Source organism: Actinoplanes sp. NPDC051388 (assembly GCF_055586225.1).
The window spans coordinates 315,496-358,106 of sequence record NZ_JBVJIP010000003.1 but is presented as its reverse complement, the minus strand read 5'-3'; the positions used below and the strand labels follow the sequence as shown (position 1 = coordinate 358,106).

57 protein-coding genes and 1 riboswitch are annotated in these 42,611 nt (G+C 69.0%); of the genes, 4 read left to right on the top strand and 53 right to left on the bottom strand.

Going from position 1 to position 42,611, the window contains the following annotated elements; genetic code table 11:
- Positions 1 to 255 precede the first annotated feature (255 nt).
- From ACZ6TI_RS10150 to ACZ6TI_RS10135, 4 genes are read right to left on the bottom strand one after another with little or no spacing between them, the layout of a single operon-like run.
- Positions 256 to 876 (bottom strand): GTP-binding protein, encoded by a 621-nt coding sequence (locus ACZ6TI_RS10150; RefSeq protein ID WP_465344652.1) that lies wholly within the window; start codon positions 874 to 876, stop codon positions 256 to 258.
- On the bottom strand, positions 857 to 1,228 hold the full coding sequence (locus ACZ6TI_RS10145; protein ID WP_465344651.1) for a DUF742 domain-containing protein: 372 nt from the start codon (positions 1,226 to 1,228) through the stop codon (positions 857 to 859). Before ACZ6TI_RS10145 ends, ACZ6TI_RS10150 begins: the two co-directional genes overlap by 20 nt.
- 38 nt (positions 1,229 to 1,266) lie before the next feature.
- The gene (locus tag ACZ6TI_RS10140; protein ID WP_465344650.1) at positions 1,267 to 1,680 is read right to left on the bottom strand and encodes a roadblock/LC7 domain-containing protein; all 414 of its coding nucleotides are present in this window, start codon (positions 1,678 to 1,680) and stop codon (positions 1,267 to 1,269) included.
- The gene (locus tag ACZ6TI_RS10135) at positions 1,677 to 4,826 is read right to left on the bottom strand and encodes a nitrate- and nitrite sensing domain-containing protein (RefSeq protein ID WP_465344649.1); all 3,150 of its coding nucleotides are present in this window, start codon (positions 4,824 to 4,826) and stop codon (positions 1,677 to 1,679) included. The genes ACZ6TI_RS10140 and ACZ6TI_RS10135 overlap by 4 nt, the downstream gene beginning before the upstream one ends.
- Before the next feature lie 453 nt (positions 4,827 to 5,279).
- Here ACZ6TI_RS10135 and ACZ6TI_RS10130 point away from each other — a divergent pair, with 453 nt between their 5' ends.
- The 3 genes from ACZ6TI_RS10130 (at position 5,280) to ACZ6TI_RS10120 (ending at position 9,075) form a co-directional block, all read left to right on the top strand.
- The gene (locus ACZ6TI_RS10130) at positions 5,280 to 6,443 is read left to right on the top strand and encodes an ABC transporter substrate-binding protein (RefSeq protein ID WP_465344648.1); all 1,164 of its coding nucleotides are present in this window, start codon (positions 5,280 to 5,282) and stop codon (positions 6,441 to 6,443) included.
- Between the two features lie 77 nt (positions 6,444 to 6,520).
- Positions 6,521 to 7,270, top strand: a complete 750-nt coding sequence (locus tag ACZ6TI_RS10125; RefSeq protein ID WP_465344647.1) for an ABC transporter ATP-binding protein — start codon at positions 6,521 to 6,523, stop codon at positions 7,268 to 7,270.
- 71 nt (positions 7,271 to 7,341) lie between these two features.
- Positions 7,342 to 9,075 carry a hypothetical protein gene (locus ACZ6TI_RS10120; RefSeq protein ID WP_465344646.1) on the top strand — a complete coding sequence of 578 codons (1,734 nt, stop codon included), beginning with the start codon at positions 7,342 to 7,344 and terminating at the stop codon, positions 9,073 to 9,075.
- Here ACZ6TI_RS10120 and thiC read toward each other — a convergent pair whose 3' ends face one another.
- The 9 genes from thiC to ACZ6TI_RS10075 form a co-directional block, all read right to left on the bottom strand.
- Positions 9,076 to 10,602, bottom strand: coding sequence for a phosphomethylpyrimidine synthase ThiC (gene thiC / locus ACZ6TI_RS10115; protein ID WP_465344645.1), 1,527 nt, complete (start codon positions 10,600 to 10,602; stop codon positions 9,076 to 9,078). It lies immediately after the preceding gene.
- A 142-nt stretch (positions 10,603 to 10,744) separates the two neighbouring features.
- Positions 10,745 to 11,509 (bottom strand): bifunctional hydroxymethylpyrimidine kinase/phosphomethylpyrimidine kinase, encoded by a 765-nt coding sequence (gene thiD, locus ACZ6TI_RS10110; RefSeq protein WP_465344644.1) that lies wholly within the window; start codon positions 11,507 to 11,509, stop codon positions 10,745 to 10,747.
- Positions 11,506 to 12,120 carry a thiamine phosphate synthase gene (locus tag ACZ6TI_RS10105; RefSeq protein ID WP_465344643.1) on the bottom strand — a complete coding sequence of 205 codons (615 nt, stop codon included), beginning with the start codon at positions 12,118 to 12,120 and terminating at the stop codon, positions 11,506 to 11,508. The genes thiD and ACZ6TI_RS10105 overlap by 4 nt, the downstream gene beginning before the upstream one ends.
- On the bottom strand, positions 12,114 to 12,860 hold the full coding sequence (locus tag ACZ6TI_RS10100) for a thiazole synthase (protein ID WP_465344642.1): 747 nt from the start codon (positions 12,858 to 12,860) through the stop codon (positions 12,114 to 12,116). The genes ACZ6TI_RS10105 and ACZ6TI_RS10100 overlap by 7 nt, the downstream gene beginning before the upstream one ends.
- A gap of 1 nt (position 12,861) precedes the next feature.
- The gene (gene thiS, locus ACZ6TI_RS10095; protein ID WP_465344641.1) at positions 12,862 to 13,062 is read right to left on the bottom strand and encodes a sulfur carrier protein ThiS; all 201 of its coding nucleotides are present in this window, start codon (positions 13,060 to 13,062) and stop codon (positions 12,862 to 12,864) included.
- Positions 13,059 to 14,039, bottom strand: a complete 981-nt coding sequence (gene thiO, locus ACZ6TI_RS10090; RefSeq protein ID WP_465344640.1) for a glycine oxidase ThiO — start codon at positions 14,037 to 14,039, stop codon at positions 13,059 to 13,061. The genes thiS and thiO overlap by 4 nt, the downstream gene beginning before the upstream one ends.
- Entirely contained in the window at positions 14,036 to 14,578 is a 543-nt protein-coding gene (locus ACZ6TI_RS10085) for a thiamine phosphate synthase (protein ID WP_465344988.1), read from the bottom strand. The genes thiO and ACZ6TI_RS10085 overlap by 4 nt, the downstream gene beginning before the upstream one ends.
- A gap of 110 nt (positions 14,579 to 14,688) precedes the next feature.
- Positions 14,689 to 14,801, bottom strand: a riboswitch (TPP riboswitch).
- A 92-nt stretch (positions 14,802 to 14,893) separates the two neighbouring features.
- Entirely contained in the window at positions 14,894 to 16,540 is a 1,647-nt protein-coding gene (locus tag ACZ6TI_RS10080; RefSeq protein ID WP_465344639.1) for an ABC-F family ATP-binding cassette domain-containing protein, read from the bottom strand.
- Positions 16,541 to 16,573: 33 nt separating this feature from the next.
- Positions 16,574 to 17,176, bottom strand: a complete 603-nt coding sequence (locus ACZ6TI_RS10075) for a class I SAM-dependent methyltransferase (protein ID WP_465344638.1) — start codon at positions 17,174 to 17,176, stop codon at positions 16,574 to 16,576.
- Positions 17,177 to 17,274: 98 nt separating this feature from the next.
- Between ACZ6TI_RS10075 and ACZ6TI_RS10070 the strand changes: the two genes are divergently transcribed.
- Entirely contained in the window at positions 17,275 to 18,144 is an 870-nt protein-coding gene (locus ACZ6TI_RS10070) for a hypothetical protein (protein ID WP_465344637.1), read from the top strand.
- On the opposite strand, the gene truA is transcribed toward ACZ6TI_RS10070, so the two are convergent.
- The 40 genes from truA to ACZ6TI_RS09870 all read right to left on the bottom strand — a co-directional run bounded on the left by truA (position 18,116) and on the right by ACZ6TI_RS09870 (position 42,439).
- Positions 18,116 to 18,997, bottom strand: coding sequence for a tRNA pseudouridine(38-40) synthase TruA (gene truA / locus ACZ6TI_RS10065; RefSeq protein ID WP_465344636.1), 882 nt, complete (start codon positions 18,995 to 18,997; stop codon positions 18,116 to 18,118). The two genes, ACZ6TI_RS10070 and truA, sit on opposite strands and share 29 nt — an antisense overlap.
- 101 nt (positions 18,998 to 19,098) lie before the next feature.
- A complete protein-coding gene (gene rplQ, locus ACZ6TI_RS10060) occupies positions 19,099 to 19,638 on the bottom strand; it encodes a 50S ribosomal protein L17 (protein WP_465344635.1) in 540 nt (179 codons plus the stop codon).
- Between the two features lie 31 nt (positions 19,639 to 19,669).
- The gene (locus ACZ6TI_RS10055; RefSeq protein ID WP_189079649.1) at positions 19,670 to 20,692 is read right to left on the bottom strand and encodes a DNA-directed RNA polymerase subunit alpha; all 1,023 of its coding nucleotides are present in this window, start codon (positions 20,690 to 20,692) and stop codon (positions 19,670 to 19,672) included.
- 82 nt (positions 20,693 to 20,774) lie between these two features.
- Positions 20,775 to 21,401 (bottom strand): 30S ribosomal protein S4, encoded by a 627-nt coding sequence (rpsD, locus tag ACZ6TI_RS10050; protein ID WP_465344634.1) that lies wholly within the window; start codon positions 21,399 to 21,401, stop codon positions 20,775 to 20,777.
- Between the two features lie 16 nt (positions 21,402 to 21,417).
- Positions 21,418 to 21,825 carry a 30S ribosomal protein S11 gene (gene rpsK, locus ACZ6TI_RS10045; protein ID WP_203730198.1) on the bottom strand — a complete coding sequence of 136 codons (408 nt, stop codon included), beginning with the start codon at positions 21,823 to 21,825 and terminating at the stop codon, positions 21,418 to 21,420.
- A gap of 17 nt (positions 21,826 to 21,842) precedes the next feature.
- Positions 21,843 to 22,223: a 30S ribosomal protein S13 gene (rpsM, locus tag ACZ6TI_RS10040; protein ID WP_465344633.1), complete on the bottom strand. Its 381-nt coding sequence runs from the start codon at positions 22,221 to 22,223 to the stop codon at positions 21,843 to 21,845.
- A 152-nt stretch (positions 22,224 to 22,375) separates the two neighbouring features.
- Complete coding sequence (gene rpmJ, locus ACZ6TI_RS10035; RefSeq protein WP_023358216.1) at positions 22,376 to 22,489, bottom strand: 50S ribosomal protein L36; 114 nt, start codon at positions 22,487 to 22,489, stop codon at positions 22,376 to 22,378.
- A gap of 35 nt (positions 22,490 to 22,524) precedes the next feature.
- Complete coding sequence (gene infA / locus ACZ6TI_RS10030) at positions 22,525 to 22,746, bottom strand: translation initiation factor IF-1 (protein WP_007073013.1); 222 nt, start codon at positions 22,744 to 22,746, stop codon at positions 22,525 to 22,527.
- A 230-nt stretch (positions 22,747 to 22,976) separates the two neighbouring features.
- The gene (locus ACZ6TI_RS10025) at positions 22,977 to 23,474 is read right to left on the bottom strand and encodes a DUF1707 SHOCT-like domain-containing protein (RefSeq protein WP_465344987.1); all 498 of its coding nucleotides are present in this window, start codon (positions 23,472 to 23,474) and stop codon (positions 22,977 to 22,979) included.
- 45 nt (positions 23,475 to 23,519) lie between these two features.
- On the bottom strand, positions 23,520 to 23,936 hold the full coding sequence (locus ACZ6TI_RS10020; RefSeq protein ID WP_465344632.1) for a DUF1707 SHOCT-like domain-containing protein: 417 nt from the start codon (positions 23,934 to 23,936) through the stop codon (positions 23,520 to 23,522).
- A 19-nt stretch (positions 23,937 to 23,955) separates the two neighbouring features.
- Positions 23,956 to 24,807, bottom strand: a complete 852-nt coding sequence (map, locus tag ACZ6TI_RS10015) for a type I methionyl aminopeptidase (RefSeq protein WP_465344631.1) — start codon at positions 24,805 to 24,807, stop codon at positions 23,956 to 23,958.
- Between the two features lies 1 nt (position 24,808).
- The gene (locus ACZ6TI_RS10010) at positions 24,809 to 25,462 is read right to left on the bottom strand and encodes an adenylate kinase (RefSeq protein ID WP_465344630.1); all 654 of its coding nucleotides are present in this window, start codon (positions 25,460 to 25,462) and stop codon (positions 24,809 to 24,811) included.
- A gap of 65 nt (positions 25,463 to 25,527) precedes the next feature.
- Positions 25,528 to 26,874, bottom strand: a complete 1,347-nt coding sequence (secY, locus tag ACZ6TI_RS10005; RefSeq protein ID WP_465344629.1) for a preprotein translocase subunit SecY — start codon at positions 26,872 to 26,874, stop codon at positions 25,528 to 25,530.
- A gap of 215 nt (positions 26,875 to 27,089) precedes the next feature.
- A complete protein-coding gene (rplO, locus tag ACZ6TI_RS10000) occupies positions 27,090 to 27,539 on the bottom strand; it encodes a 50S ribosomal protein L15 (protein ID WP_465344628.1) in 450 nt (149 codons plus the stop codon).
- Positions 27,539 to 27,721, bottom strand: a complete 183-nt coding sequence (gene rpmD / locus ACZ6TI_RS09995; RefSeq protein ID WP_465344627.1) for a 50S ribosomal protein L30 — start codon at positions 27,719 to 27,721, stop codon at positions 27,539 to 27,541. Before rpmD ends, rplO begins: the two co-directional genes overlap by 1 nt.
- Positions 27,721 to 28,344: a 30S ribosomal protein S5 gene (gene rpsE, locus ACZ6TI_RS09990; RefSeq protein ID WP_465344626.1), complete on the bottom strand. Its 624-nt coding sequence runs from the start codon at positions 28,342 to 28,344 to the stop codon at positions 27,721 to 27,723. The genes rpmD and rpsE overlap by 1 nt, the downstream gene beginning before the upstream one ends.
- A 12-nt stretch (positions 28,345 to 28,356) precedes the next feature.
- Positions 28,357 to 28,752, bottom strand: coding sequence for a 50S ribosomal protein L18 (gene rplR / locus ACZ6TI_RS09985; RefSeq protein WP_465344625.1), 396 nt, complete (start codon positions 28,750 to 28,752; stop codon positions 28,357 to 28,359).
- On the bottom strand, positions 28,749 to 29,288 hold the full coding sequence (rplF, locus tag ACZ6TI_RS09980; protein WP_465344624.1) for a 50S ribosomal protein L6: 540 nt from the start codon (positions 29,286 to 29,288) through the stop codon (positions 28,749 to 28,751). Before rplF ends, rplR begins: the two co-directional genes overlap by 4 nt.
- 14 nt (positions 29,289 to 29,302) lie before the next feature.
- The gene (gene rpsH / locus ACZ6TI_RS09975) at positions 29,303 to 29,710 is read right to left on the bottom strand and encodes a 30S ribosomal protein S8 (protein ID WP_465344623.1); all 408 of its coding nucleotides are present in this window, start codon (positions 29,708 to 29,710) and stop codon (positions 29,303 to 29,305) included.
- 65 nt (positions 29,711 to 29,775) lie between these two features.
- Entirely contained in the window at positions 29,776 to 29,961 is a 186-nt protein-coding gene (locus ACZ6TI_RS09970) for a type Z 30S ribosomal protein S14 (RefSeq protein ID WP_465344622.1), read from the bottom strand.
- 2 nt (positions 29,962 to 29,963) lie between these two features.
- Positions 29,964 to 30,548 (bottom strand): 50S ribosomal protein L5, encoded by a 585-nt coding sequence (gene rplE / locus ACZ6TI_RS09965; protein ID WP_465344621.1) that lies wholly within the window; start codon positions 30,546 to 30,548, stop codon positions 29,964 to 29,966.
- The gene (gene rplX / locus ACZ6TI_RS09960) at positions 30,548 to 30,868 is read right to left on the bottom strand and encodes a 50S ribosomal protein L24 (RefSeq protein ID WP_465344986.1); all 321 of its coding nucleotides are present in this window, start codon (positions 30,866 to 30,868) and stop codon (positions 30,548 to 30,550) included. The genes rplE and rplX overlap by 1 nt, the downstream gene beginning before the upstream one ends.
- Entirely contained in the window at positions 30,865 to 31,233 is a 369-nt protein-coding gene (gene rplN / locus ACZ6TI_RS09955) for a 50S ribosomal protein L14 (protein WP_015619002.1), read from the bottom strand. Before rplN ends, rplX begins: the two co-directional genes overlap by 4 nt.
- An 85-nt stretch (positions 31,234 to 31,318) precedes the next feature.
- Positions 31,319 to 31,594, bottom strand: coding sequence for a 30S ribosomal protein S17 (rpsQ, locus tag ACZ6TI_RS09950; protein ID WP_465344620.1), 276 nt, complete (start codon positions 31,592 to 31,594; stop codon positions 31,319 to 31,321).
- Positions 31,594 to 31,827, bottom strand: a complete 234-nt coding sequence (gene rpmC, locus ACZ6TI_RS09945) for a 50S ribosomal protein L29 (RefSeq protein ID WP_465344619.1) — start codon at positions 31,825 to 31,827, stop codon at positions 31,594 to 31,596. Before rpmC ends, rpsQ begins: the two co-directional genes overlap by 1 nt.
- Positions 31,827 to 32,252: a 50S ribosomal protein L16 gene (rplP, locus tag ACZ6TI_RS09940; protein WP_465344618.1), complete on the bottom strand. Its 426-nt coding sequence runs from the start codon at positions 32,250 to 32,252 to the stop codon at positions 31,827 to 31,829. The genes rpmC and rplP overlap by 1 nt, the downstream gene beginning before the upstream one ends.
- Positions 32,253 to 32,255: 3 nt before the next feature.
- A complete protein-coding gene (gene rpsC, locus ACZ6TI_RS09935; RefSeq protein WP_465344617.1) occupies positions 32,256 to 33,107 on the bottom strand; it encodes a 30S ribosomal protein S3 in 852 nt (283 codons plus the stop codon).
- Positions 33,107 to 33,574: a 50S ribosomal protein L22 gene (gene rplV, locus ACZ6TI_RS09930; RefSeq protein WP_465344616.1), complete on the bottom strand. Its 468-nt coding sequence runs from the start codon at positions 33,572 to 33,574 to the stop codon at positions 33,107 to 33,109. Before rplV ends, rpsC begins: the two co-directional genes overlap by 1 nt.
- 40 nt (positions 33,575 to 33,614) lie before the next feature.
- On the bottom strand, positions 33,615 to 33,896 hold the full coding sequence (rpsS, locus tag ACZ6TI_RS09925; protein WP_020513590.1) for a 30S ribosomal protein S19: 282 nt from the start codon (positions 33,894 to 33,896) through the stop codon (positions 33,615 to 33,617).
- Positions 33,897 to 33,911: 15 nt separating this feature from the next.
- Positions 33,912 to 34,751, bottom strand: a complete 840-nt coding sequence (gene rplB, locus ACZ6TI_RS09920; RefSeq protein ID WP_465344615.1) for a 50S ribosomal protein L2 — start codon at positions 34,749 to 34,751, stop codon at positions 33,912 to 33,914.
- A gap of 13 nt (positions 34,752 to 34,764) precedes the next feature.
- Positions 34,765 to 35,067: a 50S ribosomal protein L23 gene (gene rplW / locus ACZ6TI_RS09915; protein ID WP_465344614.1), complete on the bottom strand. Its 303-nt coding sequence runs from the start codon at positions 35,065 to 35,067 to the stop codon at positions 34,765 to 34,767.
- Positions 35,064 to 35,708, bottom strand: a complete 645-nt coding sequence (gene rplD, locus ACZ6TI_RS09910; protein WP_465344613.1) for a 50S ribosomal protein L4 — start codon at positions 35,706 to 35,708, stop codon at positions 35,064 to 35,066. The genes rplW and rplD overlap by 4 nt, the downstream gene beginning before the upstream one ends.
- The gene (gene rplC, locus ACZ6TI_RS09905; RefSeq protein WP_465344612.1) at positions 35,705 to 36,355 is read right to left on the bottom strand and encodes a 50S ribosomal protein L3; all 651 of its coding nucleotides are present in this window, start codon (positions 36,353 to 36,355) and stop codon (positions 35,705 to 35,707) included. The genes rplD and rplC overlap by 4 nt, the downstream gene beginning before the upstream one ends.
- Before the next feature lie 11 nt (positions 36,356 to 36,366).
- On the bottom strand, positions 36,367 to 36,675 hold the full coding sequence (gene rpsJ, locus ACZ6TI_RS09900; RefSeq protein WP_007073037.1) for a 30S ribosomal protein S10: 309 nt from the start codon (positions 36,673 to 36,675) through the stop codon (positions 36,367 to 36,369).
- Between the two features lie 265 nt (positions 36,676 to 36,940).
- Complete coding sequence (tuf, locus tag ACZ6TI_RS09895) at positions 36,941 to 38,134, bottom strand: elongation factor Tu (RefSeq protein ID WP_465344611.1); 1,194 nt, start codon at positions 38,132 to 38,134, stop codon at positions 36,941 to 36,943.
- A gap of 127 nt (positions 38,135 to 38,261) precedes the next feature.
- Entirely contained in the window at positions 38,262 to 40,358 is a 2,097-nt protein-coding gene (fusA, locus tag ACZ6TI_RS09890; RefSeq protein WP_465344610.1) for an elongation factor G, read from the bottom strand.
- Between the two features lie 42 nt (positions 40,359 to 40,400).
- Positions 40,401 to 40,871, bottom strand: a complete 471-nt coding sequence (rpsG, locus tag ACZ6TI_RS09885) for a 30S ribosomal protein S7 (RefSeq protein ID WP_465344609.1) — start codon at positions 40,869 to 40,871, stop codon at positions 40,401 to 40,403.
- A gap of 1 nt (position 40,872) precedes the next feature.
- Positions 40,873 to 41,247: a 30S ribosomal protein S12 gene (rpsL, locus tag ACZ6TI_RS09880; RefSeq protein ID WP_014440718.1), complete on the bottom strand. Its 375-nt coding sequence runs from the start codon at positions 41,245 to 41,247 to the stop codon at positions 40,873 to 40,875.
- Positions 41,248 to 41,614: 367 nt separating this feature from the next.
- A complete protein-coding gene (locus ACZ6TI_RS09875; protein WP_465344608.1) occupies positions 41,615 to 42,073 on the bottom strand; it encodes a hypothetical protein in 459 nt (152 codons plus the stop codon).
- Between the two features lie 54 nt (positions 42,074 to 42,127).
- Positions 42,128 to 42,439 (bottom strand): hypothetical protein, encoded by a 312-nt coding sequence (locus ACZ6TI_RS09870; RefSeq protein WP_465344985.1) that lies wholly within the window; start codon positions 42,437 to 42,439, stop codon positions 42,128 to 42,130.
- Between the last annotated feature and the right edge of the window lie 172 nt (positions 42,440 to 42,611).

Genomic DNA, 42,611 nt, shown 5'->3' with positions numbered 1-42,611 from the left:
TCGGACAAATTGGACGTTTCCCGGCCCGTCGACAGATACGACTACCACTCCCACAACGAAAACCAACGGGGTGGTGACCGAGGGGTACATCCGTCCCCCGCCCCCCCCCCTGGCCCACCACTGTCGGGGGTGGATCTTGCGCGCACGGACCCGGCAGGGCGCGGGCCACCGTCAGGTGGGCCCCCGCCCGGTGCCCGCGGGAGCGACGTCTCGGGCCACGACGGACCCGGGACATCGTCCTTGATGTGCAGAAGCTCAGCCGACGGTGGCCGGGTGACCCCTGCCCTGCTCCTCGACGAGGGTCGCCATCGCGTGCTCGACGACACCGACCAGCACGGCCTTGACCGAGTCGCGGTGGCGCGCGTCGCACATGATCAGCGGCACGTGCGGTGAGATCGCCAGCGCCTCGCGCACCTCTTCGGGCTCATAGCGTGGAGCGCCGTCGAAGCAGTTGAGGGCGACCAGATAGGGCAGGTGCCGGTTCTCGAAGTAGTCCAGCGGCGCGAACGCGTCCGAGATGCGGCGCGTGTCGACCAGCACGGCGGCTCCGACGGCGCCCCGGATCAGCTCGTCCCACATGAACCAGAAGCGGGTCTGGCCCGGCGTGCCGAACAGATAGAGGATCAGGTCCTCGGCCATCGTGATGCGGCCGAAGTCCATGGCGACCGTGGTGGTCTCCTTGCCGGGCACCTTGGACGCGTCGTCCACGCCGGCGCCGGCCGAGGTCATCACCGCTTCGGTGGTGAGCGGTTCGATTTCGGAGACCGCGCCGACCAGCGTGGTCTTGCCGACCCCGAAACCGCCCGCCACGACGATTTTCGCGGAGGTGATCTCCTTGGGTTGCGCCCCCGCCCGCTCAGAGCTTGCGAAGTCCACTCAACACCCTCTCCAGCAGATCCAACCGCTCCGCGAATCCTTGTTTGGGAGCGGCACTGTGCAATGCCAGCAGCCCGTCGGCGACCATGTCGGCGACGAGCACGCGGGCGACCCCCAGCGGTAGCCGGTGGTACGCCGCGATTTCGGCCAGGGATTGAGCCCGTGGCTCGCACAGCAGCGCGATGCGGTACTTGTCATGCCCGGCGAACCGGGCCTCCTGCACGGCTGCCTGGCTGGCGACCAGGACCGCTTCGATCGGGATGTTGCGCTGTGGCTCGGTGCGCCCGCGGGTGACCGCATAGGGCCGGACCAGCGCGCCACGTGGATCGTGAGGTTGCCGGGGCTGCCCCATCTGCGGTCACCTCCCTCCGGACATCACTCTGAGAGCCGTCAGACCTGGTGGCCGACGGTTTCACGCGGGGCGGGCACCAGGGCCGCGCCGACGCGCTCCACGAGCAGCGCCATCTCATAGCCGACCTGGCCGACGTCGCAGCTGCGCGCGGCCAGGACTGCCATCGAGGAACCGTCGCTGATGGACATCAGGAAGAGGTAGCCGCTGTCCATTTCGATGATGGTCTGCTGCACTTCACCCGCACTGAACATGCGGGACGCACCCTCGGTCAGGCTGACCACGCCGGACGTGATCGCGGCCAACTGGTCGGCTCGGTCGCCCGGGAGGTCACGCGACGACGCCAGCAGCAGGCCGTCGGCGGAGACCGCCACGACGTGTGCGATGCCGGCCACGCTGTCCGCGAAGTTGCTGAGCAGCCAGCCCATGTCCTGCATGGTGGGGGGCCTGGTCACTGTCGATTCTCCTTCGGAGATGGGGCGCCCGCGGCAGCTTCGGCACTGCCCGCCGTACGCCCTCGTTGCACGCCTCGGTGATACGCGGAAAGGAGGCCTCGAACCTCATCCGGACTGCGCTTGTTGGCGACTCTTTCACCGGTCTGCACGCCGCCCGGGACAAGCTGGGCCTGCGGCAGGCGCTTGGGCAATCCAGAACGGGTGGTGCCGGCGTCGGTGGGTTCCGCCGCTGCCATCGCCCGCTGCCATCCTTCGTCGGCTGCGGTCCGCCACCTCTCCTCGGCCGGGGGACGTGGCCGGGGCGGTGGGGATCCGCCGTTTTCGGAGCCGGCTGGCGCCGGTCGAGCACTATTCTGCCCGGAACCGCTTCCGGTGGCATCCCTCAATGTTCTTGCCGGTGCAGGGAACGTCACCGGCGGTGGCGCGGCGACCGGAGCGGCGGCTGCCGGAGCGGCCATCATCCCGGCCATGACCTCGGAACCAGGGCTCGGCGGTGGCGCGTAGCCGGCGGTCGGCATGCCCCAGTCCTCGGCGTCGCCCTCGTGCGCGCGGAACCAGCTCGCCTGCATCTGCAGGAAGATCGGGGCCTCGGCGCGGTCTTCGGCCGGCGTGGCGGCCGGCGGTGGCGGCGGGGTCGGCATCTGGGCGAGCGCGGCGCCCCACCCGGACGGGTTCGGGCTGACCGGTCGCGGCGGCGGCGGGATCTTCTTGCCGTCCGGGGTGACGAACCCGACCGCGACCTGATGGTCGGGCGAGGCCTGCTGCTGCACCGCCGGGTAGGCCATCGTGGGCGTGCCCCAGCTGCCGGTGTGCCCAGGGCCGTTGTGCGCCGGGCCGGTGTGCGCCGGGCTGTTCTGCGCCGGGCTGTTCTGTGCCGGCGGCGCGGAGGCCGGGGCCGGCGGCGCCGAGGCCGGCGTGGACGCGATCGGCTGGGCCACCCGGGTCGGCAACGGCGGCCGGTTGGTGCTCGGCGGCATCGGCTCGGACGGCGGGCGCTGCGACGGCATCTGCGGCAGCGACGGGTGCGACGGGCCGGGCAGCTCGGCCCGCCAGGACGGCTCGGAGCCGGCCGACAGGGTCGTCGTGGAGGTGCGCCCGGACGGGCCGGACGGCAGCGCGTCCCAGCTGCCCATCGGGCCACTGTCGAGCTGAGCCATGCGGCCACGGGGCGAGTCGATGCCGCGGGACGGCAGCAGCACGATGTCGCTCGGCAGCGTGACCTGGGCGATCGTGCCACCCTCCATGTTGGCGCGCAGCTCGACCCGGATGCCGTAGCGGCTGGCCAGGCGGCCGACCACGGCCAGGCCCATCAGGCGGAAGGCGGCCACGTCCACGCTCGGCGGCTCGGCCAGGCGCCGGTTCAGCGCCTCCATCTGCTCCTCGGACATGCCCAGGCCGCGGTCCTCGACCTGGATCACCACGTAGTCGCGGATGCGGCGGCCATCGGCGACCACCACCGTGTTCGGCGGCGAGAAGCGGGTGGCGTTGTCCAGCAGCTCGGCGACCAGCCGGACCACGTCGTTGACGGCGAGCGCGGCGATCGAGATGTCGGTGTCGACGGTGCCGAACTCGATGCGGTTGTAGAGCTCCACCTCGGACTGGGCGGCGCGCAGCGCGTCCACCAGCAGCGCGTCCTCGCGGCGCGGGGCGCTCGAGTCGGCGCCGGCCAGCACCAGCAGGTTTTCGTCGTTGCGGCGCATCCGGGTGGCCAGGTGGTCGAGCTCGAAAAGCTGGGCGAGCCGCTTGGGGTCCTCTTCGCCGCGCTCGATCTGGTCCAGCTCGCCGATCATCCGGTCGACCAGGGCCTGACTGCGGCGGGCCAGGTTGAGGAACATCGCCGAGACGCTGGTGCGCAGCGCGGCCTGCTCGGCCGCGATCCGGACCGCCTCGCGGTGCACCACGTTGAACGCCTGGGCCACCTGCCCGACCTCGTCGCGGTTCTTCAGCTGGATCGGGTCGCGCAGCTGGCGGACGATGTCGTCCGGACCGCCCTCGCCGAGGTTGCGGACGTCGCGCAGCCGGGCCACCGACTCCGGCAGGTCGCGGTGGGCCACGCTGAGCGCGCCCTCACGCAGCCGGCGCAGTGAGAGGTTGAGCGAGCGGGCCAGCATGACGGCCAGCGCGATGGCCAGGATCAGCACCGCGAGCACCACGGCGGCCTCGATGGTGGCCTGCTGGGTCACCGACGCGCTCTCGTCGGCGGCCTGGGCGATCCACTCGGACTCGAGCCGCTGCTCGGCCCAGCGCATCAGGTCGACCACCGCGCCGAACGACTGCACGATCTCGGCCGGCAGCACCTGGTCGCCACGGCTCAGCCGGATCGACACCTGGTCGGCCAGGTTGACCGCGTCACCGGTGACCGTGCTCTCCACCAGCGCCCGGTCGGCCGGCGAGGCGACCACCGAGAAGGCGAGCAGCGCGTCCTGCTGGCTGGTCTGGGTGGCGATGAACGCGGCCTGCTGCTCGGCGCTGGCGTCACCGGACACCCGCGCGGCATAGGAGGTGGCCTCCTGCTCGGCGGTGCCGGCTTTGGCCCGCGCGAACGCGGAGACCGCACGCAGGCCGTCGGCCACCTCGCCGTCGCCGGCGAACTGGCCGAGGGACTCGCCGTAACCGACCATGTCGGTGATCACCACGCCGTAGCGCAGGACGGCCTCGGTGACCGAGATCTGGTCGCGGTCGGCGATTCGGGACCGGGTGGCGTTCATCGTGCGCAGGTGGTCGTCGATCCGGGCGAGGCGCTGCTCCACCGAGGCCGGGGTGTCGTTCAGCTCGCGCCGGTCCGCCGTGTATTGCTGAATGCGGCGGTCGCTCTGCGCAATGGCCGCGGTGTATGGGTCCTTGGCGGCGGTCGCGGTGGCCAGATATTGCGCACCGGCCATCCGCTCCTGGTGCAGCACCTGGGTCAGATCGGAGACGTCCGCGGAGAGCCGGGTGAGGTCCTCCACCTGAGCCGCGTCGAGAGCGCGCCCGCCGATGTCGAAGAGCCGGACACCGGCCAGCGCCAGCACGGCCACGAGGGGCACGAACAGGATCAGCGCGAGCTTCGACCGGATCCGCACGTCACGCAGCCGAGGCAGACCACGTCTCTGCCGACCGGGCGGCGCAGGGTAGGTCGCAGGCTGGGCCGATGAACCGGTGCTCACGACATCTCCTCGCTGGTCATCCCCACACCTCTTCGCCCACCCGGTGCCGCTGGCCCGGGCCTTCCCGGCGGATGCGGGCAGGATGGTGCAACACGCGGCACGGCCGCGATTTCATCAGACTCAGAATGCCTTTGGGAAGTCTGACCGGTTCCGGGAACGTCCTACTAAGTGGAATGGCAATCGTACGTTCAGTTCGTTTAGGAAGTATGACGACACGTTGACGTGCACGAATATGACGTTGACAACGTTGCGTAGGCAAGCGGTAACGGATTCGCACCAAGATTCCAACCACTATGTGAGAAGGTTGTCTCGCAACGAGTAACTACGCGGCTTGACCAGGAACCTTCACGTTGGCAAGGTTTCTCGCGATCGGACGGACGTGGTGTCCGTGCGCACGCGGTCCACTGCGGACAACGTGGCGATGAAGACAGCCTTGAATGAGGAGACACCGCAGTGAGGTTCCCCCGCCGCGCCACCGCCGGCATCGCAGCGGCCCTGCTGCTGGCCACCGGCCTCGCCGGCTGCACGTCCGAAGACGAGCCGGCCGCCTCGCCCACCCGGGTGGTGATCGGCGCCGACCTGGCTTCGGGCTCCGCCGTGGACACCGCGTACGGGCGCGCCCTGCAGCTGAAGATCGAGCAGCTGAACGCGTCCGGCCTGCTCGGCGACCGCCAGCTCGAACTCCGCATTCTGGACAACCGCTCGGACCCGACCTCGTCGCTGCGCAACATCAGCACGCTCGCCGACGACCCCGCGGTGGCCGCCGTAGTCACCGGCTACTGCAGTGAATGCGTGGTCGGCGCGGCCAAGACGATCAACGACAAGAAGATCCCGACGATCGCGCTGGCCCCGGCCGACCGGGTGTCCACCCCGCTGGCCGAGCGCCGGTTCGTCTTCAAGCTGGGCCCCAATTCCGCGGACAGCGCCGTCGCCCTGGTCTCCGCGATCAAGCGGGCCGGCGCCAACCGGGTCGGCGTGCTCTATGCGGACGATCTCTATGGCCGCAGCGGCCAGACGGTGTTCGCCGCGGAGGCCGGCAAGAGTGGCGTCACCGTGGTGACCTCGGTGCCGGTGAAGCCGACCGCGACCGACATCACGCAGGCCGTCGGCACGCTCGCCGACGCCGAGCCGGCCGCCCTGGTCTTCCTGGTCGGCCCCGATCAGGCGGGCCTGGCCGCGACCAGCGCCAAGGCGGCCGGGTTCACCGGCCGGCTGTTCTTCGACGCGGCCGCCGCCGGCGACCTCTTCATCCCGCAGGCATCGTCGGCCGCCACCGAGAACGCCACCATGGTCTTCACCCAGACGCTGGCGATCGACGACGTGATCGCGACGACGCCGGCCAAGGCGACCCGCAAGCAGTGGTTCCGCGACTACACCTCGCGCTACGGCACGTACTCCGGGGTGGCCTCGCTGGCGGCGGACGCGGTCGGTCTGATCGGCGTCGGCATCTCGCGGGTCGGCACCGACCGGAACGCGCTGCGCGACATCATCGAATCGTCCCAGCTGGACGGTCTGTCCGGCTCGATCCGGATGACGCCGGACAACCACTCCGGCCTGATGCCACAGGCGCTCACCCTGCTGGTCGCGCGCAGCGGCCGGTGGCGGTTGGCGAGCTGACGCCGCTGTCACAGCGTCGTCACACGGGTCGACTAGGATTCGACTCTGATGAATCCGATCCCATCGGGAGCGCACACATGATTCGGCTCTCCGGCGTCTCCCGGTCCTTCACCGGCCGGTCCGGCACGGTGGAGGCGTTGCGCGACATCGACCTCGAGGTCGGCGACGGCGAGTTCGTCGCGATCCTCGGCCGGTCCGGCTGCGGCAAGTCGACGATGCTCCGGATCATCGCGGGTCTGCTGCCGGCCAGCGGCGGCGAGGTGCGCATCGCCGGCGAGCCGGTGCAGCGCCCGCGCCGCGACATCTCGATGATGTTCCAGCGTCCGGCGCTGCTGCCGTGGCGCACGGTGCTCGACAACGTGCTGCTGCCGGTGCAGATCTTCGGCTGGCGCAAGCGCGCGCACCGGGCCCGCGCACACGAGCTGCTCGAGATGACCGGACTGTCCGGCTTCGAGAAGCGGATGCCGTTCGAGCTCTCCGGCGGCATGCAGCAGCGGGTGGCGCTGTGCCGCTCGCTGATCACCAACCCCCGCGTGATGCTGATGGACGAGCCGTTCTCCGCGCTCGACGCGCTCACCCGCGAGGAGCTGTCCGGCGAGCTGCAGAAGATCCACATGGACAACCACGCGACCACGGTCTTCGTGACCCACTCGATCGACGAGGCGGTGCTGCTCGCCGACCGGGTGGTGGTGCTCAGCCCGCGGCCGGGCCGCATCCGCGAGATCCTGGACATCAAGATTCCCCGGCCGCGCACCCTGGGCCGCACCGCGCATCTGGAAGAGGTTGCGCGCTGCAGCGCCGAATTGCACGAATTGCTGATGTCCTGACGACTTTCGCATTCCTTAAGTAGCGCCCCGGAAGTGGCGGCGATCCGGGCGGATTCCGTAACGTGCCCGGCATGGCATTTCGGACCTGGGCCAAGCTGCTCGGCGTGACGCTCGGCGTCGCCGCGCTGGCCGGCGCCTGCCAGCTCGGTCTGGCATACGGTCTGGGCATCCTGCGCCTGACCCGGGTCCTCGACGTGACCTCGCGCGACCAGTGGACCGCCCAGCTCGCCTGGGTCGCCTGGTTCGCGATGACCGCGGCGGTGCTCGGCGCGCTGGCCGGCCGCTTCCTGCGCGACCGCTGGCGGGCGCCGGCCACGACCCGCACGTTCGGCGCGCTCGCGGTGGCCGCCGGGATAGGCGCGGCGCTGGTCGTGCCGCTCACCATGCAGCCCGCCCGCACGGCCCGGATCGACGGCGTGCACCCGGTCTTCGTGATCGGCCTGTGCGCGGCGCTGGGCGCCGCGGTCGGGATCTTCGCGGCCTATGCGGCGCTCACCCAGGCGGTGGCGCGCTGGAGCCTGGCGACGATCGGGCTCGCGATCTGGGTGCTGGCCCTGGTCTCGGTGGCGCCCTCGCTCGCGCCCGACGACCCCCTCCCTTCGGTACGCCTCGGCGTGTTCGACGCCGGATTCTTCTCGTCCTCGGTGACGCAGAAGACGGCGTTGTTCACGATGCCGGCGTTGGCGCTCGTGGTCGGCGGGCTGCTCGGCTACCAGGCCCGCCGCCGCGACCTGCCGACCCTGACCATCGCGCTGGCCGGGCTGCCCGGTCCGGCCCTGCTGACGCTGTCCTATCTGATCGCCGGGCCGGGCGCGGGCCCGGATCGCTACCAGGTGGTGCCCTATTGGGCGGCGATGACCGCGACGGGCGCCGGGGTGCTCGGGTCGGTGCTGGCCGCGGTGATCGGCCGTGGCGGCACGGACGAACCGGAGCCGAACGCCGAGGGCGACGGCGGCGAAGAGCCGACCGACCGCATCCCGGTGCAGAAGGCGGCCGGCCCGGCCTCACCGGCGCAGTCGCCGACACCGTCGCCCCCGCAGTCGCCACCGTCGAGCGCGGTGGCCGACCTGCCGCCGATCCCGCCGCCCGCGGCGGTTCCCCCGCCCGCGGCGGTTCCCCCGCCTGCGAAGAGGGCCGCCCGCCGGCCCGCGCGCCCGCCGCGGAACACACCCCCGTCGGCCGACGGCGATTCCGGCGAGCCCCCGACCTTCAACGCCTTCGCCAACCCGAGCCGAGGCCGCTCCCGCCGAGCGGCCGAGCCCGCCCAGCCCGTCCCCGCCCAGTCCGGCCAAGCCGCCCAGCCCGCTCACGCCCAGCCCGCTCACGCCCAGCCCTCCCACGCCCAGCCCGGCCAGCCTGCTCAGTCTGCTCACGCCCAGCCCGCTCACGCCCAGCCTGGCCAGCAGCCCGCCCACGCTCAGCCCGGTCACGCGCAGCCGGCCCCGGCCGCGCGCCGGCCGACTGCCCGCAAGCAGGCCGCGCCCGCCAAGGCCGACCAGCCCTATGTCCCAGCCCCGGCGCTGCCCGAGATCCCGCCGGAAGCGTTGCAGCCCCAGCAACCCCACCGCCGCCCGGTCAACGTCGACGCCCGCCCGGAAAGCCTGCGCGGCAACGCGCCGTCCCGGCGCCCGGGCGGCACCCCGATGGTTCCCGAGCCGCCGGCCATCTCGCCGCCGCTGCCGCACCCCGAGCCGGTCACCCCGCCGCTGTCGGTCACCCCCGCGCCGACCAAGTCGCGCGGCCGCAAGCAGAAGTCGGATGACGAATACGTCGACTGGGTCAGCCAGCTGGGGAACGAGAGCTAGCTAGCGCTTCTCGATCAGATAGACCGAGCCGCCGGCCGCCTGGAACTCCTCGCTCTTGGCGCGCATGCCCTGCTCGGCGTACGCCTTCAGGTCCTGACTGATCCGCATCGAGCAGAACTTGGGCCCGCACATCGAGCAGAAGTGCGCGGTCTTCGCGGGTTCGGCGGGCAGCGTGGCGTCGTGATAGGACCGTGCCGTCTCGGGGTCGAGCGACAGGTTGAACTGGTCCTCCCAGCGAAACTCGAAGCGCGCCTTGGACAGCGCGTCGTCCCAGGCCTGCGCCCCCGGATGCCCCTTGGCCAGGTCGGCCGCGTGCGCCGCGATCTTGTACGCGATCACTCCCGCCTTGACGTCATCGCGATCCGGCAGCCCGAGATGCTCCTTGGGCGTCACGTAGCAGAGCATCGCGGTGCCGAACATCCCGATCATCGCCGCCCCGATCGCCGAGGTGATGTGGTCGTACGCCGGCGCGATGTCCGTGGTCAGCGGCCCGAGCGTGTAGAACGGCGCGCCGTCGCACAGCTCCTGCTGCAGGTCCACGTTCTCCTTGATCTTGTGCATCGGCACGTGGCCCGGCCCTTCCACCATCACCTGCACGTCGTGCTCCCAGGCGACCTTGGTGAGCTCGCCCAGCGTCCGCAGCTCGGCGAACTGCGCCTCGTCGTTGGCGTCCGCGATCGAGCCCGGCCGCAGCCCGTCGCCCAGCGAGAAGGTGATGTCATAGCTCGCGAAGATCTCGCAGAGCTCGGCGGAGTGCGTGTAGAGGAAGTTCTCCCGATGGTGCGCGAGGCACCAGGCCGCCATGATCGACCCGCCGCGCGAGACGATCCCGGTCACCCGCCGCACCGACAGCGGCACGTGCGCCAGCCGCACCCCGGAGTGCACGGTCATGTAGTCGACGCCCTGTTCGGCCTGCTCGATCACGGTGTCCCGGAACATCTCCCAGGTCAGCTTCACCGGATCGCCGCCGGCCTTCTCCAGCGCCTGATAGATCGGCACGGTCCCGATCGGCACCGGGGAGTTGCGCAGGATCGCCTCCCGGGTTTCGTGGATCCGCTTGCCGGTGGACAGGTCCATCACGGTGTCCGCGCCCCACCGCGTCGCCCAGGTGAGCTTGTCCACCTCCTCGGCCACCGACGAGCTGACCGCCGACGTGCCGATGTTCGCGTTGACCTTGACCAGAAACCGCGACCCGATGATCATCGGCTCGCTCTCCGGGTGGTTGACGTTGGCCGGCAGCACGGCCCGCCCGGCCGCGATCTCGTCCCGCACCACCTCGGCGTCCATACCCTCGCGAATCGCCACGAACCGCATCTCCGGCGTCACGATCCCGGCCCGCGCGCAGCCAAGCTGCGTCATAGTCCGCCCGGCAATCCAGTCGGCCCGCAACGCCGGCAGTCCCACCTCCGGATCACTACCCGGCCCCGAAGTGTCATAGAGCCGCACCGGCGCATTGCCCCCACTCAGCTCAACCTCCGCGAACGGCACCCGCAACTCGTCGACATACACCTTGCGTCGCATTCCCAACCTCCCGATATCGGTACAAATAGGACGCCAAACAGCAAGCCAAATCCGTCGGCCTCACCCCCACCCGGCCAATCCAGCCACGATGCCGGCCGGACGCGCCGCCGAGCCCGCCCCGATCGATCAGCGAGCCGGCCGGGCCGGCTCAGTTCCAGCCGAAGTGATCCAACGGCCCCGGCCCCTTGCCGATCTCCCACTTCCGCCCGCCACGCAGCGCGCCCGCCACATAGCGCTTCGCATTCCGCACGGCCAGCGGCACCGGATCGCCGAGCGCCAGCCGCACCGCGATCGCCGACGAGAACGTGCACCCCGACCCGTGGTTGTTGACCGAAGCGACCCGCGTCCCCTGCAGCACCTCGGTCGCCCCGTCGTGATGCAGCACATCCACCGCCGACTCACTGCCCGTCACCACGACGCTGCCCGCGCCCATCGCGGCCAGCTCCGCCGCCGCCAAAGACATTTCCTCGCCGGTCGCAACCCGCCGCCCGACGAGGGCGCCGGCTTCGTGCCGATTAGGCGTCAACACCGACCGGTACGCCAGTAAAGGCCGAACAGAAGCAACAGCGGACAACCGGCTGCCAGAGGTGGCGACCAGCACCGGATCAACGACCAGGCACGGCAGCCGCTCGATCCGGGCGGCAACCACCTCGGCCACCTCCCGATCGCCGATCATCCCCACCTTGACCGCCACCACCGGCAGGTCTTCCAGCACCGCGTCAAGCTGCGCCGCCACCACATCAGCAGGCACCGCGTGCACAACCCGAACCCCGACCGTGTTCTGCGCGGTAACCGCCGTGATGACCGACGCGCCATAAGCCCCCAGCGCCGCAAACGTCTTGAGATCAGCCTGTATCCCGGCCCCACCCCCAGAGTCCGACCCGGCAATGGTCAACACCACCGGCGGCGTCACAGAGCACCGGCCAGTTCCGCGGCAACCCGCCCAGGCGAATCCGACCGCATCACCGCACCCATGACAGCCACACCAGCCGCCCCGGCCCCAACGCACTCCCGAACCCGCTCCGCCGAATCAACCCCACCCAGCGCCAACCACCAGACGCCTTGCTCTGCACACCCCTGCGCAACACCCCCGGGCGGCGCGAGCCCGCCCGCATCAGCCGCCATCCGAGCCGCACCCGCCGGCGTCAACGCCGGCCCATACCCCGGCTTGGACGATGTCAGATAGACCGGCGACAACGTCACATAGTCCGCAGTGGACAGTTCATCTCCCGAGTGACACGATCGCCCGACCAACCGCATCCGCTCCCCCGGCCACGGATCCCAAGACGCCAGGTGCACCGCGTCGCCCCCCAGCGGATCCGGCCCGGCGACGATCAACCGCCCCGGCGGCACCACCGCACGCAACGACTCGGCCAGGGCGTGCCGCGAGGCGTACCCGAGATCGCGCTCTCGAAGGACGACCCAAGCGGCGCCGCCGCGGACCGCCTCCCGGACCACCGGGACCAGCGGCCCGGAAGCGGACCGCCGGTCGGTGAGCACGACGAGCCCGCCGGGCCTCACCACGACGCCTTGCCTTCGTCGGAGGTCGAGGCCAGCGCGTGAAACCGCCGCGGAATCCGCCCGGCCGACGCGGCCAGCCACCCGGCCTGCACCGCGTGCCGCATCGCCGCCGCCATCCGCGCCGGATCTTCGGCCCGGGTGATCGCCGACGCGATCAACACCGCGTCGCAGCCGAGTTCCATCGCGAGGGCCGCGTCCGAAGCCGTGCCGATCCCCGCGTCCAGCACCACCGGCACCGACACGCTCTGCCGGATCAGCCGGATGTGATGCGGGTTCCCGATGCCCAGGCCGGAGCCGATCGGCGACCCGGCCGGCATCACCGCCGCGCAGCCCACCGATTCCAGCCGCCCGGCCAGCACCGGGTCATCGCTCGTGTAGGGCAGCACCCGGAACCCTTCGCCGACCAGCGTCTCGGCGGCGCGCAACAGTTCCAGGCCGTCCGGCAGCAGCGTCCGTTCGTCCCCGATCACCTCGAGCTTGATCAGATCGGTCTCGAACGCGTCCCGGGCCAGCCGCGCCGTCTTGATCGCGTCGGCCGCGGTGAAGCATCCGGCGGTGTTCGGCAGCAGCCGCATCTTCCGGCGGTCGAGCAGCGGCAGCAGCCCCGGCCCGGCCGCGTCGATCCGCCGCAGCGCGACCGTCACCAGTTCGGTGCCGGACGCCTCGATCGCGGCCTCCAGCTCGGCCAGACTCCGCGCTCCCCCGGTGCCCAGAATCAGCCGTGACGACCCGAACAGATCCACGTCAGCCTCCCTGCGCCGCGGTGAGCACCTCGACCTGATCGCCGTCCGCCAGCGCCGTCGCGGCCCACGCCGAACGTGGCACCACCTCGCCGTTCACCGCGACCGCAACCCCTCGCCGGGCAGCCGCGAGGCGGTCGACCAGCTCAGCGACGCTGTCGTCCGCGCCGAGCCGGGTGGGCGAGCCGTTGACGATGACGTTCACGCGAACCTCCCGGGCGCGAACGGCGCCAGCATCGGATCGGCCACCCCGGTCAGCACCAGCCCGGCGATCAGGTCGGCGGTGATCGGCGCGAGCAGCACGCCGTTGCGGTGATGACCGGCGGCGACCACGGTGCGCTCGTCGAGCCGCCCGAGCAGCGGCGCGTTGTCCGGTGTGGCCGGCCGATGCCCGACCAGGGTCTCGGTGAGCTCGCATTCGGCCAGCTCGGGCACCAGATCGACGGCGGCGCGCAGCAGATCGAGCACCGACCCCACAGTCAAGATCTGATCGGTACGCTCCACCTGACTAGCCCCGACCACGATCTCGCCGTCCGCCCGTGGCACCAGATAGACGTGCCGCCCGTCGGCATATCCGCTGATCACGTGCCGCAGCAGCCCGGGCTCACCCCGCAACCGCAGCACCTCGCCCTTGACCGGCCGCACGGGCAACCCGGTCAGCGCCGCCGTCCCGCATCCCGCGGCGACGATCACCTGATCGGCGTCGAGCGACCCCAGATCTTCGACGGCCTTGGGCGTGACCGCCACCCGTTCGCGAAGCGCCTCGACCACCCGGCGCGGATCCACTTGCCGATCGCCGGGTTGCCGGCAGCCGGCCCGGATCCGGGGCGACAGCGCCGGTTCCAGCTCTCGCAGTGATGTCGGTGTGAGCCGCTGCCGCGACCAGGCGCGCTCCGATTCGGCCAGGTCGTCGGCGGTCAGCGCGACGGTGAGCGTGCCCTCGTCGGGCAGCGGCACTCCGAGTTCCGCCGCGAACGCCGGCCACCGCCGCGCCGACTCGGTCATCAGCCGCCCGAGCGCGGGGGTCTCCCAGGTCGATTCGTTGCCCGGCGCGAGCATCCCTGCGGCGACATACCAGGCGCCGAGCCCGGCGTCGTAGACCTGAACGTCGACGTCCTCGGCGGCGAGGCGCCACGCGATCGAGAGGCCGATGATGCCGCCGCCGACCACCGCGCATCTCATGACAGCGCCTTCAAGAAGTCCGTGGTCGCGCCGATCGGGTCGCGGGCGATGGCGCCGACCGCGGCCACCCCGTGTGCGCCGGCGGCCAGCAGTTCGGGCACCCGTGCGGGCGTCACGCCGGCGATCGCGATCACCGGCACCTGCGCCGCCGCCGCGACCGCCGCGACCCCGGCCGGGCCGATCGGTTCGGGCAGACCGTCCTTCGTGGACGTCGCGTAGGCCGGCCCGACTCCGAAATACGTCGCCTCCGGAATCACCGCGGGGGCGCGGCAGGTCACGCCGAGCACCAGGTCCGGCCCGAGCACCCGGCGCGCGGCCGCGGGCGGCAGGTCGTCGGCGCCGACGTGCGCGCCGTCCGCGCCCGCCGCCACGGCGACGTCGAGACGATCGTTGACCAGGCACATCACGCCCAGCGGGCGGCACAGTGCGAGCACCGCGCGGGTGAGCTCGAAGGCCGCCCGGTCGGTCACGTCATCCTCGACGCGCACCTGAACGGCGAGATCCGCCGAGACCGAAAGCACCGCCCGCACGGTCACCAGGCTGTCGGTAACCACATGCAACCGCGGAAAGTCTCTAACGCCCTTGACTTCACCAGCCCAACCAAATTCGGCCGCAACAGAATGGGAAGGCACGCTCACCGCGCGAATGCGTGGGGACATAAACATCCTCCCTGCGCCGGCATTATCCGGATCAGGTTCGACGGTCGGGGGCTGCGTCAGCCCCCCTCTCAGCCCGGTGCACCGGACTCCCGTGGGGTTGGTTCCACTCCGGACATTAGCCGCCCGGCGTCATGAGCGCCAGGGTCCGTCTTGCGAGCAACCGAGGGTGCGAGCGCGCCTCGCACACGGCTGGGCCTAACGCACGTCCCAGACCGGCTCCGGGGTCTCGACCACCTCGCCGTCCGCCTGGAACAGCACGAACCGATCGAATCCCCTGGTGAACCACCGGTCGTGGGTGACCGCGACGACCGTGCCCTCGAATGCCGCCAGCCCCTCCTCCAACGCCTCCGCCGACGCCATGTCGAGGTTGTCGGTCGGCTCGTCGAGCAGCAGCGCCGTGGCGCCGGACAGCTCGAGCAGCAACACCAGGAACCGAGCCTGCTGCCCGCCGGAGAGCGTGCCGAACAGCTGGTCTCCCTGGCCGGCCAGCTCATAGCGGTTGAGCGCCTTCATCGCTCCGGCCCGGTCCATGCCGCTGCGGTGGTCGTCGCCGCGCCAGAGAATCTCGACCAGCGTGCGGTCGAGCAGTTCGGGCCGGTCGTGCGTCTGCGAGAAGTGCCCCGGCCGCACGCGTGCGCCGAGCTTGGCGGTGCCGTGATGCGCCACGTGCGCGAGCGGCGCGCCGTCGACCGGCTTGTTCTCCGCGTCCGGCGACGAGCCACCGGCGGCGAGCAGCCGCAGGAAGTGCGACTTGCCAGTGCCGTTGGCGCCCAGCACGGCGACCCGGTCGCCGTACCAGATCTCCAGGTCGAACGGGAACGTCAGGTTTTCCATCTCCAGCCCGGTGCAGACCACCGCGCGCTTGCCGGTGCGACCGCCGCGCAGATTCATCCGCAGCGACTGCTCCTTGGGCGGCAGCGGCGGCGGTCCGGCCTCCTCGAACTTGCGGAGCCGGGTCTGCGCGGCCTGGTAACGCGAGGCCATGCCATCGTTGTAGGTCGCCTTCTGCTTGAGCGTCAGCACCAGCTCCTTGAGCTTCTCGTGCTCCTCCTCCCAGCGCCGATGCGACTCGAGCAGCCGGTCGTGCCGGTTGGCGCGGGCCTCGTGCCAGGACGCGAAACTGCCGGGATGCGTCCACGCGCTGCCGCCCTCGACCGCGACCACCCGGTCGGCGGTCTGGGCCAGCAGCTCACGATCGTGCGAGACATAGAGCACTGATTTCGACGACTCCCGCAGGCGACCCTCCAGCCAGCGTTTGCCGGGCACGTCGAGGAAGTTGTCCGGCTCGTCCAGCAGCAGCACCTCGTCGCGGCCGCGCAGCAGCAGGTCGAGGGCGAACCGTTTCTGCTGGCCGCCGGAGAGCGTGCGCACCGGCCGGCCGCGCACCTCGTCCCACGGCTTGCCGAGGATCGCCACCGCGACCGTGTCGAAGAGCACCTCGACGTCATAGCCACCGACCTCGCCCCAGTGCGACAACGCGTTCGCATAGGCCAGCTGGGATCGCTCCGATTCGCCCAGCCCGGCGGCCGCCTTGGCCAGCCGCTCCCCCGCTTCCCGCAGGGCCGGCTCGACAAGCGAGAGAGCAAGATCTTCCAGGGTGCGGTCGTCGCCGATCATGCCGATGAACTGGCGCATCACCCCGAGCCCGCCGGAGCGCGCGACCGTGCCGGACTGCACGGGCAGGTCACCGGCCACGGTGCGCAGCAGGGTCGTCTTGCCGGCGCCGTTCGGACCGACGAGCGCGACCTTCTTGCCCTCGCCCACCCGGAACGACACGTCGGAGAACAGCTCGCGCCCGTCCGGCAGCACGAAGCCCACCCCGGCGACATCCACGTAACCCATGACCGGCATCCTTCCTGGCCGGGGCCGGTCGCGTCAGCCGGTTTTCCGGGTCACCTTGAGCACGCGGAAGCCCTTCTGGCTGGCCTTACGCTCCACCGCCCAACCGCGCTCGACCAGCCAGGTGTGCAGCGAATCACCACCCAGATGCCGGTTGATCACCAGCCAGGCCTCGCCGGCCGGGGCCAGCCGCGGCAGCCACCGGTCCAGCAGCGCGTGCAGCTCGGCCTTCCCGACGTGGGTCGGCGGGTTGCTCCAGATCTGCTGGAACGTGACGTCGTCTCCGATCTCCGCGGAGACGTGGATGCGCAGGCCCAGGCGCTCGGCGTTGGCCGTGGTCAGGTCGCGGGCGCGGGAGTTGACGTCCACTGCGTACACGTCCGCGCCGGGCGCCTCGGTGGCCAGCACGCAGGCGATCGGGCCGTAGCCGCAGCCCAGGTCGAGCAGCGCGCCGGTGCTGTCGGCGGCGGGCGGCGGAGCTTTGCGCAGCAGCACGGCGGTGCCGGGGTCGAGCCGCGTCGCGGAGAAGACCCCGGCGGCCGAGGCCAGCCGGTAGTCCCGCCCCCGCAGGGCGAACTCGACCTCGACCGGCCGGGCAGGCGCCGACGGTTCGGCGCTGAAGTAATGGTCCGCGGTCACCTGAGAAAGTGTGCCGCCTCGCAACGAGACCGGGCCACCCGGGGGTGCCGCACAGCCTGTGCGTTCATTGATCACCGTGCGCTCCTAGCCTTTCCTGCATGCTGCACGGAACCGCGCCCCGCGCCGCCCATCGCGCGGCACCGGGCGGCCTCGCTCCGCTGTTCCGCCAGACCATCTCGCCGTCCTCCGCCGGCCAGCATCGCCAGCCGGCCACCCGGCCCCGGCGGCGCCCGGCGCCCCGCCTTCGTCCGGTCGCGATCAAGGAACCGGCGCGGACCATGCACCTGGTGATGACCGGGATCGGCGCCATGATCATGCTGGGCATCTGCGGGTTGAGCAGCTTCTTCGTGATCGTCGACGAGCGGCGCGGGATCGGCGCCGAGGACAACGGCACGGCGGTGATCGCCGAGGCGCCCTATCAGATCAGTTCTCGCCGGCAGGACCCGAAGCCGCTCAGCCTGACCGAGGTGTTCTCCGGCACGCAGATCCGGCTGAAGAAGGGCGACGCGCCCTATCAGGTGACGATGACGCACATCGACACCGACTGCGACGCGGCCACCACCGGCGCCATGGGCCCGCTGCTCGCCACCGGCGGTTGCTCCCAGGTGGTCCGGGCCGCGCTGATCGCGCCGTACGGCGGCTACCAGGTCACCGCCGGGGTGTTCAACCTGACCGACGCGGCCGTGGCGGCCCGGATCGCCCAGCGGGTGCGGCCGATGGTGGAGGCGGGCGACGGCAACTTCGCGGCGATGGCGGCCGGAGCAGCGCCCGGGATGGATCCGCTGGACCGGCCGGACTCGCAGGTGGGCTGGCAGGACCGCGGCCACTTCCTGGTCTACTGCGTGATCTCCCGGCCGGACGGCTCGGCGATCCCGGCCGGCGACGCGTACGCCCGCCGGGTCACGGCTGACCTGCTGGACACCTATCTGGGCGACGAGGTCATCGGGGCGCGGGAGCTGAATCTGTGACCGTGTCCGAGAGGGTGCGCAGGCGGCGGGTGGCGTCGGCCCGGACCGCGTAGTCGGTCTCGGCGGGATAGCCCACCTCCACCAGGGTCAGGCCGTGCGCCGCGGCCACGGTCACCTCGCTGGACCGTTCGCGCAGCCGCAGCAGCGAGCCCGGCCAGGACGGTTCGCGGCGGCCGTCGCCCACCGCCAGCATCGCGCCGACCAGGCTGCGCACCATCGCCTGGCAGAAGGCGTCGGCCTGCACGGTGGCCACGGCGACGCCGTCCGGGTCGCGGCGCCAGTCGAGGCGGGTGATCGCGCGTACGGTGGTCGCGTTTTCCTTGCGCTTGCAGAAGGCGGCGAAGTCGTGCTCGCCCAGCAGGCCGTCGGCCGCCGCCCGCAGCCGATCCAGGTCGAGCTTGCGCACCCATCCCAGGGTGTCGTGGCGGCGCAGCGGCTCGGCGCCCCAGGGGTTGTCGGCCACCCGGTATTCGTAGCGCCGATAGGTGGCGGAGAACCGCGCGTCGAACGTCGGTGGGACTTCCGTGATGGCGCGCACGCGGGCATCTGGCGGCATCAGCGCTGCCAGACGCCGCAGGAGCGACGGGCGAAGATCCGCATAGGCGCCGGTCGGCAGGTCGATGTGACAGACCTGTCCGGTCGCGTGCACGCCGGCGTCGGTGCGCCCGGCCACGGTGAGTCCCAGAGGGATGTCGCCGACCAGAATGGCCAGCGCTTCCACCAGGGAGCCCGCGACCGTGCGCCGGGTGGGCTGCACCGCCCAGCCGGAGAAATCGGTGCCGTCATAGGACACGTCGAGCCGGAGCCGGACCAATTCATCCGGCCCGGATGGTTGAGCTACGGCCTCGACCACGACGAACCTCTTCCACTGAGCCAGGTGACTTGAGGGGCGCTCGTACCCATAAAGCAGTAAAGCCCGGCACCCACGAAGGGTGCCGGGCTTACCACAGCCAATTACTTGGCGTCGTCTTCGCCCTTGTCGCCGGAGGCGTTCACCGGCGGCTCGGAATCCTGATCCTCAGAGGATGCGGCAGATGACGGCGCCTCGTCCTCGCGGGCCAGGGCCTCGACCTTGTCCTGCTGGGCGGCGGCCTTGCGAGCCGCCTTCTTCGCCGGCGCGGTGGTGGCCGCGACCTGCAGTTCCTCGACCAGCTCGATGAGCGCCATCGGAGCGGCGTCACCCTTGCGCGCACCGGTCTTGGTGATGCGGGTGTAGCCACCCGGACGGTTGCCGTACCGCGGAGCGATTTGCTCGAACAGGGCGTACACGACGTCCTTGTCCTTCACGACGGTCAGCACCCGGCGACGGGCGTGCAGGTCGCCGCGCTTGGCCTTCGTGATGAGCTGCTCAGCCAGCGGGCGCAGCCGCCTGGCCTTCGTCTCGGTGGTCTTGATCTTCCCGTGCCGGAAGAGCTCCGTGGCCAGGTTGGCCAGCAGCCGCTTCTCGTGCGCCGGGCTGCCGCCGAGGCGGGGACCCTTGGTGGGCGTGGGCATTTCAGATGCTCCTAGGTAGAGGCAGCCGGGATTAGAGCTGCTCGGTCTCGCGGTAATCGTCGGTGTCGTAATCCACGTCGCCGAACGAGTCCACGACGTGCGCCGGGTCGAAGGACGGCGCGCTGTCCTTGAGGCCGAGCCCCATGCCGGCGAGCTTCATCTTGACCTCGTCGATGCTCTTCTGACCGAAATTCCTTATATCCAGAAGGTCGGCCTCCGTACGCCCTATCAACTCGCCCACCGTGTTGATGCCCTCGCGCTTGAGGCAGTTGTACGACCGGACGGTGAGGTCCAGTTCCTCGATCGGCAGGGCGAGGTCGGCGGCCAGCTGAGCGTCCTGCGGGGACGGTCCGATGTCGATGCCCTCGGCGGTCTCGTCCAGCTCACGGCACAGGCCGAAGAGCTCGACCAGCGTGGAGCCGGCCGAGGCCAGCGCGGTCCGCGGCGAGATCGACGCCTTCGACTCGACGTCGATGATCAGACGGTCGAAGTCGGTGCGCTGCTCGACACGGGTCGCCTCGACGCGGTAGGTCACCTTCATCACCGGCGAGTAGATCGAGTCGACCGGGATGCGGCCGATCTCGGCGCCGGCGTTCTTGTTCTGCGCCGCGGTGACATAGCCACGACCGCGCTCGACGGTGAGCTCCATGTCCAGCCGGCCCTTGCTGTTCAGGGTGGCCAGCTTGAGGTCCGGGTTGTGCACCGAGACACCGGCCGGGGGCTGGATGTCGCCCGCGGTGACGTCGCCGGGGCCCTGCTTGCGCAGGTACATGCTGACCGGCTCGTCGTGCTCCGAGCTGACGGTGAGGTCCTTGACGTTCATGACCAGCTCGACCACGTCCTCCTTGACACCGGGGATCGTGGTGAACTCGTGCAGGACGCCGTCGATCTTGATGCTGGTCACGGCCGCGCCCGGGATGGACGACAGCAGGGTGCGACGCAGCGAGTTGCCGAGGGTGTAGCCGAAGCCCGGCTCGAGCGGCTCGATGGTGAACCGGGAGCGGGTCTCGCTGAGCGACTCCTCCGAGAGGCTCGGGCGCTGACTGATGAGCACGTGTTTCTTCTTTCTGTCGGGGCATCCGCTATATGACGCCCGTCTGATGTGCCCGGCGCTCTCTCGAGCGCCGGGCGATGAATCACTTCGAGTAGAGCTCGACGATCAACTGCTCCTGAACCTGCGTGTCGATGACGGCGCGGGCCGGCAGCGAGTGGATCAGGATCTTCATCTCGGTCGGGATCGGCTCGAGCCACGCCGGCGTCGGGCGGGAACCCGCCTGGGCCTGCGCCACCACGAACGGCGTCATCTCGCGGGACTTCTCCCGGACCTGAACGATGTCGTGGTCTTTCACCCGGTATGACGGGATGTCCACCTTGTGGCCGTTGACCAGCAGGTGGCCGTGCTTGACCAACTGCCGGGCCATGTCCCGGGAGGCGGCGTAGCCGGCCCGGTAGACCACATTGTCCAGACGGGACTCGAGGATCTGCAGCAGCACCTCACCGGTCTTGCCGGGCTTGGTGACAGCCTCCTCGTAGTAACCGCGGAACTGCTTCTCCAGCACGCCGTAGGTCCGGCGGGCCTTCTGCTTCTCACGGTGCTGAAGCAGGTATTCGGTCTCCTTGGTCCGGCCACGGCCGTGCTGCCCGGGCGGGAACGGCCGGGACTCGAACGGGCACTTCGGACCATCGCACTTGCTGCCCTTGAGGAACAGCTTCATCTTCTCGCGGCGGCAGCGCTTGCAGTCCGCACCTGTGTAACGAGCCATCTTCTCTCTCTATCCCTCAGACCCGGCGACGCTTCGGCGGACGGCAACCGTTGTGCGGCTGCGGCGTGACGTCGGAGATCTGTCCGACCTCGAGGCCGGCGGCCTGCAGCGAACGGATCGCGGTCTCCCGGCCGGAGCCGGGTCCCTTGACGAAAACGTCGACCTTGCGCATGCCGTGCTCCATGGCACGACGCGCGGCGGCCTCCGCGGCGAGCTGCGCCGCGAACGGGGTCGACTTGCGGGAGCCCTTGAAGCCCACCTGGCCGGAAGAGGCCCAGGAGATGACCGCACCGGTCGGGTCGGTGATCGACACGATGGTGTTGTTGAAGGTGCTCTTGATGTGCGCCTGCCCGTGGGCGACGTTCTTGCGTTCCTTGCGCCGGACCTTCTTGACTGCGGCCCCAGTGCGCGCCTTCGGTGGCATAAGTCAGTGCGCTCCTATTACTTCCGACCGGGCTTCTTCTTACCGGCGACCGTGCGCTTCGGACCCTTGCGGGTGCGAGCGTTCGTCCGCGTGCGCTGACCCCGGACGGGGAGCCCACGACGGTGACGGATGCCGGCGTAGCAGCCGATCTCGACCTTGCGGCGAATGTCCGCGGCGACCTCGCGGCGCAGGTCGCCCTCTACCTTGAAATTGGCCTCGATGTAGTCGCGGAGCTGAACCAGCTCCTCGTCCGTGAGGTCCTTTGCGCGCTTGTCCAGGTCGATGCCGGTCGCGGTCAGAGCTTCGACCGAGCGGGTCCGGCCGACCCCGAAGATGTAGGTGAGCGCGATCTCCATCCGCTTGTCGCGGGGCAGATCGACGCCGACGAGTCTTGCCATTGGCGGGCGTGCTCCTCAGATGTGTCTCGGAGGTCTGTGCCCGTCCCTCCCCGCCTGCCCGGGCGGGCCCCGGCCTCCGACCGGGGGTGAAGCCACGCGTCAACCCAACAGGTTGACCGACCGCGGCTGGAACGAGCTTTTACTGGTGGGCGTCAGCCCTGGCGCTGCTTGTGACGCGGGTCGTCGCAGATGACCATGACCCGGCCGTGCCGGCGGATGACCCGGCACTTGTTGCAGATCCGCTTGACGCTCGGCTTGACCTTCACGGGTTTGCCTTGTCTTTCAGTTCAGACGGGACTTGTCACTTGTAGCGGTAGACAATGCGCCCACGGGTCAGGTCGTACGGCGAAAGCTCGACGACGACACGGTCCTCGGGAAGGATGCGAATGTAGTGCTGCCGCATCTTGCCGGAGATGTGAGCGAGCACCTTGTGACCGTTCGCCAGCTCCACGCGGAACATCGCATTGGGGAGAGGCTCGATCACTCGGCCTTCGATCTCAATGGCTCCGTCTTTTTTTGGCATGTCCTCCGCTACCTGACATCAGATTCTCTGGACTAGCACGCAAACGCCTCACCCGAGCGAACCCGGACCAGCCGCGGCTCTTGCCAACCTCGAAGCGCTGAGGACATGCAAGAGAGGACGCTGCGCGCCAGCTAGCCAGTGTACGCGCGCCCATGCATCGACACCAAACCGAGGTCGCCCACCCCCGGGGTCGGGTGTGTCGCAGCTCGCCGAAACCCGACAAAGACGTGCTATTCGGCCTGCTCCTCGTCCGCTTCGAGCGCTTTGCGCTCTTTCTTGAGCTGCTTCTTCCGCTCTGCCTTGTCGATCTGGGCCTGCCACTTCTGGGGTTCGTGCGAGGCGAGCCCGCCGACCGTCTGCCAGAGCAGCACCAGGCCCCACGGCCCGGCCACCCAGATCGGCCAGAAATAGAGCCACTCCTGCGAGGAGACGCTGGAGATCATCCAGATCGCGGTGGTGATGGCGACAGCCGGCAGATAACTGCTCCACACGTGCATCAGCCAGCGCCGGGTGATGTGGTCGGCTTGCGCCTTGGCCGGGCCGGTCAGCGGCTTCGGAGCGGACGCCGCGGGCAGATCGGTCAGCAGCGGCTCCAGCTCGCCATAGGTCTTCGCGCCATAGGCCTGCTGCAACCGCTCGTCATATTCGTGCAGGTCCAGGCGACCCTCGTCGAGCGCGGCCTTGAGCTGATCAGCGACGGACTGCCGATCGGCGTCGCCGGCTCTCATCTCCTCGCGGCCCATACAGACAAGTCTGCCAGCGGAACCACGGAATCATCGACCCCGGCGGCGGTCCCGCCGGGATCTGCGGCCGGACATCTGCCCGACCACGCCGAGGATCAGCGGGATGACCATCCAGATCGGCCAGAAATAGAGCAGGTGCCCGCTCGCGACGCTGGAGATCGCCCAGATCACCACGGTCACCGCGATCAGCCCGGCGTAGGGCCGCACCCAGGTGGGCGTGCCGCTTTCGCTCTCGACCGGCTGCACCTGGCTCTTCTCCACCGGAATGGTGCCGGGGAGATCGGTCGTCAGGCTCTGCAATTCCGCGTACGTCTTAGCGGCGTACGTCTTCTGCAGGCGCTCGTCATATTCATGGAGGTCGAGCCGCCCGTCGTCGAGCGCCGCCTTCAGCTGCGTCGCCACCGTCTCACGGTCGCCGTCGCCGGCCCGCATCTCCGATCGATCCATGCGGTCCAGCATGCGCCCGTCAGCTCGATGGGGCCACAGCTGGTTGCCGCTTCGTGACAAGGTCACCGAGCCTCGCCCGGCCGCCGTCCGGCGCCGTGGTCACCCACACGCCGTCGTCGCACAGCGCCATCGTGTGCTCCACGTGCGCGGCCATCGAGCCGTCCCGGGTCACCACGGTCCAGCCGTCGTCGAGCTCGGTCGTGCGCGGGGAGCCCACCGTGATCATCGGCTCGATCGCCAGCGCCATGCCGACCACCAGCTTGGGGCCGCGGCCCGGCTTGCCGTGGTTGAGCACGTGCGGGTCCTGGTGCATCTCGGTGCCGATGCCGTGCCCGCCGTACCCCTCCACGATGCCGTAACGGCCGCCCTTGCGGATCGCCTTCTCCACGTTGAAGGAGATGTCGGTGAGCCGTCCACGGCCGTTTGCGACGCCGCGCGCGGCCGCCGCGATGCCGGCCCACATCGAGTCCTCGGCCACCTCGGCCATCCGCAGCAGGGCCGGGTCGGTCTGCCCCACGCCCACGGTGATCGCCGAGTCGCCGTGCCAGCCGTGCAGGATGGCACCGCAGTCCAGGGAGAGCAGGTCGCCCTCGCGCAGCACCTGCTCGGCCGACGGGATGCCATGAACGACCTGTTCGTTCACCGAGGCGCAGATCGATGCCGGGAAGCCGTGGTAGCCCTTGAACGAGGGCACGGCGCCGGCGTCATGGATGACCTTTTCGGCGATCGCGTCGAGCTCGCCGGTGGAGACGCCCGGGGCCACCGCCTCGCGCATCGCCTGCAGCGCGGCGGCCACCACGAGGCCGGCTCCGCGCATCAGCTCGATCTGCTCGGGGGTCTTCAGCTGGATGTCCAGCTGCTGGCGCCGCATCTCAGCCTCCGTAGGACCGCAGAGCGTCTATGGCGCGCACCGTCACATCCTCGACCGGCCCGGTCGCGTCGATGCCCACCAGCTTGCCCTGAGCGCCGTAGAAGTCCACCAGCGGCGCGGTCTTGTCCGTGTATTCCACCAGGCGGTTGGCGATGGTTTCCGCCTTGTCGTCGTCCCGCTGGAACAGCTCCGACCCGCAGCGGTCGCAGATGTTCTCCTTGCTGGTCGGGTCGAACTCGACGTGCCAGATCTTTCCGCAGCCCCGGCACGTGCGACGCCCGGACAGCCGGCGGATCACCTCGTCGTCGTCGACCACCAGCTCCATCACCAGGTCAAGCGCCGTGCCGAGGTCGGCGAGCAGCTTGTCCAGCGCCGACGCCTGCGGGACGGTTCGGGGGAATCCGTCCAGCAGGAAGCCGTCGCCCGCGTCCGGTTCCGCCAGGCGGTCCCGGACCATGTTGATGGTCACCTCGTCCGGCACCAGGTTGCCGGCGTCCATGTAACGCTTCGCCTCGACGCCGAGCGGGGTGCCCTGCGAGACGTTGGCCCGGAAGATGTCACCGGTCGAGATCTTCGGTACGGCGAGATGGGCGGCGATGAACTCAGCCTGGGTCCCCTTGCCGGCCCCCGGAGGGCCCACCAGTACCAGCCGCACCTACATCGCCTCGCTTCGGTGAGAACCGACCGACCACGCGAGAGCCCCCCGGCTCCGCGCCCCCACTACCGGAGGAACCCTTCATAGTTTCGCTGCATCAGCTGGCTCTCGATCTGCTTCACCGTCTCGAGGCCCACACCCACCATGATCAGCACTGCGGTGCCGCCGAAGGGGAAGTTCTGGTACTGGGACTGATTGAGCCAGATGAAGAAGAAGTTCGGGAGCACCGAGATCAGGCCGAGGTAGAGCGCACCTGGGAGCGTGATCCGGCTGAGGATGAAGTCCAGGTAGTCGGCGGTCGGCTTGCCCGGACGGATGCCCGGAACGAATCCACCGTACTTCTTCATGTTGTCCGCGACCTCGGTCGGGTTGAACGTGATCGACACGTAGAAGTACGTGAAGAAAATGATCATGAGGAAGTAGACGGTGATGTAGATCCAGCTGGTCGGGTCGGCCAGCCAGTCCTGGATCCAGAGCTGGTAGCCCTTGAGGTTGTTCGGGTCGAAGAACTGCAGGTAGAGCTGCGGCAGGTAGAGCAGCGAGGACGCGAAGATCACCGGAACCACACCGGCCTGGTTGACCTTCAGCGGGATGTAGGTCGAGGTGCCGCCGTACATCCGGCGGCCGATCATGCGCTTCGCGTATTGCACCGGGATGCGGCGCTGGGCCTGCTCGATGAAGACCACGGCGGTGATGACGACCAGCACCAGGGCGATGACCAGCAGGAACTTGGCGACGCCGTTGCTCTCCTTGATCGTCCAGCCTTCGCCGGGGAGGCGGGCGGCGATCGAGGTGAAGATCAGGACGGACATGCCGTTGCCGACGCCGCGGTCGGTGATCAGCTCGCCCAGCCACATGACCACGCCGGTGCCGGCCGTCATGGTGAGCACCAGGATGGTGAGCGTCAGCCAGACCGGGATGCCGGTGTTCTCCGGGATGATCTGGAAGTTCGCCTGGTCCTGCGGGCACTGGTTGGCGAAGAGCTGGCCGGTGCGGGCGAGCGCCACGAACGCCGCCGACTGCAGCACGGCGAGGCCGAGGGTGAGGTAGCGCGTGTACTGCGTGATCTTGGCCTGGCCGGACTGGCCCTCCTTGCGGAGCTGCTCCAGGCGAGGAATCACCACGGTGAGCAGCTGCAGGATGATCGACGCGGTGATGTACGGCATGATGCCGAGCGCGAAGATCGACAGCTGCAGCAACGCGCCGCCGGAGAAGAGGTTGAGCAGCGTCAGCACGCCGCCGGCTTCACCCGAGCTGTCCAGGGTGTCCAGGCAGTTGCGGACGTTGGTGTAGGACACGCCCGGGCTGGGCAGAGTGGCACCGAGCCGATAGACCGCAATGATCGCTACTGTGAACAGCAGTTTCTTGCGCAGGTCAGGCGTACGGAACGCACTGGAAAAGGCGGAGAGCAACTTCTTCCTCCTGCGCGAGGTCACCGCCGGGTCAGGCGGATGGGGTGGTCAACGGTCCGGACGACCGATATCCCTAGCTGGCAACGGACTCTAACAGTCGTGAACGCCTGCGGTCAGGCACGGTGGCCCCATCGGCCCCGAGGTGCATCAGACGTCACAAAGGGGATGCTTGCCCGGGTCACCCTGCGGCGCCCGGGCGAGCACCCCCACAAGCCTCACAGCTCGGTGGCGGACCCACCGGCTGCTGCGATCTTCTCCTTGGCCGACTCGCTGAAGGCGTGCGCCGACACCGTCAGCTTCACACCGCCCAGCTCGCCCGTGCCGAGGACCTTGACCGGCAGGTTCTTGCGAACCGCGCCGGCCTCGACGAGCTGCATCGGGCCGACCTCGCCGCCGTTCGGGAACAGCTCGGCCAGCCGGTCCAGGTTCACGACCTGGAAGACGACCTTGTTGCGGGGCTTGTTCTTCAGCCCCTTGATCTTCGGCAGGCGCATGTGGAGGGGCATCTGCCCGCCCTCGAACGCCGCCGAGACGTTCTTCCGGGCTCCGGAGCCCTTGGTGCCGCGACCGGCCGTCTTGCCCTTGGAGCCCTCACCGCGACCCACACGGGTCTTCGCGGTCTTGGCGCCGGGCGCCGGACGCAGGTGGTGGACCTTGATCGCCATTACTCGACCTCCTCAACGCTCACCAGGTGGCTCACGGTGAAGATCATGCCCCGAATCTCGGGGCGGTCCTCCTTGACCACCACATCGTTGATCCGCTTCAGGCCGAGCGACCGCAGGGACTCCCGCTGGTTGCGCTTACGGCCGATCTTGGATCGGGTCTGGGTGACCTTCAAGCGTGCCATCAGCGCACCGCCGCTTCCGCACGCGCCGCCAGCATGGCCGCCGGCGCCACGTCCTCGACCGGAAGACCACGACGGCTCGCGACCTGCTCCGGCGACTCGAGGCCCTTCAGCGCGGCCACCGTCGCGTGCACGATGTTGATCGGGTTCGACGAACCCAGGCTCTTGCTCAGAATGTCGTGGATCCCGGCGCACTCCAGCACGGCACGCACCGGGCCACCGGCGATGACACCGGTACCGGCCGACGCCGGCTTGAGGAGCACGACACCCGCGGCGGCTTCGCCGATGATCGGGTGCGGAATCGTGGCAGCGATCCGGGGCACCTTGAAGAAGTGCTTCTTGGCCTCCTCGACACCCTTGGCGATCGCCGCGGGCACCTCCTTGGCCTTCCCGTATCCGATGCCGACGGTGCCGTCGCCGTCGCCGACGATGACCAGGGCGGTGAAGCTGAAGCGACGACCACCCTTCACGACCTTCGCGACACGGTTGATCGCGACGACCCGCTCGAGGTGCGGAGTCTTGTCGACGGGCGCGTTTCCGCGGCCGCCCTCGCGACGGTTGTCCCGGCGGCCGCCACCTTCGTTGTTGCCGCCGGACCCGCCGCCACGGCGCTGCTGACCAGGCATTGGTATTCCTTCCTAGAACTCGAGTCCGGCTTCGCGGGCGGCATCGGCCAGCGCGGCGATTCGCCCCGCGTACCGGTTGCCGCCGCGATCGAAGACGACCTTGGACACGCCCGCGGCCTTGGCCCGCTCGGCCAGCAGCGCGCCGACCTTGCCGGCCTGCGAGCTCTTGTCGCCCTCGGCGCCCCGCAGGGACGCGTCGAGCGTGGAGGCCGACACGAGGGTGTGACCCTTGAGGTCGTCGATGACCTGCGCGGTGATGTGCCGCGTGGAACGCGTGACGACCAGACGGGGGCGCTCGGCGGAACCGCGGACGTTCTTGCGGACCCGGAAGTGCCGGCGCGCCTTTCCGACGGCCCGCTTGGCAGCGACACCGCCGCCGTTGCGGCGCTTGAGGAGCGTGGCGGTCACTTCTTACCTGCCTTTCCAGCCTTGCGACGGATGACCTCGCCCTGGTACTTGACGCCCTTGCCCTTGTAGGGCTCCGGCGGGCGGATCTTCCGGATGTTCGCGGCGACTTCGCCGACGAGCTGCTTGTCGATGCCCGCGACGGTGAACTGGGTCGGCCGCTCCACCGAGAAGGTGATGCCGGCCGGCGCGGCCACCGGAACCGGGTGCGAGAAGCCCAGGGCGAACTCGAGGTCCTTGCCCTTGGCGGTCACGCGGTAACCGGTGCCGTTGATCTCCAGCGTCTTCTTGTAGCCCTCGGTGACGCCCACGATCATGTTGGCGACCAGGGTACGCGACAGGCCGTGCAGTTCCTTGGCCTTGCGCTCGTCGTTGGGGCGGTTGACGACCAGCTCGCCGTCCTGCCGCTCGACCGTGATCGGTTCCGCGACGGTGTGCGAGAGCTCGCCCTTGGGACCCTTGACCTTGACGGTCTGGCCCGTGATGGTGATGTCGACGCCGGCCGGGACCGGGATCGACTTACGTCCGATTCGCGACATGTCAGAGTCTCCCGTTACCAGACGAAGGCGAGGACTTCCCCGCCAACGCTCCGCTTGCGGGCCTGCCGGTCGGTCAGCAGTCCCTGGGACGTCGAGATGATCGCGACGCCCAGGCCACCGAGCACCCGGGGGAGCTCGTCGGACTTCGCGTACACCCGCAGGCCGGGCTTGGACACGCGCTTGATGCCGGCGAGGCTGCGCTCGCGGCTCTGGCCGTACTTGAGCTCAATGACCAGGCTCTTGCCGACAGCGCCTTCCTCGGGCTCCTCGGCCGACCAGGAGGCGATGTAACCCTCGGCCTTGAGGACCTCGGCGATGTTCGCCTTGATCTTCGAGAAGGGCATGATCACCTTGTCGTGGTACGCCTGGTTGGCGTTACGCAGACGCGTCAGCATGTCTGCGATCGGGTCCGTCATCGTCATGGGTATTCGTCAACCTTTCTCGCCGGGGTTCCCAGTCGGGCCTACGGCGAAGCGGTATTGCTTGGTTACCAGGAAGCCTTCGAAACGCCGGGGAGCTCACCGCGGTGGGCCATCTCCCGGACGCACACCCGGCACAGGCCGAACTTGCGGTAGACCGAGTGCGGCCGGCCGCACTTCTGGCAGCGGGTGTAAGCGCGCACAGCGAACTTCGGCTTCGCGGCAGCCTTGATGATCAGCGCCTTCTTAGCCATGCTCAGTTCTCCTTGAACGGGAAGCCCAGGAGCTTGAGCAGCGCCCGGCCCTCGTCGTCGGTCTTGGCGGTGGTGACCACGGTGATGTCCATGCCGCGGGTCCGATCGATCTTGTCCTGGTCGATCTCGTGGAACACCGACTGCTCGGTCAGACCGAAGGTGTAGTTGCCGTGCCCGTCGAGCTTGCGCCCGTCCAGACCGCGGAAGTCACGGATACGCGGCAGCGCGATGGACAGCAGCCGGTCCAGGAACTCCCACATCCGGTCGTTGCGAAGGGTGACCTTCGCGCCGATCGGCATGCCCTCGCGCAGCTTGAACTGAGCGATGGACTTGGTGGCGCGGCGGATCAGCGGCTTCTGACCGGTGATCGTGGTGAGGTCGCGGACCGCGCCGTCGATCAGCTTGGCGTCGCGGGCAGCCTCGCCGACACCCATGTTCACGACGACCTTGACCAGGCCGGGGATCTGCATGGGGTTGCCGTACTTGTACTGCTCCCGCATGGCCGCCGCGACTTCTTCGCGGTACTTCTGCTTGAGGCGCGGCAGCGACTTGGGCTGCGTTTCCTGAGTCTGGGTGGCGGCAGTCATCACAGGTCCTTACCGGTGCTACGCGCGATGCGGACCTTCTGGCCACTGTCGTCGATGCGGTAGCCGACGCGAGTCGGCTTGCCGTCCGAGTCCACGATCTGCACGTTCGAGATGTGGATGGCGGCTTCCTGCGTGACGATGCCGCCGGTCTTGGCGCCGCGCTGGGTCGTACGGATGCGCTCGTGCTTCTTGACGCGGTTCACGCCCTCGACCAGGACCTTGTCCTGCCTCGGGTAGGCCGCGATGACCTTGCCCTTGGCGCCCTTGTCCTTACCGGCGATGACGACGACCGTGTCGCCCTTCTTGATCTTCACGGTCAGAGCACCTCCGGCGCCAGGCTGATGATCTTCATGAACCGCTTGTCGCGCAGCTCGCGGCCGACCGGGCCGAAGATGCGCGTACCGCGGGGGTCTCCGCCGTCCTTGATGATGACGGCGGCGTTCTCGTCGAAGCGGATGTACGAGCCGTCCGGCCGGCGCTTCTCCTTGGCGGTGCGGACGATGACCGCCTTGACGACGTCACCCTTCTTCACACCCGCGCCCGGGATGGCGTCCTTGACCGTGGCCACGATCACATCGCCGATGCTCGCGTAGCGGCGACCGGAGCCGCCGAGCACCCGGATGCACAGAATCTCCCGGGCACCCGTGTTGTCGGCGACGCGCAGTCGCGACTCCTGCTGGATCACGTCTGTCTCCTATGTCTGCCAGTTCTCCGAGTGACTCGAAGCTTGGCGGAACTACGGTTCGCCGGGCCTTTCGGCCCGGCGTTCCTCACTTGGCCTTTTCGAGGATCTCCACGATGCGCCACCGCTTGGTACGCGACAGCGGGCGGGTCTCCATCAGCGAAACCCGGTCACCGATGCCGCAGGCGTTCTGCTCGTCGTGGACCTGGAGCTTGCGGGTGCGGCGCAGGACCTTGCCGTACAGCGCGTGCTTGACGCGGTCCTCGACCTCGACGATGACGGTCTTGTCCATCTTGTCGCTGACCACGAGGCCCTCGCGCGTCTTGCGCTGAGCCCGCGGCGTGGCGGCAGTGTTCTCACTCATTACGCTGTCACCTCATCCGGCGCGGTCGAGAGCCCAAGCTCACGCTCACGCATGATCGTGTAGATCCGGGCGATGTCCCGGCGGACGACCTGCAGCCGGCGGTGGTTGTCCAGCTGACCGGTTGCGCCCTGCACGCGGAGATTGAACAGCTCCGCCTTGGCCTCCCGCAGCTTCGCGACCAGCTCCTCATCGGAGAAGTCGCGCAGCTCGGCTGCCTTAACGCCCGCTGCCATCAGCTCTCCACCCCTTCGCGTGTCACGATGCGGCACTTCATCGGGAGCTTGTGGATCGCGCGACGCATCGCTTCGCGCGCGATCGTCTCGTTCGGGAACGACATCTCGAAGAGAATGCGTCCCGGCTTGACGTTCGCCACCCACCACTCGGGCGAGCCCTTGCCGGAACCCATCCGGGTCTCGGCGGGCTTCTTGGTCAGGGCCTGGTCCGGGAAGACCGAGATCCAGACCTTGCCGCCACGCTTGATGTGGCGGGTCATCGCGATACGCGCCGACTCGATCTGCCGGTTGGTCACGTAGGCCGGTTCCAGAGCCTGGATACCGAACTCGCCGAAGACGACCCGGTTGCCGCCCTTGGACGCGCCGTGGCGGTCCGGGTGGTGCGGCTTGCGGAAGCCCTTCGGGGGCTTGCGCGGCATCAGCATGGCTCAGCCCTCCTGCTGCGTTTCGGCCGCGGCCGGAGCAGCGGCGGTTTCAGTGGCCGGAGCCGCCTGCTCCGCCGGAGCGGATGCGGCAGCCTGCGCGGCGCGGCCGGCCTCGGTGCCACCCGCGGTCGTCCCGGACGAGCCGGAGCGGCCACGACGGGGACGGTCCGGACGGTCGGCACGGTCCCGGCGCGGACGCGCGGGCGCCTCGGGGGCGACCTCACGGCCGGCGACGGCGTCGCCCTTGTAGATCCAGACCTTCACGCCGATGCGGCCGAACGTCGTGCGGGCCTCGAAGAAGCCGTACTCGATGTTGGCGCGCAGCGTGTGCAGCGGGACGCGACCCTCACGGTAGAACTCCGTGCGGCTCATCTCCGCGCCGCCGAGGCGGCCGGAGACCTGCACCCGGATGCCCTTGCAGATCGGGTTCTTCATGGCCGACTGCATGGCCTTGCGCATCGCCCGGCGGAAGCTGACCCGGCTGGACAGCTGCTCGGCGACCGCCTGGGCCACCAGCTGCGCGTCCGACTCGGGGTACTTCACCTCGAGGATGTTCAGCTGCACCTGCTTGCCGGTGAGCTTCTCGAGCTCGCCGCGGATGCGGTCGGCCTCCGCGCCCTTGCGGCCGATGACGATGCCCGGCCGGGCGGTGTGGATGTCGACCCGCACCCGGTCCCGGGTGCGCTCGATGTCCACCTTGGAGATGCCGGCGCGCTCCAGGCCCTTGGACATCATCCGGCGGATCTTGACGTCCTCGCCGATGTAGTCCTTGTAGAGCTTGTCCGCGAACCAGCGACTCTTCCAGTCGGTGGAGATGCCGAGCCGGAACCCGGTGGGGTGAACTTTCTGACCCATTACTCGGCACCTTCCGTGCTGTCGGCCTTGGTTCCCGGCGCCTTGGCTGGTTTGGTAGGCGCAGCCGCCTTAGCCGGCGCGGCCTTCTTGGCCGGGCGGGCCACTTGGACCGCCTCGACCGCGACGGTGATGTGACACGTGCGCTTCCGGATCCGGTACGCACGACCCTGCGCCCGCGGCCGGAACCGCTTGAGCGTGGGGCCCTCGTCGACGAACGCCTCACTGACCAGAAGCGCATCCGGGTCGAGCCGCTCGTTGTTCTCCGCGTTCGCGATCGCGCTGGCGAGCACCTTGTAGACCTGCTCGCTCGCACCCTGGGGCGCGAACTGCAGGACGGTGAGCGCCTCCTTCGCGGGCAGACCGCGGACGAGGTTGACCACCCGGCGCGCCTTGTTCGGCGAGATGCGCACGTGGCGCGCAATCGCCCGCGCGCCCGGAAGCACCGGAGCGTCGCCCTTGACTGGCATCGCTGTAGCTCCTAAATCCTCTGATCCGTGAATCTGCTGTTTAGCGGCGACGGCTCTTGCGGTCGTCCTTCTCGTGACCCTTGAACGTGCGGGTCAGAGCGAACTCCCCGAGCTTGTGGCCGACCATGGCCTCGGTGATGAACACCGGGACGTGCTTACGCCCGTCGTGCACGGCGATCGTGTGCCCGAGCATGTCGGGAATGATCGTCGAACGCCGAGACCAGGTCTTGATGACGTTCTTGGAGTTCTTCTCGTTCTGGACTTCCACCTTCTTGAGCAGGTGGTCGTCGACGAACGGGCCCTTCTTCAGGCTGCGTGGCATCTTCTTCTACTCCCGTTACCCGCGCTTGCGGGTGGCGTAGCGGCGGCGAACGATCATGCGGTCGCTCGGCTGACCCTTGCGTCGGGTGCGGCCCTCGGGCTTACCCGCCGGGTTCACCGGGTGGCGACCACCCGAGGTCTTGCCCTCACCACCACCGTGCGGGTGGTCGATCGGGTTCATGGCGACACCACGGACGGTCGGGCGCTTGCCCTTCCACCGCATGCGGCCGGCCTTGCCCCAGTTGATGTTCGACTGGTCGGCGTTGCCGATCTCGCCGACGGTGGCGCGGCAGCGCACGTCGACGCGACGGATTTCGCCGGAGGGCATACGCAGCGTGGCGTAGACACCCTCGCGACCGAGCAGCTGAATGCCGACGCCGGCCGAGCGGGCCAGCTTGGCGCCACCGCCGGGACGAAGCTCCACGTTGTGGATCGTCGTACCGACCGGGATGTTGCGCAGCGGCAGGTTGTTGCCCGGCTTGATGTCCGCGCCCACACCCGACTCGACCCGGTCACCCTGCTTCAGGTCCTTCGGCGCCACGATGTAGCGCTTCTCGCCGTCGGCATAGTGGAGCAGCGCGATGCGCGCCGTCCGGTTCGGGTCGTACTCGATGTGCGCGACCTTGGCCGGCACGCCGTCCTTGTCGTTGCGCTTGAAGTCGATCAGCCGGTACTGCCGCTTGTGGCCGCCGCCCTGGTGCCGCGTGGTGATGCGGCCGTGGACGTTACGTCCACCCTTCCTGGGCAGCGGAGCCAGCAGGCTCTTCTCCGGCGTCGACCGAGTGATCTCGGCGAAGTCCGAGACACTCGAGCCACGACGGCCCGGCGTGGTCGGCTTGTACTTACGGATAGGCATTAGTCATATCCCCTTAGCTGACCGGCCCGCCGAAGGCGTCGATCCGGTCGCCGTCAGCCAGCTTGACCATCGCGCGCTTGGTGGCCTTGCGCTGCCCGAACCCGGTCCGGGTGCGCTTGCGCTTGCCCTCGCGGTTCGCGGTGTTCACGGTCAGCACGCGGACTTCGAAGATCTGCTGGATCGCGATCTTGATCTGCGTCTTGTTGGCGTCCGGGTGGACCAGGAACGTGTACCAGTTCTGGTCGAGAACGCTGTAGCTCTTCTCGGAGATCACGGGAGCGATGACGATGTCCCGCGGATCGGCGATCGTGCTCACTTGTCCTCCTCAGAGGTCTCGGGCTCGCCCAGGAACTCCTCGAGCGCGGCCTTGGTGAAGACGACCTCGTCGGCGACCAGCACGTCGTACGTGTTCAGCTGCCCGGCCTCGAGGAGGTGCACGGTCGGCTCGTTACGCAGCGACGTCCAGTTCAGGTCGTCGTTGAACGCGAGCACGACCAGCACCTTGGTGCTCTCGGTCGCCTTGCGCAGCGTCGCGATCGCGGCCTTGGTCGACGGCTTCTCACCGTCGATGAAGGTCTCGACCACGTGCACGCGGCCGTCGCGGGCCCGGTCGGAGAGGGCGCCACGCAGGGCGGCGGCCTTCATCTTCTTGGGGGTCCGCTGGCTGTAGTCGCGCGGCACCGGGCCGTGGACCACGCCGCCGCCGGCGAACTGCGGAGCGCGGATCGAGCCCTGGCGGGCGCGACCGGTGCCCTTCTGCTTGTACGGCTTCTTGCCGCCGCCGGCCACCTCGCCGCGGGACTTGGCCTTGGCCGTGCCCTGCCGGGCCGCGGCGAGCTGGGCCACCACGACCTGGTGCATCAGCGGGATGTTCGCCTGCACGTCGAAGATGCTCTCGGGCAGGTCGACCGAACCGGCCTTCTCGCCCTGAACGTTCAGCACGTCAACGGAGCTCACTTGGCACCGCCCTTCTTCGCCGCGGTGCGGACCAGGATCAGCGCACCCTTGGGGCCGGGAACGGCGCCCTTGACGAGGATCAGGTTGTTCTCGGTGTCGATGGCCTGCACCGTGAGGTTCTGCACGGTGAAGCGCTTGCTGCCCATCCGGCCGGCCATCCGGACGCCCTTGAAGACGCGACCCGGGGTGGCGCAGGCGCCGATGGAGCCCGGCGAGCGGTGCTTGCGCTCGACACCGTGGCTGGCCTTCAGACCGTGGAAGCCGTGCCGCTTGATGACGCCGGCGTAGCCCTTGCCCTTGGTCTTGCCGGTGACGTCGATCGGCGCGCCGACCGGGAACGCCTCGACCGTGACCTCCTGGCCGAGCTCGTACTCACCGGCGTCGGTGGTGCGCAGCTCGACGATGTGCCGCCGCGGCGACACACCGGCCTTCGCGTAGTGGCCGCCCTTGGGCTTGCTCACCTTGCGCGGGTCGATGGCGCCGTACGCCAGCTGGACCGCTGCGTAGCCGTCCGTCTCGGGGGTGCGGACCTGGGTCACGACGCAAGGGCCGGCCTGCACCACAGTGACCGGGACGACCTTGTTGTTGTCCCAGACCTGGGTCATGCCGAGCTTGGCGCCCAGGATGCCCTTCACTTGCCTGTCCATTGTCCGGATCCCTACAGCTTGATCTCGATGTCGACGCCAGCCGGCAGGTCGAGACGCATCAGCGAATCGACCGTCTTCGGAGTCGGGTCGATGATGTCGATCAGACGCTTGTGCGTACGCATCTCGAAGTGCTCGCGCGAGTCCTTGTACTTGTGCGGCGAACGGATCACGCAGAAACGGTTGATTTCCGTGGGCAGCGGCACCGGGCCCGCAACCTGCGCACCGGTACGCGTCACCGTCTCGACGATCTTCCGCGCAGACGAGTCCACGACCTCGTGGTCATAGGCCTTGAGCCGGATGCGGATCTTCTGTCCCGCCATGATGGCTTCTGTTTCCTTCTCTCGATGCCGCTACTTGCGAAGGGTTCCTTCGCCTGTTTGTCCGACCCCCGCGGTCGGGCGTGTCGCGATCGCTCTCGCAATTGCGCGCTTGCAAAAACCCTCGGGGATCAGGGCGCCGGCGGCCGTAACACACACCGGACACCCGGCAAGGGTGGCCGACCGTAGAGCACGGTCGACCACCCCGCTCGGACGCAACCTGACTAGTATGCCGTATCGACCGCGGCGATGCTAATCGGGGTCACCGTCAGACGTTGATCTTCGTGACCGTTCCGGCGCCGACGGTGCGGCCACCCTCACGGATCGCGAACTTCAGGCCCTGCTCCATGGCGATCGGCTGGATCAGCTTGACCGACATGCTGGTGGAGTCGCCCGGCATGACCATCTCGGTGCCCTCGGGCAGCGTGACGACGCCGGTGACGTCCGTGGTGCGGAAGTAGAACTGCGGGCGGTAGTTCTGGAAGAACGGCGTGTGCCGGCCGCCCTCCTCCTTCGAGAGGATGTAGACCTGGCCCTCGAACTCCGTGTGCGGAGTCGTGGTGCCCGGCTTCACAACCACCATGCCGCGCTCGACGTCCTCGCGCTTGATGCCGCGGAGCAGCAGACCGACGTTCTCACCCGCGCGGGCCTCGTCGAGCAGCTTGCGGAACATCTCGATGCCGGTGCAGACGGTCTTCGTCGACTTCTCGCGGATGCCGACGATCTCGACCTCCTCGTTCGGCTTGAGGATGCCGCGCTCGGCGCGACCCGTGACCACGGTGCCGCGACCGGTGATCGTGAAGACGTCCTCGATGGGCATGAGGAACGGCTTCTCGACGTCACGCTCGGGCTGCGGGATCGCGGTGTCGACCGCGTTCATCAGCTCCATGAGCTTCTCGGTCCACTCGGCGTCGCCCTCGAGCGCCTTCAGCGCCGAGACGCGCACGACCGGCAGGTCGTCGCCCGGGAACTCGTAGGTGCTGAGCAGCTCACGAACCTCGAGCTCGACGAGCTCCAGGAGCTCCTCGTCGTCCACCATGTCGCTCTTGTTCAGGGCGACGACGATGTACGGAACGCCGACCTGGCGGGCCAGGAGCACGTGCTCCTTGGTCTGCGGCATCGGGCCGTCGGTCGCGGCGACCACCAGGATCGCGCCGTCCATCTGCGCGGCACCGGTGATCATGTTCTTGATGTAGTCGGCGTGGCCGGGGCAGTCCACGTGCGCGTAGTGCCGCGACGCGGTCTGGTACTCGACGTGTGCGATCGAGATCGTGATGCCACGGGCCTTCTCTTCAGGCGCCTTGTCGATCTCGTCGAACGGGGTGTACGGGTTCAGGTCCGGGTACTGGTCGTGCAGGACCTTCGTGATGGCCGCAGTCAGCGTCGTCTTACCGTGGTCGATGTGACCAATGGTGCCGATGTTGACGTGCGGCTTAGTCCGCTCGAACTTCGCCTTCGCCACTGGTGTCCTCCTGTGGACTGGGTCTTTTCTTTCTCCCGACCCGACTTGCCATCGGGAACGGCTGAACTCGCGGCCCCAAGAGGGCCGCCGCGTGGCCCCCTTGGGAGGGCCACCCGGTGATCAACGATCAGGCGCCGGTGGCCTTCGCGATGATCTCCTTCGCCACGTTCTGCGGAACCTCGGCGTAGGAGTCGAACTGCATGCTGTAGCTCGCCCGGCCCTGGGTCTTCGACCGCAGGTCGCCGACGTAGCCGAACATCTCCGATAGCGGCACCGAAGCCTTGATGACACGAGCGCCGGAGCGCTCCTCCATCGACTGGATCAGGCCGCGACGGGAGTTGAGGTCGCCGATGACGTCACCCATGTTGTCCTCGGGGGTGGTGACCTCAACGGCCATCATCGGCTCGAGCAGCGCGGGGTCGGCCTTGCGGGCCGCCTCCTTCATCACGATCGAACCGGCGATCTTGAACGCCATTTCGGACGAGTCGACCTCGTGGTACTGACCGTCCACCAGCGTCAGCTTCACACCGACCAGCGGGTAGCCGGCCAGCACGCCGTACTGCAGGGCGTCCTGGGCGCCGGCGTCCACCGAGGGGATGAACTCCTTCGGGATGCGACCGCCGGACACGGCGTTGACGAACTCGTAGGTCGGGCCGTCGGCGTCGAGCGGCAACGGCTCGACAGTGACGACGACCTTCGCGTACTGGCCCGAGCCACCGGTCTGCTTCTTGTGCACGTAGGTGAGCTTCTCGACCGTGCCGCGGATGGTCTCGCGGTATGCCACCTGCGGCTTGCCGATGTTCGCCTCGACGTTGAACTCACGCCGCATGCGGTCGACCAGGATGTCCAGGTGCAGCTCGCCCATGCCGGCGATGACCGTCTGCCCGGTCTCCTCGTCGTTCCAGACGCGGAAGGTCGGGTCCTCCTCGGCGAGCCGCTGGATCGCGGTGCCGAGCTTCTCCTGGTCGGACTTGGTCTTCGGCTCGATGGCGACCTGGATGACCGGCTCCGGGAAAGTCATCGACTCCAGGATGACCGGGTTGGCCGGGTCGCAGAGCGTGTCGCCGGTGGTGGTCTGCTTCAGACCCTGCACCGCGATGATGTCGCCGGCCTGCGCCGACGAGCGCTCCTCACGCTTGTTCGCGTGCATCTGATAGATCTTGCCGATCCGCTCCTTGCGGTCCTTGGTGGAGTTGACCACCTGGGACCCGGTCTCCACCGTGCCCGAGTAAACCCGGAAGTAGGTGAGCTTGCCGAGGTGCTTGTCGGTCTGGATCTTGAAGGCCAGGCCGGAGAACGGCTCCGAGTTCGACGGCCGGCGCAGCAGCGGCGTCTCACCGTCGGTCGCGGTGCCCTCGATGGCCGGGATGTCCAGCGGCGACGGCAGGAAGTCGACCACGGCGTCGAGCATGGGCTGCACGCCCTTGTTCTTGAACGCCGAGCCGCACAGCACCGGGTTGGCCTTGCTGGCGATCGTGGCGCGCCGGATGGCGGCCTTGATCTCGGCATCGGAGAGCGTGACGCCGTCGAGGTACTTGACCATGACGTCGTCGTCCACGTCGGCCAGGGTCTCGATCAGCTTCTCGCGCCACTCGGTCGCGGAGTCCAGCAGCTCGGCCGGGATCTCCTCGATCGCGTAGTCGTCGCCCTTCTGGGTCTCGCCACGCCAGGTGAGCGCGCGCATGCCGATCAGGTCGACGACGCCGATGTGGTCGCCCTCGAGCCCGATCGGGATCTGCAGCACGAGCGGGGTGGCGTTCAGCCGGTCGATCATCATCTGCACGCAGCGGAAGAAGTCGGCGCCGGTCCGGTCGAGCTTGTTGACGAAGCACATCCGAGGAACGTTGTACTTGTCCGCCTGCCGCCAGACGTTCTCCGTCTGGGGCTCCACGCCGGCCACACCGTCGTAGACCGCGACCGCACCATCCAGAACCCGAAGCGACCGCTCCACCTCGACCGTGAAGTCGACGTGACCGGGCGTGTCGATGATCTGGATCGTGTAACCCTTCCACTCGCACTTGGTGGCGGCGGAAGTGATCGTGATACCGCGTTCCTGTTCCTGCTCCATCCAGTCCATGACGGCCGCGCCCTCGTGGACTTCACCGATCTTGTACGTGATGCCGGTGTAGAACAGGATCCGCTCGGTCGTCGTGGTCTTACCAGCGTCGATGTGCGCCATGATGCCGATGTTGCGTACGTTGGCGAGCGCGTCTGCGGCGGCCACTTCAATCCCTCTTCGTCTTCGTCGTCGTCAAGTGGTGGTGAGTTACCACCGGTAGTGCGCGAAGGCCTTGTTGGACTCCGCCATCTTGTGCGTGTCCTCGCGCCGCTTGACGGCAGCGCCGAGTCCGTTGCTCGCGTCCAGCAACTCGTTCTGCAGACGCTCGATCATGGTCTTCTCGCGGCGGGCCTTGGAGTACTGCACCAGCCAGCGCAGGCCCAGGGTGGTCTGCCGCGGCGTGCGGACCTCGACCGGCACCTGGTAGGTCGCGCCACCCACACGGCGGCTGCGGACCTCGAGGGTCGGCTTGACGTTGTCCATCGCACGCTTGAGCGTCACCACCGGGTCGGTGCCGCTCTTCTCGCGGGCACCTTCGAGGGCGCCGTACACGATGCGCTCGGCGAGCTGACGCTTGCCGCCGATCAGGATCTTGTTCACCAGCTGGGTCACCAGCGGCGAGTTGTAAACCGGGTCCGGGACCACCGGGTGGCGCGGAGCGGGGCCTTTACGGGGCATGTCAGCTCTTCTCCTTCTTCGCGCCGTAACGGCTGCGGGCCTGCTTGCGGTTGCGGACACCCTGGGTGTCCAGCGAACCGCGGACGATCTTGTAGCGGACGCCCGGGAGGTCCTTCACACGACCGCCGCGCACGAGCACGATCGAGTGCTCCTGCAGGTTGTGGCCGACGCCCGGGATGTACGCCGTCACCTCGATCTGGCTGCTGAGCTTCACACGAGCGACCTTGCGCAGCGCAGAGTTCGGCTTCTTGGGGGTAGTGGTGTAGACGCGCGTGCACACGCCGCGCCGCTGAGGGCTTCCCTTCAGCGCCGGCGTCTTGGTCTTGCTCGTCTTCGCTTGACGGCCCTTTCGGACCAGCTGCTGGATCGTGGGCACCGGGTTTCTCCGCTCCCTTCGGCCGCTTCCACACGGCCGCACCGTCTTCGTTCTGCCTGGTGTGTCGAACGACCCGGGGGGATCGTCCGACACCCGCGGTCGGGCGTGTCGTCCGGCTCACGGTCCCGCCGCGCGCTGGTCACAACGCGCGTCGGGTCTTGTCTATGTGGGCTCTCAAGCCCGTCGTGCTCCTGCCCCGGTCTTGCCTACGACTCAGGGCGCACGCACGACTTGCCCGAGCAAGCCCGGGCACGAGGAAGAAGATTACCCACCACACGCTCGACGGTCAAAACGAGGCCGCCAGGCCATGATGGAGATCTCCGCGGAGTCAAGTGTACCGGGTGCCTCGGATCCGCGACGCAGCACGTCACGAGAACTGCAACAGCAGGGACAACGCCAGGCTCAACAGCGCGATTCCCGCCCCGGCCGAACCACACGAAATGCCGGTGATCGCCTGGCCACGGCCCACGAAGCGGAGCCGCCCGTCACGTCCGGAGCGCCGGATCTGCCGGGTGGCGGTCAGCCCGAGCGCGATCGCGCCGCCGCCGACCAGCACGGACAGCAGCGTGAAGGCGCCGGCCACCCAGCCGCCCCAGCCCTCCCCCGAGCCGATCGCGCCGAAGCACAGCACGAGCACGGAGACCAGGATCGAGGCGATCCCGGCGAGCATCGAGCCGATGGCGAGCCCGGACGTGCTGGACGGCACCTGGAGCTGCACGACCGCGAACTCGGTGCCGGGCACCTGGTCGACCCGCCCGGGCTGCCACAGGCCATCCTGCGGCGGCAGCGGGGGCGGCGCGGCGTGGGCATGCGGCGGCTGCGTCATGCCCCCAAGCTTGTCACCCGATCGGGGAACGTCGCAGCCCGGCTTCCACAGCCGTCAGTCGGTGTTGGTGTCGAAGTCCTGGCCCGGAGTGCCGGCCACGTGCAGCAGCCCGCTGATCGTGGCCACCACCAGCGCGGTCAGCGCCAGGATGATGCCCGCCCAGGCCAGCTTGCGGCCGCGCCGGACCCACTTGTTGCCGGTCAGGTAACCACCCGCGGCATATTGCTGGCGGTGGGTCTGCCGGGCCAGCAGCAGCGCGATGGTGGCCGGGATCACGCCGCCGACCAGCGGGCCGGTGAGCAACGCGACGATGCCGAGCGCGAACACGGCGCGGGCCTTGGTGGACGAGGCCGGCTCCGGATCCATCGGGTGGCGGGTGGGCGCCGTCGCGGGAAGGGTCACGCATCCATCTTAGGAACAAGAACAGGGTGGGGGGGGGTTTGTGGGGGTGCCCTTGCCCGGTCACCCGACCCCGCGGGGCACAACTCACAGGGCGAACCCAAACCCAAACTCCCCCACCCCACAACCCTCCCCCCTT

Excerpts from the sequence above, each read along its gene's own strand:
- rplO (WP_465344628.1), bottom strand. The coding sequence starts at position 27,539 with ATGGCGATCAAGGTCCACCACCTGCGTCCGGCGCCCGGCGCCAAGACC.
- rplC (WP_465344612.1), bottom strand. The coding sequence starts at position 36,355 with ATGGACAGGCAAGTGAAGGGCATCCTGGGCGCCAAGCTCGGCATGACC.
- rpsJ (WP_007073037.1), bottom strand. The coding sequence starts at position 36,675 with ATGGCGGGACAGAAGATCCGCATCCGGCTCAAGGCCTATGACCACGAG.
- ACZ6TI_RS10070 (WP_465344637.1), top strand. The coding sequence starts at position 17,275 with ATGCTGCACGGAACCGCGCCCCGCGCCGCCCATCGCGCGGCACCGGGC.
- rpsD (WP_465344634.1), bottom strand. The coding sequence starts at position 21,401 with ATGGCTCGTTACACAGGTGCGGACTGCAAGCGCTGCCGCCGCGAGAAG.
- rplP (WP_465344618.1), bottom strand. The coding sequence starts at position 32,252 with ATGCTGATGCCGCGCAAGCCCCCGAAGGGCTTCCGCAAGCCGCACCAC.
- ACZ6TI_RS09970 (WP_465344622.1), bottom strand. The coding sequence starts at position 29,961 with ATGGCTAAGAAGGCGCTGATCATCAAGGCTGCCGCGAAGCCGAAGTTC.
- rplB (WP_465344615.1), bottom strand. The coding sequence starts at position 34,751 with ATGCCTATCCGTAAGTACAAGCCGACCACGCCGGGCCGTCGTGGCTCG.
- rpsK (WP_203730198.1), bottom strand. The coding sequence starts at position 21,825 with ATGCCACCGAAGGCGCGCACTGGGGCCGCAGTCAAGAAGGTCCGGCGC.
- ACZ6TI_RS10080 (WP_465344639.1), bottom strand. The coding sequence starts at position 16,540 with ATGGGTTACGTGGATGTCGCCGGGGTGGGCTTCGTGCTGCCGGACGGG.
- rplQ (WP_465344635.1), bottom strand. The coding sequence starts at position 19,638 with ATGCCCACGCCCACCAAGGGTCCCCGCCTCGGCGGCAGCCCGGCGCAC.
- rplF (WP_465344624.1), bottom strand. The coding sequence starts at position 29,288 with ATGTCGCGAATCGGACGTAAGTCGATCCCGGTCCCGGCCGGCGTCGAC.
- thiO (WP_465344640.1), bottom strand. The coding sequence starts at position 14,039 with ATGAGATGCGCGGTGGTCGGCGGCGGCATCATCGGCCTCTCGATCGCG.
- rpsS (WP_020513590.1), bottom strand. The coding sequence starts at position 33,896 with ATGCCACGCAGCCTGAAGAAGGGCCCGTTCGTCGACGACCACCTGCTC.
- rpmC (WP_465344619.1), bottom strand. The coding sequence starts at position 31,827 with ATGGCAGCGGGCGTTAAGGCAGCCGAGCTGCGCGACTTCTCCGATGAG.
- rpsG (WP_465344609.1), bottom strand. The coding sequence starts at position 40,871 with ATGCCCCGTAAAGGCCCCGCTCCGCGCCACCCGGTGGTCCCGGACCCG.
- ACZ6TI_RS10020 (WP_465344632.1), bottom strand. The coding sequence starts at position 23,936 with ATGGATCGATCGGAGATGCGGGCCGGCGACGGCGACCGTGAGACGGTG.
- ACZ6TI_RS09875 (WP_465344608.1), bottom strand. The coding sequence starts at position 42,073 with ATGACGCAGCCGCCGCATGCCCACGCCGCGCCGCCCCCGCTGCCGCCG.
- rpsH (WP_465344623.1), bottom strand. The coding sequence starts at position 29,710 with ATGACGATGACGGACCCGATCGCAGACATGCTGACGCGTCTGCGTAAC.
- rplE (WP_465344621.1), bottom strand. The coding sequence starts at position 30,548 with ATGACTGCCGCCACCCAGACTCAGGAAACGCAGCCCAAGTCGCTGCCG.
- rplV (WP_465344616.1), bottom strand. The coding sequence starts at position 33,574 with ATGCCAGTCAAGGGCGACGCTCCGGTGCTTCCGGGCGCGCGGGCGATT.
- rpsQ (WP_465344620.1), bottom strand. The coding sequence starts at position 31,594 with ATGAGTGAGAACACTGCCGCCACGCCGCGGGCTCAGCGCAAGACGCGC.
- ACZ6TI_RS10025 (WP_465344987.1), bottom strand. The coding sequence starts at position 23,474 with ATGAGAGCCGGCGACGCCGATCGGCAGTCCGTCGCTGATCAGCTCAAG.
- ACZ6TI_RS10145 (WP_465344651.1), bottom strand. The coding sequence starts at position 1,228 with ATGGGGCAGCCCCGGCAACCTCACGATCCACGTGGCGCGCTGGTCCGG.
- rpsC (WP_465344617.1), bottom strand. The coding sequence starts at position 33,107 with ATGGGTCAGAAAGTTCACCCCACCGGGTTCCGGCTCGGCATCTCCACC.
- rpmD (WP_465344627.1), bottom strand. The coding sequence starts at position 27,721 with ATGGCACGCTTGAAGGTCACCCAGACCCGATCCAAGATCGGCCGTAAG.
- ACZ6TI_RS09870 (WP_465344985.1), bottom strand. The coding sequence starts at position 42,439 with ATGGATCCGGAGCCGGCCTCGTCCACCAAGGCCCGCGCCGTGTTCGCG.
- ACZ6TI_RS10125 (WP_465344647.1), top strand. The coding sequence starts at position 6,521 with ATGATTCGGCTCTCCGGCGTCTCCCGGTCCTTCACCGGCCGGTCCGGC.
- rpsE (WP_465344626.1), bottom strand. The coding sequence starts at position 28,344 with ATGCCTGGTCAGCAGCGCCGTGGCGGCGGGTCCGGCGGCAACAACGAA.
- rpsM (WP_465344633.1), bottom strand. The coding sequence starts at position 22,223 with ATGGCAAGACTCGTCGGCGTCGATCTGCCCCGCGACAAGCGGATGGAG.
- infA (WP_007073013.1), bottom strand. The coding sequence starts at position 22,746 with ATGCCAAAAAAAGACGGAGCCATTGAGATCGAAGGCCGAGTGATCGAG.
- ACZ6TI_RS10120 (WP_465344646.1), top strand. The coding sequence starts at position 7,342 with ATGGCATTTCGGACCTGGGCCAAGCTGCTCGGCGTGACGCTCGGCGTC.
- map (WP_465344631.1), bottom strand. The coding sequence starts at position 24,807 with ATGCGGCGCCAGCAGCTGGACATCCAGCTGAAGACCCCCGAGCAGATC.